The following is a 56,695-nucleotide window of genomic DNA, read 5'->3' on the forward strand; positions in this document are numbered from 1 at the left end:
GTACTGAGGTGTGAACTAACGTTTTGTGTTTCGGTAGCGGGTGCTACCGAAACCACGCACGAGGGGGAGCGGTCAGGAGCTGAAGGCCGCGACCACCTCGGGGTGGTCCATGCAGGCGGTCGCGCCTTCGGCGACGCAGGTGAGCGGGCGCTCGGCCGTCTTCACGGGGAGCCCGAAGGACTCTTCGATCATCTGCGACATGCCCCGCAGGATCGATCCGCCGCCGATCGCCAGAATGCCTTCGGCCATGATGTCGCTGATCGCCCGCGGAGGAAGATCGTCCAGGCATGCGGCCAGCGTCTGCGCGATGCCGGTCATGGCGGGCTTTACCGCATCCATGATCTCGTCGGTTTCGAGGGTGAGCAGTCGCGCCCGGCCGGTTGCGGCGTCGCGGCCCTCCACCACGAGCGTCTGTCCGTCGGTGGTCTCGGTCGTGCCCACCTTCGCCCGCTCGGCGGTGAGCTCGCCGACGATGATCTCGTGCTTCGCACGCAGATACCGGTGGATCGCTCGGGTCAGGTCCTCGCCGGCCATCCGGCAACTGCGGTGCGACAGGACGCCACCGAAGCAGATGGCGGTGACTTCCGAAGTGCCGCCGCCGATGTCGACGATGAGATGGGTACGCGGTTCGAGCGGATTGATCCCGCAGCCGAGGGCACCCGCGACAGGTTCCGGCACCAAGGCCACCTTCCGCAGACCGGCCTCGTGCCCGACCTCGAGCAATGCCCGACGCTCGAGCGGGGTGGCGCCTGCGGGAATCGCGATGACTCCCGTCGGCCGCAGAACGTTTCTCCGGGCCGGGGCGGCCCGCTTGATGACGGCCGAGACGTAGGCCCGAGCCGATTCGAGATCCACGATCACGCCGTTGCGTATCGGGCGAACCGGCGTGATCCCGACCGGAGTTCGGTCGACGAGGGCACTCGCATCCTGGCCGATCGCGAGCGCGCGATGCGGATCCTTCGTTCGCACCATCATCAATGATGGCTCGTTCACGACTATTCCGTCCTCGGGCGTCCCGACGACAGTGTTGGCAGTTCCGAGATCGATACCAAATCCACGCACGTCGGCCTCCGACCGGAAATCCCGCGAGATCGTCCAGATGGTTAACAGCGGCAGCGACATTGGGATGATGTCGCGTACCACAGATTACCGCCGACGAAATCTTTCAACGCGTTGTTGGCCGGAATATCGGGTGATATCGGGGCGAAATCTACCCACAGCCGGTGCGGTTGTGAGCCGAAGTGACGAAAGTGCCCTCTGCGCTGGGATGTTTGACTATTCTTCCCCCAACCGCGGTGCACGCAAGTCACGCCGCAGTAACGGCGCGGCACCTGCACCTGACGGCACGACCGTGTTCGTCGTCGGGCAGCCACCCGTACTCGTCGCACGCGGCGCATTTCGGCTGTGTTGCAGACGGTTCCGGGAGCGCCTGCCACAGCGGAATCCACGCCTGCGCGAACCGCATCGGATCGTGGGCACGGTGAACGGACCTCGCGGCCGTGACCAGCGCTGAGATCCCGTGCGTCTCGACGAGTCGGTCGATGGCTGCGGCGTCGTCGGGCTTGAGATAGGCGAAGGTCGCGGTCAATCCGGCAGCCCGGCATGCCGTGGCGAGCCGGCCGACAGCGGGACTGGGCGCGACCTTCCCGGCTCGGGACGAGCGGTTGGTTTTCGTCCTTGGTTTCTCTGTACTGACAAGAGCGCCGGGTTGCCCGACGTCGGTGCGCCCGCGGGTCGGTTTTCCAGGCGTCGGACCGGTCACGGGCTCCTCGTACACCGTCTGGATCGTGCTCCACCGGCCGCGTTCGTCCTGGATCTTCTCGCGCACGAGGTAGCCGAGGTCGGCGAGCTCGCGCAGTGCCGAGCGGACGGCGTCGCGGCCTTCCTTCGGAGACTGCGCGGCGATCGATTCGGACCGAGTGTGCCAGTCGTCCGGCTTCGACAACAGCCAGACGAGCACGCCGCGTGCGCGGAAGGAGAGGCGCTCGTCGTTGATGACGGCATTGCTGAGAATGGTGAAGTTGCTGGCAAGGCGCGGTCCACGACGCACGCCGCCAGCCAGGGTATTCTGGCCCACGTTCGACTCCTCGATAGTCGGACATCCGGCCCGTCGGGAGTTGCAGCTCCTGGCGGGCCTTCTTCAGTTGTGACGCCACGGGCGTGACGATTGGGCCATTCTGGCACCGGGCTTACCGGCGGCGCAAGGATTCTTTCGAACACGCATTCGCTTCGGAGTCGATGGTGTAACGCCTGGCGCTCGCGGAACGACTACACCCTGTAGTACACCGCCCCGGACTCTCCGGGCACGGAGTAGAAGCAGTGAACGGCAGGGGCAGCATGACCGCGCAGTTGACACCGAAGGAAGCGAAGGCGATCGCGGAACGGCACCTGAAGTCGCTGGGCTTCACCCTCGACGCCCGAGGATCGGGTCGGATGCAGATCACGGCACGCGGGGTCGTGGCCCAGGTGACGGTGCGAGCAACTCCGGTCAACCGGTCCGAGCTGGCGAAGATGTACGAGAGTCGCGGGGCCGGATCTCGTGACGCTATGGCCTACTTTGCACTCAACGGCTACGGAAAGACGGCCGTCGACTACGCGACCGCCAGGGGCATCCAGCTGTACGGATTCGATTCCTCGGGACGAGTGACGGAGCGGAATCGTGTCGGGCTTCGCGGCCCGGGCGCTGTGTCCACGACAAAGTCTGTGTCGACGACGAACGCTGTGCCCACGATATCGAGTGCGACGCTCAAACCGTTCGTGTCGACGTCGAGCAGCGCGAGTTCCGGGGTGTCGTTCACCAAGCCGGTGAGCCCGTCGCCGCGCACGCCCGCGGCCGCCTCGAGACCTCCGAGCGTTACGGCCGTCAACGCGTCGCCCGGTACCTCTGCAGGCCGGCGTACGAAGCGATGGATGGCCGGTGTCGGCGTCGCGTTGTTTTCCGTGGTGGCAGGCAGTCTGATCATCGGAACGAGCGGTTCGGACTCCGGATCCGACGTGGAGCCGGCCCGGGTGGTATCGACGACGGTTCGCTCGGCAGTGCCCGCAACCACGAGTGCGCCGAGGCGTGATCTGACGCAGCCACTTTCAGGGGGACAGCCCTCGAGCGTGTCGACGACGGCGCCGACCTACACGCCGCCCCCGCCGCCTCCGGTGTACACGCCCGCGTACACCCCGCCGCCCGTGTACACGCCCACCCCTGAGTACACGCCGCCGGCACCTGCGCCGCAGTCGAGCGCCTACTACAAGAACTGTGCTGCTGCCCGCGCGGCCGGCGTGGCACCTTTGTATATAGGTGAGCCCGGTTATCGGTCCAAGCTCGATGCCGACGGCGACGGTGTCGCCTGCGAGTGGAGCTGATCGGGACCCGGCCGGATCCGCTCACCCGGCCGTCCTCGCCGGTTGCTCCTAGAATCCGGACATGGGCAGCAAGTCGGTCACCAGTTACGACGTCGCACGCCGCGCAGGGGTGTCGCAGTCGACGGTGTCGCGTGCGCTCAGGAACGATCCGCGGGTCATCGAGGAGACGCGGGAGCGCATTCAGGCCCTCGCGGCGGAGATGGGCTACGTCCCGCACGTCACCGCGCGCAGCCTGATCACGCGCAAGTCGTCGACCATCGGCATCGTGAGCGGCGACCTGCGCAATCCGTCGTACCCGACGCTGGTGAACACCCTGCAGGACTGCTTCGCGCGCCACGACTACCGGGTGCTGTTGATGAGCGACCGCACCGAAGGCTCGCTCGAGAAGGACATCCTCGCGCTGCGCGGGGGCCTGGTCGACGGGGTCGTGTTCATCTCGTCGCGGCTCGATTCGCCGATGGTGTCGGAGATGATCGACTGGAAGATTCCGCTGGTGATCCTCAACCGCGACGTCGACGACCGGCACGCCGGCCGGGTCGACCGCGTGACGTCGGACAACGTCGGCGGTGGCAAGCTCATCGCCGATCACCTGGTGGATCTGGGGCACACCCGGATCGGCCTGATCTCCGGTCCGCTGCAGAACCCCAGCATCCGGTTGCGCGAGAACGGTTTCCGTGACGGGCTCGCGGCGCGCGGCGTCGAGCTCGACGAGAAGCTGGTGTATCGCGGCCCGGTGGATGCGTCGACCGGCCTGGACGGTGGTCTCGAGCTGCTGGCCGGCGAGGACCGCCCGACGGCGGTGTTCTGCGCCACCGACTACATGGCCTACGGCACCCTCGACGCCGCGAAGCGCCTGAATCTTGATGTGCCGGACGATGTTTCCATCGTCGGCTACAACGATCTGCAGCAGTCGAGCTGGTCGATCTTCGATCTGACGACGGTGCGCCAGCCGCTCGAGGACATGGCGGTCGCGGCGGCGGAGTTGTTGCTGGCGCGGATCGACGGCGCGGCGGGTGCTCCCGTGCACCGGAACTTCGAGGTGGAGTGGATGCAGCGGGGGAGTGTGGCGCCGTGCGCTCAACCCGTTCATGATCGTTAACATAGGCAACAGGTCCGTTACCGGACGGTCCCGAACCAGCAATAACTCCTGCATACATTCGAAGTCACAGCGAGCCGGACAGCGCGGCCCAGTTCGCTTCCTCGAATCTCCCCACCTTCAGGAGTGACCATGGACATCGGCGTATTCATCCCCATCGGCAACAACGGCTGGCTCATCTCCAAGAGCGCTCCGCAGTACATGCCCTCGTTCGAGCTCAACAAGGCGGTCGTGCAGAAGGCCGAGGAGCACGGACTCGACTTCGCGCTGTCGATGATCAAGCTCAAGGGCTTCGGTGGTGAGACCGAGTTCTGGGACCACAACCTCGAATCCTTCACTCTCATGGCGGGTCTCGCGGCCGTCACCGAGAAGATCAAGCTGTTCGCCTCGACTGCGATCCTCACCCTGCCGCCGGCCATCGTGGCCCGCATGGCCTCGACCATCGACTCGATCGCTCCCGGCCGCTTCGGCGTCAACATCGTGACCGGTTGGGCCCCCAACGAATACACGCAGATGGGTCTGTGGCCGGGGGAGGAGTACTTCGGCTACCGCTACGCGCAGGCCACCGAGTACGTCACGGTCATGAAGCAGCTGTGGGCCGACGGCGTCAGCAACTTCAAGGGCGAGCACTACACGATGGACGAGTGCGTCCTCTCGCCGAGCCCGACCGGCGGCGGCGTTCCGATCGTCGCGGCCGGACAGTCCAAGAGCGGCATGAAGTTCGCGTCCGAGATGGCCGACTTCAACTTCATCATGGGCACCGGCATCAACACCCCCACCGCGATCTCCGACTCGGTCAAGACGCTGGCCGATGCCGCCGCGACCACGGGCCGCGACGTGGGCGCGCTGACCCTGTTCATGATCATCGCCGACGAGACGGACGAAGCGGCACAGGCGAAGTGGCAGGACTACCACGACAACGCCGACCTCGAGGCCCTCGGTTACATGGCCGACCAGTCCGCGGCCGACGCCACCGCCGACGACGCCTCGACCGCCAAGACCATCTCGCTGCCCGAGGGTGCGGTGAACTTCAACATGGGCACCCTCGTCGGGTCGTACGAGACCGTCGCGAAGATGCTCGACGAGGTCGCCGAGCTCGAGGGCATCAAGGGCATCATGCTCACCTTCGACGACTTCGTGCAGGGCATCGAGAACTTCGGTACCCGTATCCAGCCGCTCATGAAGAGCCGCAACACCATCGCGGCCGAAGCGGCCTGACCCCGAACGACGGGTGGGAGCGCGTGCAGCAGGCCGCGCTCCCACCCGTCCCCATTTCTCCCCGGAGGTTCCTCTTTGACTTCGCGCACCCTCGACGTCGCCATCGTGCAGGCCGGCGAACTGACCGAGGACCTCCTCGGCAACCTGGCACAACTCGCCGCACTCGTCCGCACCGCGGCGGCACCCGCAGACGACGGCAGCACACCCGACCTGGTGGTCCTCCCGGAACTGATCACCACCCCCTACTTCTGCACGAGCCACGACGTCGACCGCACCCCGTGGGCACAGACGATCCCGGGAGACGCCACCGACCTGTTCGGCGACCTCGCGCGAGAACTGGGCTGCGCCATCACCTTCGGCATGTTCGAGCGTACCGCCCACGACGTCACCCACAACTCCGTCGTGCTGATCGACCCGACCGGCGAGGTGCTCACGTGGCGCACCCCCGACGGCGGAAGCGTGCCGGCCTATCGCAAGCTGTCGCTGCCCGCGAGCAAGGTCGGCGACGTCGACATCGACGAGAAATACCACTTCTCGCCCGGACAGGCACCGGCCACCGTCGACGCGTTCGGCACCCGCTTCGGCTGCGTCATCTGCTACGACCGCACCTTCCCCGAATATTGGGCGGTCGCGCGCGCACTCGGCGCGGAAGTGATGCTCGCGATCGTCTCGTCGCTCGGCAGCCGTGAAGACCTGTTCCTCGCCGAACTGCAAACCCGTGCACTGGAATCGCAGACCTGGATCATCGCTGCCAACCGCGGCGGCCCCGAAACCCTCAACGGTGTGACCGTCGACTACTTCGGTCTGTCCTGCGTGATCTCCCCGAGCGGTGAGATCGTCGCCCAGGCTCCGGCCCACAGTTCGGGGGAGACCCTGCGCGTCACCATCGACCTCGATGCCGTGCCCGCGCGCCGGGCCTCGTTCCCGCTGGCCCGCGACCGCCGCCCCGACGTGCTGCGCCTGCTCGCCGACCTCACCGACGGGACCGTGCGCGCCGCGCCGCTCCCGCGTCCGTCCGCTGTCCCGAAGGAGGTGGTCGGATGACCGCGACCGACTATCCCGACCTGACCGCGACCGCGGCCACCACCGTCGACGACCTGCTGCCGCAGGCTCGCGTCGACATGGCGCCGCTGCTCGACGCGTCGCGGCTCGTGCCGCTCGAGCCGGTGCCGGACGGGCCCCCCTGCGAGCCCGCGCATTCCGTGGCGCTGCTGGCGTCGAGCCCGGTCCCGCAACCCCCGATACCCGCCCCCACGGACGCTGTGTCGGTAGACGTGCCGCTCCATGAACTCGGGGTCCGCGACCTCCTGGCGGCGTATGCGTCCGGGAGCACCACGCCGAGCGCGGTGCTCGCCGCGCTGCGCTCCCGCTGGACCGACCCGGCGCTCGCCGGGGGAGCGGTGCTCGCCGTCGTCGACGGCGCCGACGGTGCGGCCGCGGAATCCGGCCGGCGCTGGACGGACGGGACCGCCCGCCCGCTCGAAGGGATCTTCTTCGCTGTCAAGGACATCATCGACGTCGCCGGTGCACCCGTCACCGCGGGATCGCGCACCACCGGTGACCGCGTCGCCGCCGCCGATTCGACCGCCGTGGCGCGACTGCGCGCCGCCGGCGCGATTCCGGTCCTGATCACCGCGACCACCGAATTCGCGTGCGGTGCACCGCACAACGCTCGGTACGGTCCGGTCACGAACCCGTGGGACCGGTCGCGCTGGACCGGCGGCTCGTCGACCGGCTCTGCGGGAGCCCTCGCGGCACGGCTGGTCCCGCTGGCCCTCGGCACCGACACCGGCGGATCGATCCGAGTCCCGAGCGCGCTGTGCAACCTCACCGGCATCAAACCGACCTACGGTCTCGTCCCGCGCACCGGCGTCGCGTCGCTGTCGTGGACCCTCGACCACATCGGACCCATGGCGCGCTCCGCCGTCGACCTGCGGATCGTCCTCGACCTTCTCGCCGGACCCGACGGGCACGATCCCGCGGCCGCGCCTGCGCCGGTCGCCCAGCAGGTGCAGGACGCTCTCGCGACCACCGGCACCGCGACCGACCCGGCGCTCGCCGGTGTCCGGATCGGCATCCCGACCGCGTGGTTCACCGACCTGTGCGACGCCGCGGTGCTCGGCGCATGGGACGCGGTCGTGGAGACCTTCCGCGACCTCGGCGCCGACGTCGTGGCCGTCGACATCCCCGACGCCCAGCGCATCCACGACGACGTGACGATCGTGATGACCAGCGAACTCGCCTCGAACCAGGAGGGGTCGCTCGCGAGGTTCGCGGACTACGACATCGGCACGCAGGTCCGCATCGCACGCGGACTCGTCCCCTCCGCGGTCGACTACCTGCGCGCGGTGCGCCGCCGCACCCTCGCCCAGCGGGCAGCGGTCGATGCGTTCGACGTCGCGGGCATCGACGTGCTCGTCACCCCCGGCATCGGCGCGACCGCCGCACGGCTGTCCGACGTCACCGTCGAGATCGACGGCGTCCGCCACCCCATGCAGCCGATCGTGGGCCGCAACACGAGCCTGTTCGACTACCTCGGATTCCCCGCGGTCATGGCACCGGCCGGATTCGTCGACGGACTGCCCGTCGGGGTGCAGCTGGTGGGGCGGCCGTGGGCCGACGACACGTGCCTGCGCCTGGCGCACGTGTTGCAGACCGTCACCGACGTCCACACCCGACGTGCCGATGGATAGCCTTGTCACACAGCGTCATCCGCACCCGTGGCGGGTGTTCGCCGCCCTGAGCATCGGCGTGGTCGCGGTGTTCCTGAGCCTGAGCGGTCTGACGGTCGCGCTGCCGACCGTCGCGCGGGAGCTGGACGCGTCCGGGGCCCAGTCGACGTGGATCCTGCTCGGCTACATGCTCGTCACCACGGCACTGATCCTGGTGTTCGGCCGCCTCGCCGACATCATCGGCCGCCGGCCGCTCTACCTCGCCGGGCTCGTCACCTTCACGGTGTCGACCGGGCTGTGCATGCTTGCACCGTCCGCCGGATGGCTCATCGCCGCCCGCGTCCTCCAGGGTGCCGGGGCAGCGGCCGTCGTCACCAACAACACGGCCCTGCTCACGGACACTTTCCCCCCTCACATCCTGGGCCGGGCGCTCGGGTGGAACGCAACCGTCGCGGCCGTCGCCCAGGTGGTCGGACCGCTGATCGGCGGGGCCGCGACCGCGGCGTTCGGGTGGCGCGGACTGTTCGCGGTGGTGCTGCCCGTGGGGCTGGTCGCGATCGCCGCGTCGATGTGGGTGATTCCGCGCAGTCCCCGCAAGGCCGTCGAGCGGGAGCCGTTCGACGTGGCCGGCGCGGTGCTGTCCACGGTCCTGCTCACCGCGGTGGTCCTCGCGCTGACCCCCGGCGTGAGTTCGTTGCCGTGGCTGCCGTGGGCGTGCGGCGGTGTGAGTGTCGTCCTCGCCGTCGTGTTCGTGGCCGTGCAGATCCGGCGCACGCATCCGCTCGTCGACGTGACGCTGTTCCGCAACCGGGGTATCGCACTCGTGCTCGCCGCGGTGCTCGTCAACGCGGTCGCCACCTACGCGGTGACGCTGCTCGTGTCGTTGTACGGGCAAGCGGTGAGCGGGATCTCGGCCGTGACCGCCGGGGCGCTGGTGATGCCCGTCGCGATCGGCACGGTCGTGGCCGCCTCCGCCGCAGGATCGCTGATGCTGCGGTTCGGTCCCCGCACGCTCACCGCGACGGGCATGGCGCTCAACGCCGTCGGACTGTTCGGCGTCGCCCTGATGCTCTCGCCCGACGGCGGTTCGCTCGGCGCGACGGCACCGTTCCTGTTCGTGCTCGGTTGCGGGACAGGACTGTTCATGACGCCCTCGACGAGCGCGCTCATGCTGACCGCACCCGCCGACCGCCGCGGAATCGCCAACGGACTGCGATCGACGCTGCAGAACGTCGGCTATCTGCTGAGCACCGCACTCGCACTCGTGTTCGCGACCGCAGGGCTGAGCACCGCGGCGCGGCAGGCCGCGTACGGCGGCACCCTCGGCTCGCTCGGCAGCGGCGAGGTGACCCGGTTCGTCGACAACGTCCGCGTCGTCGGCATCGCACTCGGCCTCGTCGCTCTCGCCGGTGTCGTGGTGTGCCTTGCCTTTCCACGCCGCAATCCGGCGGCGACCGTCCACACACTCGATTCTGTTTCCACGTTGAAGGAGTCAGCATGACCATCGCCGATCGCGCCGCCCAGGCGGAGGACTACGCCCGCGCCGGCTTCGGTCAGGAACTCGAACCCGGTGCCCGCCCCGCCCTGATCGTCGTCGATCCGGCCCGCGCCTACATCGACCCCGACTGCCCGCTGTATGCGGGTGTGGAGGAGAACGTCGAGGCGATGCGCACGCTGCTCGCCGAGGCCCGCGAGGCCGGAATCCCGGTGGTGATCACCGAGGTTCGCCTCCGCGCCGACGGGTCCGACGCGGGCGTGTTCTTCAAGAAGTCCGGCACGCTCGTCGCGTTCTGCGAGGGCAGCCCGTACGGGGAATTCATCGACGGTCTCGAGCCGACCTGTGCCGAGATGCTGGTGACCAAGAAGTATCCCAGCGCGTTCTTCGGCACCACGTTGAACTCGCACCTGACCTGGCTCGGTGTCGACACCGTTCTCATCGCGGGTCTGTCGACCAGTGGGTGCGTCCGGGCGACGACTCTCGACGCCATGCAGCACGGTTTCATCCCGATCGTCGTGGAAGACGCGGTCGGGGACCGTGATTCTGCAATCCATCGGTCGAACCTGTTCGACATGCAGCAGAAGATGGCCGAAGTGTGGCCGCTGTCGCGCGCCCAGGAGTACCTCCGCGCGCTGTCGTCCGGCAATTAACACGAATGATCCACGCGCGTTGCCGCAGGCAACACGTCACGCAATACATTCGAAGTCATCATCTTCCCGGTCGGGTCCCCAACGGCGGGGACGCTCCATCGCTCACTTCGTTTCCCCAGGAGAATCCATGCGTCTTCCTCGACCCGGTCGCGCCGCCCTCGCGGCGCTCGCCTTCACCGCTTCTCTCGGTCTCGTCGCCTGCAGCAGCGACGGATCCGGCGGCGCCGACGTGTCGGACGCGGATGTCGCCGCCGGACTCGAGTACGCCCGGGCGCAGCTCGCGATGTACGAGTCCGACCCCGAGTTCACGCTCGAGGCCGAACCGTTCCCCATGAAGGACATCGCCGGCAAGACCATCTTCTCCATCCCCACCAACAGCGAGAACCCCTACAACGTCGCGGTCGACGAGGAATCGAAGAAGGTCGCCGAACGCTACGGCGCCACCTGGATCGAATACACCAACCAGGGCCAGCCCACCCAGTGGGCCACCGGCGTCGAGCAGGCCGTCAACCAGAAGGTCGACCTCATCATCCTGTCCCAGGGCGTCGACGCATCCCTCATCAAACCGGCGCTCCAAAAGGCCGACGCGGCAGGCATTCCCGTTCTCCTCACCCACACGATCCTGCGTGGCGAACCGTTGCCCGCGGACCTCGTGGGACTCGTCGACGCCACCACCGACGCACCCCTCTCGGAAGCCAACCGGCTCACCGTCGACTGGATGATCGACCGAACCGAGGGCGACGGCAACGCCCTGATCATCACCTCCAACGAGGTACCGCCCGCCAAGGCCGAGGTCGCGGCGATGGAGGACGAGATCGCGCAGTACTGCCCGAAGTGCACCTACAAGATCGTCAACGTTCCGGTGGCCGAGTGGGCCACCAAGATCCAGTCCGAAGTGCAGTCCGCGCTGTCGGCCGACCCCAACATCAACTTCATCCTGCCGATCTACGACTCCATGTCCCTCTACGCGCAGTCCGGGATCAAGGCCGCCGGTAAGACCGGGCAGGTCGAGATCTCCTCGGTCAACGGCACGCCCGCCGTGCTCAAGATCCAGCAGGACGACGGCATCGTCACCATGAACGTCGGCGAATCCATCCCGTGGCTCGCGTGGGCGACCCTGGACCAGGCCGGCCGACTGCTGCTGGGCTACGAACCCGTCGCGGACGGCGCGCAGGAGACCCCGCTCAAGCTGATCACCGCCGACAACATCGACGAGACCGGCACCCCGCCGCAGCCCGACAAGGGATACGGCACCGCCTACGTCACCGGATACGAAGCCATCTGGGGGCCCAGTGAGCAGCCTTGATCCGATCGTCAACATCGTCGGGCTCTCCAAGACGTTCGGCGACCACACCGTCCTGAAGAACGTGAACCTGACGATCCATGCCGGTGAGGTCCACGGCCTGCTGGGAGAGAACGGTTCCGGGAAGTCCACCCTCATCAAGGTGCTCGCCGGATTCCACGCCCCCGACGCGGGCGCCGCCCTGCAGGTGCGCGGCCGGGACGTGCCGCTCCCGGTGCCGGCCGGCGGATTCCGCGACCTGGGCATCAGTTTCGTGCACCAGGACCTCGCCCTCGTCCCGGACCTGTCCGTCGTCGAGAACCTGCGGGTCGGTCCGGTGGTCGCCGAATCGAAGCCGTGGATCTCGTGGCGCCGCGAAAGGCGCACCGCACGAGCACTGTTCGAGCGCTTCGGCCTCGACGTCGATCCGGAGGCTCCGGTGTCGAGCCTCAACGAGACCGAACGGGCGCTGGTCGCGATCCTGCGCGCCACCGAGGAACTCGGCGACCGCCGCACGCTGCTCGTCCTCGACGAACCCACCGTGTTCCTCCCGCGCGAAGGCACCGACCTGCTGTTCTCCGTCGTCCGGGAGATCGTCGCCGACCGCAAGGCCGCCGTCCTGTTCGTCTCCCACGACCTCGACGAGGTGCTCGACCACACCGACCGCGTCACCGTGCTGCGCGACGGGGTGTCGCAGGGCACGCACCGCACCCGCGATCTCACCGCCACCTCGCTGATCGACCTCATCGTCGGCCGCAGCCTCGATTCCGCCGATCCCCGGGTCGCCGGGCCGGTCCGCGACTTCGACGACGTGCCGCCGCTCGCACGCGTCGTCGAACTGGAGACGCCCACCGTGGACGGCATCACGTTCGAGGTGCGTCCCGGTGAGATCGTCGGGCTCACGGGGATCGCCGGATCCGGCTACGACGACGTGCTCGCCGCGCTGTACGGCGCGAAACCCGCACACGGCGGGCGCATGACGATCGGATCGGACGACGTCGCGCTACCCACCACGACGCCGATCGACTCGCTCGCCCGCAAGGTCGTCTACGTGCCGCCGGACCGCAAGGTCGAGGGGAGTGCGCCGGAACTGACGGTCGCCGAGAACGTCACGCTCCCGATCCTCGGCAGCGGCTTCGTGAAACCGCGTGCGCTGAACGCCGTCGCCACCGCGCTTGCCGAGCACTGCGACGTCCGCCCCCGCGATCCGCAGGCCGTGTACGGGTCGCTCTCCGGCGGCAATCAGCAGAAGGCCCTGCTCGACAAGTGGCTCCAGATCGATCCGCAACTGGTCCTGCTCGCCGAGCCCACCCAGGGCGTCGACATCGGTGCCCGCGCACGCATCTTCGAGATGCTGCGCGACACCGCGAACGGGGGAGCGGGCATCGTCGTCGCCAGTTCCGACTACGAGCAACTGTCGGTGCTGTGCAACCGCGTTCTCGTGTTCTCCCACGGTCACATTGTCGCCGAACTCACCGGCGACAACCTCTCCAAGCAGCACATCTCGGACAGTGTTCTCGGTCTGAGGACAGTGTCCTCGGCCTGACCCGACAGGAAGTGAATGCCTGATGTCCGTCACCATCGACAAGACCGCAGCCCCGAACACCGTCGCGCCTGAAGAAGCACCACCGAAGAGACGCCTGTCGCTCGGACCGCTGTTCGAGAAGTACGCCCTCGTCCTCGCGCTCGTCGCAGTCGTCGTCTTCTTCAGTGTGCTGCGCCCCGAGGTCTACCCGACCGCCAACAACCTGCAGAACATCCTCGGCTCCCAGGCGGTACTGCTCATCCTGGCGCTGGGCCTGATCGTGCCGCTCACCGCAGGCGAATTCGACCTGTCCGCGGTGTCGACCATGTCGCTGGCGGCCATGACGATCGCGGTACTCAACGTCCAGCACGGCTGGTCGCTGCTGCCTGCCATTCTCGTCGCGATCCTCGCGGCGGTGTTCGTCGGCCTCGTCAACGCGCTGCTGGTCGTGCGGCTGCAGATCGACTCGTTCATCGCGACACTCGGCAGCGGAACCGTGGTTCTCGGTGTCGTGCAGTGGATCTCGGACTCGACATCGGTCACCGGTATCGACTCGGGGCTCGTCGACGCCACCATCGGCACCCGCGTCTTCGGAGTGTCGCTGCAGTTCTACTACGCGCTGGCGCTCGTCCTCGTCACGGCCGTGGTGTTCCAGTACACCCCGATCGGACGCCGGCTGCTGTTCGTCGGCCGCGGCGCGCAGGTCGCCCGGTTGAGCGGCCTGCACGTCGACCGCATCCGCGGTGGCGCGCTCGTGACGTCGGCGTTCGTCGCCGCGCTCGCCGGCATCGTGTACGCCGGCATGCTCAGCGGCGCGGACCCGTCGTCGGGACAGTCGTTCATGCTGCCCGCCTTCGCCGCCGCCTTCCTCGGCGCCACCGCGATCGTCCCCGGCCGATTCAACGCCTTCGGCACCCTCGTCGCCGTCTACTTCCTGGTCGCGGGTGTCGTCGGGCTGCAGATGCTCGGCGTGGCCAGCTTCGTCCAGCAGTTGTTCTACGGCGGCGCGCTGGTGATCGCGGTCGCGCTGTCCGGCGCGGTCCGTCGTCGCACCGCCTCCCGTGGAAAGCGCTGAGTCGGTGCCCGTGACCCCCGGGCCGGGACCGCATGAGTCCCGGCCCGGGGGTTCTGTCTGCCTCCCTGTGTTGCGCCGCTGTCACGGTTGCGCAACACGTCGAGGCTCGTGCTTCGATGCAGCGCCGACGGCCACGACTGCCGACCACCGAGTTGCGCAACGCGTGTGTTACCGAGGCGGAACGGAATCGCCTCCCTGCCCCGAGAAGACTGCGCAGTATCCGCGAACGAGCGGGCGTCTATCGGCAGAAGTGAAAGGCAGAGAACATGTTTCATCTCGGATGGTTTCTCGGGAGCGGCTTCGGTATTCAGCCTTGGAACCCTGCGGGAGGCGACGGTGTGTACACCGGTGCGAACATGCGGGATTGGATGAAGCCCGACCTGTACGTCGATCTCGCAGCATCGCTCGAGCGCGCCTGCTTCGACTACATCCTCATCGAGGACACCGCGATGGTCGAGGACAGCTACAACGGATCCGCAGAGGTGTCGCTTCGACGGGGCTTCATGGCACCGAAGAACGACCCGATGCCACTCGTGCCGCTGATGGCCCAGCGCACCAAGCACATCGGTATCGTTCCGACCGTCTCGACCATCCAGTACCACCCCTACCTCGCCGCCCGGCTCTACACGACGCTCGACCATCTCACCGAGGGACGCGTCGGCATGAACGTCGTCACCTCCGTCACCGACCGTGTGGCCCAGAACTTCGGCTACGACCAGCATTTCGACCACGACGAGCGGTACAAGATGGCCGAGGAGTGGGTCGAGGTCGTCAAGCAGCTGCAGTACTCGTGGGACGTCGACGCGGTGGTCGCCGACGACGTGAACGGCATCTACGCCGACCACACCAAGGTCCACCCCATCAACTTCGAGGGGAAGTACTTCCGCTCCCGCGGTCCGCTCAACACCATCCCCGGGCCGCAGCGGGACATCCCGGTCGTCTCGGCGGGCGGCTCGGTGCCGGGTCGCGAACTCGCGGCGCGCCACGGCGACACGCAGATGGCCATGTGCAAGACGGTCGAGGATATGAAGGCCTACCGCGAGGACATTCACCGTCGAATGCTCGCCCACGGCCGCAAGCCCAGCGACATCAAGCTGCTGTTCCTCGCGACCCCGATCGTCGCCCCCACGGACGCGGAAGCGCAGGAGAAGGCCGAGGCGCTGCGCCGTTACCGGTACACCGACGTCGCGGTCGAGTACAACCTGTGGAACATGAGCTACACGAGCGGCGGGCGGATCGACTTCGGATCGATCGACCTCGACACCCCGGTCGATCAGATCGACCTGTCCAAGGGCAACGGCGAACGTTCGTCGATCGCCAACCTCTTCCAGGACACCGAAGGCAAGACGCTGCGGGAGGTCGCGGCGGAGTCCTTCCAGATCACCGACCTCGGATTGGTGGGCAGCCCGGACACCGTGGCCGCGAAGATGGAGGAGATCATGGACGAGGTGGGCGGGGACGGCTTCCTGCTGTACTCGCCGATGACCCGCCACAGCATCGCGGAGATCGCCGACGGCCTCGCGCCGGCGCTGAAGCGTCGCGGAGCGATCCGCGACGGTTACACCTACACGACCCTGAACGAGAACATCCACGAATTCTGACCCGGCGGAATCCGGTCGAGGACTGCATCTGCCCGGTGCGGTCCTCGACCGCGTTCGGCAGACCTGCGGGCCGCCGGGGATTCGGAACCCGAGAGGTCGACGAGTATGAACGAGAACGTCATCATGAGACAACGAGCCACCCATCCGCGAGCGGTGGGCGGATCGGCGGGTAACCGCAACACCCTCTCGCGGCGAGTGCACGACATGCTGCTGGCCTCGGTGCGGGAGGGAATCTACGCAGAAGACCAGGTACTCGTCGAGGATCAGCTGATCGCCGCTCTCGACGCCAGTCGCACCGCCGTGCGTGAAGCGCTTCGGAAACTGGCGGACGAGGGAGTCGTCGTGCGACATCCGCGCAGTGGCACGATCGTGGTGAACACCGGAGTCCGGATCGCGCTGGAGGACATTCGCGTCGCCGACGCCCCGTCGGACGAGATGGACATCGTGATCACCGAGCAACGCATCGTTCCCAGCACCTCGTTGCTGAGAACCAGACTCTCGACATCGGATCGACGACTGCGGATGATAGAGAACCACTTTGCGCTGAAGGGGGCAGTGATCGGGATTCGCACGGCGTACTTCCGATCGTCCTTCGACGCTGTGAGTTACGAGGGCCGGGCTGCGATGAGCGAGGTCGCCTCTCGGTTCTTCGGCCGGACGGTGTCCCGGATCGACACGTCGATCGGGGCGACGACGGCCGACGGCCGTACCGCCCGGATTCTCGGGATATCGGAGGGCTCCGCGGTCGTCGTGCGGAACCAGACCTTCTACGACTCTCACGAACGGCCGATCCAGATCGCCTTCGATCACTACCGAGCCGATCGCGTCACATTCGTCCACGGCCGGCCGTCTACGGTATCGGTCGCGTCACCGCACCTGCACGCGACAACTGGTGGGCCACAGCGTGATTGACAACTTTCACTCCGCTGGGCGAATTCTCCCGCATCCGAGGGGCCTGTCGGTGTAACGATCCCGAAACGCCGATGGGGTAAAAAGACCCGGTACCGGCGTGACGTTCGGTATCAGGGATCCAGGAGGCACAGTGCAACAGGAAATGCTTCGGGAGGATTCGCCTGCCAGAGGGGCGACCAATCAGACACGTCGCGCATACGGCCTCATCCGATCGCTGATCAGGTCGGGTTTTCTGGTCGACGACGAGCAACTCGTCGAGGACCGTCTCGTCAAGACGATGGGCATTCCGCGCGCCCGGGTTCGGGAGGCGCTGCAGCAACTCGCCGCCGAAGGCCTCGTGGAACGTCGCCGCCGTACGGGCACGCGGGTGCGGCAGGAGTACTTCCAGGTCCCCGTCGACGACATCCTGCCGTGGCACACGCCACCGGGATTCGCGGTGCGGCAGACCGACAATCGCGTGGTGCCGTCGGGGCCGTCGATCCGGTCGCGGCTGGGCACCCACGACACGCACGTGGGGCTCGTCGAGCACGTCTTCGAGCACGTCACGGGTTCCGGCGTGGAGCCGCTGGGAGTACGGATGGCGTACTACCGCGAGCAGTACCAGCAACCCAAGGTGTGGCAGCGGTGCCCGAGTCTCGCCGACGCCTTCGAGTTCGTCTACGGTGTCCCGCTGGGCAAGGTGGACACGGTGATCGACGCGGTGGCCTGCGATACGGATACGGCCCGCGTGCTCGGCCTGCGCGAGGGTTCCCCGGTGCTCATGCGCGAACAGGTCCTCCGTGACGTGGAGGGGACGGTGCAGGAGTACACGTTCTCGTACTACCGAGCCGATCGGGTGTCCTTCCCGCTCGGCAGTGCTCCGGAGAAGGTGGCACTGTGATGTGCAGCTGACGATCGGCTCGAAGGCTACGTGCCCGCATTCCTTCGGAGGAATGCGGGCACTCTTGCGTTCGGGGTGGTTGAAGCTGCGGCGAATTCGAGTTCGTCCTCGGCGTTTTGATCGAGACCTACTGTGATCCGTCGCCAACTCGACGTCCGTGACCTGCGTAAATCGTTCGGTGACAGGCTGTGTCGCAGAGGGTTACACGGCGCAATCGACGCGCAAATGCACCGACCATGCGGCGCAATCGATACCGCATTGACTGGTCGTCGTCACTGAGGCGAACGAGTTGTGTGGTGTCGCCGTGAACTCGATCCCGTGCCCGACCGATGCGAGGCATCGCGGGCGTGTCGCTAGAACCGGAGAACGCATGAAATCGATCAAGCATACGGCCGTCGGGGTGCTCTTCCTCGGTGCGTCGCTCGCACTGTCCGCCTGTACGGCGGCCACCGACGTCGGATCGGACGACACTTCGGACAAGACCCTTTCCGCCTCGGCGCAGGAATGCGTCGACGGTGTGCAGACCCGTCTCGCAGCCGCGACGGCACCGACCGAGCTGATCGCTCCGACGGCGCCGCTGGACCTGGCAAAGCTCCAGGGCGACACCATCTGGTTCATCACGGTGACGATGAACCAGTTCTCGGTGGACATGGTCGAAGGCGTCGAGGAAGCCGCCACGGCCGCCGGGATGAAGGTGGTCCGCTACGACGGCCAGGGCATGACCAACCGATTCAACGAGGGAATCGAACAGGCGGTGGCCCAGAAGGCGGCCGGAATCATCCTGGTCGGCATCGATCCGAGCGTGGTGTCGTCGGCACTCGCCTCTGCCGCGGCCGCCGGCATCCCCGTGCAGAACACCCTGAACACCGATCCGGACGACGCGATTCCGGCGGGCATGTACGGAAACCTCACGTCGGACTTCAGCGCCGACGGGGCGATGGCCGCCGACTGGGTGATGGCCGACAGCGGCTGCGCCGGCAACCTGGCGATCATCTCGTCCACCTCGGTCGCCGTGTGGGACAATCTCGCTCAGGGCGCGAAGTCGCAGATCGAGGCAGAGTGCCCCGACTGCTCGGTCACCATCATCGACGTCGACGTCGCCAACGTGGCGACCGACGTCGGCAGCCAGCTGCAGACCACGCTGCAGCGTGATCCCGACATCGACTACATCTTCCCCGTCTGGGACAGCGCGGTGACCTACGTCGATCCCGTTCTGTCCGCGGCCAATTCCAAGGCCAAGGTCCTCAGCCGGGACGGCCTGCAGCCGAACCTGGACGCGATCGCCTCCGGTTCCGGTCAGGACATGGACATCGCGACCCCGCCTCCGGGCTGGATCGGATGGCTCGCCGTCGACGACCTGGCCCGCGCGATGCTCGGCGAAAGCGCTCCCGGCTACGTGATTCCGACCCGCGTCATCGACGCCGACAACGTGGGCGATGCGAGCGTCGAGTCGATCTCGCCCGAATACGCGGACTACCAGTCGGCATTCAAGTCCGCATGGTCCTCGGCTCAGTAGCCGGCCGAACAGGAGATCCTCCGCATGACGACTTCCGCCACAACCCCTGAAGTGACCACCCCGGAAGCGATACCCGCTCCCGTGACGAAGAGTTCGTCCCGGTTCGACGGAGCGTTCGAACGTTGGGCGCTCGTCGGTGCGCTCGGGCTGCTCGTCCTGCTGTGCGTCGCCACGCTTCCACAGTTCCGCACGGCATCGCTGTTCACCACGATGCTCAACGCCCAGTCGCTGGTGCTCCTGCTCGCCCTCACCGCCACGATCGTGCTGCGCCTCGGAGACTTCGATCTGTCGGTCTCGCAGACGATGGTGGCGACCGCAGCCATCGTCGCCGTGATGACCAAGAACGGATATCCGGCCTACGTCGCGATCATCACCGCGCTCGCACTCGGTGCCCTCGTCGGTGCGATCAACGCGCTCATCGTGGTGCGGGTGGGCGTCGATTCGTTCGTCGCGACCCTCGGCTCGTACACGGCGCTGGCAGGATTCGCGTACCTGATCACCGACAGCCGGATCGTGGCCGGCGTGCCGGACGGCTTCGTCAACTTCTCCCGTTCGCAGCTGCTGGGGCTGCCGATGATCACCTGGTACGCGTGGGTGCTCGTCGTGGTGCTGTGGTACGTCTACCAGCGCACCCCGCTCGGCCGGTACACCGTCTTCATCGGTGGCAACCGTGCCGCGGCACGCCTGGCCGGCATCTCCGTCGACCGGATCCGGACGTCGGCCTACATCGTGTCGGGCCTGCTGGCCGCGTTCATCGGCATCTGCTTCGCCGGATACTTCGGGGCCGTCGACCCCAGCGTCGGCGCCCAGTACATGTTGCAGCCCTTCGCGGCGGCATTCCTCGGAGCGACCGCGATCACTGTCGGCCGATTCAACGCCTGGGGCACCGTGGCCGCCCTCTACCTGCTGACGGTGGGTATCACTGCGCTCCAGCTGCTCGGTGCGCAGACCTGGGTGACCAACGTCTTCTACGGTCTCGCGCTCATCGTGTCGGTCACCGCCGCCAAGCTGGTCGGCAAGCGCCGGGCAGGAGCCCGGACATGACCGCCCTCAACGTCCTCGGATTGCGCAAGTCCTACGGTGGGGCGGTCGCGCTCGACGGCCTGAACCTGTACGTGCGCCCCGGTGAGGTTCACGCACTGCTCGGCCAGAACGGTTGCGGCAAGAGCACATTGGTCAAGTCGCTGACCGGTGTGGTGACGCCGGACGAGGGGTCGGTCGAGGTGTTCGGCCGAACCCTGACCCTCCCGGTGGACGCTCCGCACGCTCACGGAATCGCCGTCATCCACCAGGACATCGGTCTGGTCGACGACATGACCGTCCTCGAGAATCTGGGTGCGAACGCCAAATACGGTGCCCGACTGCTGTCGCCGGTGCGTGTCGGACGCGAGAAGGCCATCTACCGCGAGCTGATGAACCGGCTCGGCTTCGACTTCCCGCTCGACGCCCAGGTGTCGACCCTCAGCCCCGCCGAGCGCGCCCTGCTCGCGGTGGTGCGGGCGATGCGCCTGATGGACGGGAACACGGACGAGCAGCTGTTCATCCTGGACGAACCGACCGCCGCGCTGCCTCGTCCGGAAGCATCCCGGCTGCTCGGGCTCATGCGCCGGGTGGCGGACGCCGGCGCAGGCGTGATCTTCATCAGCCACCGGCTCGCCGAGGTGATGGAGGTGTGCGACCGGGCGACCGTGATGCGCGCCGGCCGGGACGTGGTCGAGGTCGCGATCGAGGACACGTCCCGCGCCGAGCTCGTCGCCCACATGCTGGGGCGGCGCATGGACGACTTCTACCCGGCTCCTCCCACCGTCGAGCTCGGCGCCCCGCGCCTGACGGTGCGGGGACTGACCGGACGACGCGTCACGGACGTCGACCTCACGGTCCGCGCCGGCGAGGTAGTCGGCGTCACCGGACTGGCGGGCATGGGGCAGGAAGAACTGCCGATGCTGCTCGCCGGTGACGAGAAGCCGGTCGCCGGAACCGTTCTGGTGGACGGAACCGAACTGCGGGCAGGTGATCCGCGACAGGCGATCGACCACGGGATGACCCTGGTGCCGGGAAACCGGCTGCGCGACGGCTGCTGGGTGGAAGGTACCGCCGAGGAGAACGTCATCCTTCCCGTCGTGCAACGGCATCGTCGATGGAAGGGGCTGGACATCAAGGCGATGCGCAAGCGTGCCGCCGAGCTGATGACCGAGGTGAACGTCCATCCGAACCGGCCCGAACTGCCGATGTCCGCCTTCAGCGGCGGCAATCAGCAGAAGGTCGTGTTCGCGAAGTGGCTGCAGCTCGAGCCCGGGGTTCTGCTGCTGGACGAACCGACACAGGGTGTGGACCCGGGTTCGGCCAAGGACCTGCTGGCCGACGCCATGGCCGCGGCGACGAACGGCGCTGCGGTGGTGGTGTTCTCCGGTGAACACGAACTCCTCGCGGCGGTGTGTCACCGGGTGCTGGTGCTGCACCACGGATACCTGATCGACGAACTGTCCGGCTCGCGACTGGCCGAGCAACAACTCCTCGAAGCGTGTGAATCCCCGGCGGACGACGCGCTCCTGGCAATTCACTGACCTCGCCGTCGGATCCCGACGGCACAGACTCGCGATTCCGGCGACAGCGGAACCGCGTTCGACGAAGAGAAGGACCACGAACATGACTGCAGATCCGTTCCGTCTCGGCTGGTTCGGCAACCTCGCTGCCCCCGAATGGAAGTCGCCGTACAGTGGCATCGACGCCACCACCAACTACTTCAACGGCCGCTTCTACGTCGACATGGTCCGAAACCTGGAGCGGGCCGGCTTCGACTTCCTGATGATCGAAGACTCGCTGATGGTCAGCGACATCTACCGCGGCACCGCCGAGATCGAACTCAAGCACGCGCGGTACGCACCGAAGATGGATCCCGTCGTGACCGCCTCGATGCTCGCCGCGGCCACCGAGCACATCGGGATCATCGCCACCGCCTCGACGACCTTCTACCACCCGTACCAGCTGGCCCGGCAGTTCGCGACCCTCAACAACCTGACCGGTGGGCGAGTGGGCTGGAACATCGTGACCTCGAGCGAGGACCTCGCCGCGCAGAACTACGGCCTCGACAAGCTGCCGGAACACGACCTGCGGTACGAGATGGCCGAGGAGTTCGTCGACGTCGCGATGAAACTGTGGGGTTCGTGGGAGGACGGAGCCATCCTCGCCGACCCGGAGAGCGGCTACTACGCCGACTACAAGAAGGTTCATCCGATCCACCACGAGGGCCGCTTCTACAAGTCCCGTGGACCCCTGAACGTGCCTCCGGGCCCCGGTGGACGTCCGGTGTTCTGCCAGGCCGGCGGGTCGCCGCGCGGCCGCGACTTCGCCGCCAAGTACGCCGACGTCATCCTCACGATCCCGCACGGCGTCGAGGGAGCGAAGGAATATCGTGCGGACATCCGCGCTCGCGCGGCCAAGTTCGGGCGCAACCCCGACGACATCAAGGTCTTCTCGGTGGTGTACCCGATCGTCGGTGAAACGGGGCAGGAGGCCAAGGAGAAGAACGCCGCTTGGTACGCCCGCAAGGAGCACAACTTCGAGGTCCAGATGGCGCACTTCGCGGCGACCATGGAAATCGACTTCTCCCAGTTCGATCCGGATCAGCCGATCCCGGACGATGTTTCGACCAACGGGCATCAGAGCCAGCTCGAGGTCTGGCGCAAGCAACTCGGCGGCCGCACCATCCGTGAAGGCTTCAGCGGAATGCGCGTCCAGACCACGGAGATGGTGGGTACCCCGGACTCGATCGCCGCGCAGATGGACGAGTTCATGCAGGAGGTCGGTGGCGACGGTTTCCTGATCTACGGACAGCCCATCAGCCGCCAGTCCATCGCGGAGATGACCGACGGTGTCGCTCCCGCCCTGCAGCATCGCGGGCTTCTGCGCACCGACTACGCCCACTCCACGCTGCGCGAGAACCTGCGGTCGTTCGTCTGATGATGCACCGCTTCTATGTCGACACGCCGTGCGGGCAGATTCATGCCCGCACGGCGGGGTCGGGCCCCGAGATGGTGCTCCTGCTGCACCAGACGGCCGCGTCGTCGGCGATGTACGAAGCGTTCGCCGCGAAGTTCCTCGAGGCGCGATACGGCGAGCGCTACACGCTGGTCGCCGCGGACACCCCGGGATTCGGTATGTCCTACGTTCCGCGTGAGCAGTACGCGCTGGAGCGGTGGGCCGACGACATGGCCGCCGTCCTCGACACCCTCGGCGCACAACGCGCACACGTACTCGGTCACCACACCGGCGCCGCGATCGCCGCGACGATGGCGGCGCGCCATCCCGACCGGGTCGAGAGTCTGGCGATGGTGGGTGCAACGGCCATGACCCTGGAGGATCGGACGCGGTGGCACGCGGGGGTCACCGCGATGACACCGACCATGGACGGCGCGCATCTGCTCACGGCCTGGGAACAGGTGGGCACGATCGACGCCGACCTGACCTACGCGCCGGATCTGGTTCTCCGGCATCGCGAGGTGGTCGACAAGCTCCGGGCCGGCGTGCGCTGGCACGAGGCCTATCTCGCGGTCTTCTCCACGGATGTCGGGGCCCTGCTGGAGACGGTCACCGCGCCGGCGCTGCTGCTGTGCGGAACCTCCGACGTGCTGTACCCGTACGTGCCGGAGACCGTGCGCGCGATTCCCCACGCGCGATTCGTCGCCCTGGAAGGCGGCGGTTACATCCTGGACCAGGATCCTGCCGCGATCCTCGAGCACTACATCGGATTCCTCACCGGCATCTCCGAGGAGGTCGAATGCCCACCAGTCCCGTAGTCGTGTGGTTCCTCGAACCGGACAGCGCAGCCACTATGCTGCGCACGATCGTCCAGCTCGATCTCGCGGGCGCCGACGCGGTGGTCCTGCCGGGCGGTGCCGACTGCCCGGAGGCGCTGCTGCTGGCAGCGGCGGCATCGCGTCGCGCCCCGCGGATCGGCGTCGTCGCGGAGATCTCCCCGTGGTGCCAGCCGCCCTTTCTCACGGCACGCGCTCTGGGAACCCTCGACGCACTGACCCGCGGCCGGGCCGGATGGTTCGTCTCCGGTCGTGACACCGGAACCGTGAGCACCGACGACAGCGGCCGGTGGTGCGCCGGCACAGCGACAGAGGCCGAGCGCCAGGACGCGCTCGCCGACTATCTCGCCGCGACCGCTGCCCTCGGAAACTCGTGGGAGCCCGATGCCCTGATCGCGGACGTGCCCTCCGGCCGGTACGTGGACGCGGACTGTGTCCACGTCACGAACTATCACGGCCCCTACTTCTCCACCCGCGGTCCGCTGAACGCACCCCGCCCACCCCAGGGACGCGCGGTGCGGTTCGCCGAATACCGCGAGGGAACAGCGGAATCGGATGTCGCCGATGTTCTCGTCGTCCGGTGCGAGGAGGACATTCGCGCAGCGCGGGCGAGTGCGGACTGCGTGTTGCTGCGGGTCGCCGGGGAGGCAGCGGTGGCGCCTCCGGTGACGTCCGCAGACGGATACGCATTCTCTGCCGTATCGGGTCGACTCATCGGGCAGGTGTTGCACGAGAAGCTCCCTGCGCTCGTGCCCACCCCGCGAGGCGGATTGCTGCGCGACCGATTCGGTCTGAGCGCCTCCGACTTCGAATTCGTCCCCTATCACGCCGAACAGGAGGTGTCGGCATGAGCGAGCCGATGACGCTCGGATGGTTCGTCAACTACATGCCCACCGGCTGGAACCGTCCCTGGGCGGGGCCCGATCCGCGGGCGTGGACAGATGGCAACTTCTACGTCGACATGGCGAAAGCGCTCGAACGCAGTTGCATCGACTTCATCATGCTCGAGGATTCGAGTGTGGTGCCCGAGAACTTCGGCGGCGACATGGTGGCCGAGTTCAAGGCCACCGTGAAGGCACCCAAGCACGATCCGCTTCCGTTGGCGGCGGCCATCTCCCAGGAGACGAGCCGGCTCGGAGTGGTGACCACGATGAGTACGAGTCTCTACCCGCCGGATCGGCTGGCGCGGATGCAGGCGACGCTCGACGAACTGTCCGACGGCCGGGGCGGCTGGAACATCGTCACCTCCTTCGAGGATCTCGCCGCCCAGAACGTCGGCCTCGACAAACTGTGGGAGCACGACGAGCGTTACCTCCGCGCCGACGAATATCTGCGCGTGGTCTCCGAGATGTGGTCCGGCAGAGGCGGAGTCGAGTTCGACGGCCGGTACTACCGGGTGAGTGGTCCCGCCGCTCCCATGGGCCGGCAGGACCGTCCCGTCCTGTGCCAGGCGGGCGGGTCGCCGGCGGGCATGGATTTCGCTGCCGAGTGGGCCGACCTGATCGTCTCCGTTCCAGTGGGTATCGACGCCATGAAGAAATACCGCGACGGAATCCGGGAACGGATCGAACGCAGCGGCGGCGACCCGGACCGATGCCGGGTTCTGTACATGGTCACCCCGATCCTCGGGGAGACCGACGCGGAAGCGGTTGCGAAGCGGGACCGGATGTACTCTCCGGAGTCGGACAACTTCCTGCGCCGGATCGTCCAGTTGTCGAACATCTCCGAGATCGATTTCTCCACATACGATCTCGACGCACCCATCCCGGAGGATGCGACCACCAACGGGGCTCAGAGCATTCTCGACACGATGAAGCGACTGACGCGGGAGTCCTCTCTCCGGAAGGTTCTCGGCAGCACGGGGGAGTCGACCTCGCTCGATCTGGTCGGCTCGCCGTCCACGGTCGCGGACCGCATGGAGGAAGCGATGGAGGTCGTCGGTGGCGACGGTTTCCTGCTCTTCCACGGCGGGGGAGGGCTCATCACCCGGCGCTATCTCGACGAGGTGCTCGACGGCCTGATCCCCGAGCTCCAGCGTCGTGGGCTCGCCCGCAGCGAGTACGCGGATGGGACGTTCCGGGAGCGACTGGACCGGTCGATGTCCGTCGGCCGGTAGCGGCGTTTTTCCGTATCAATCAGCCGACGTCGCGCAGTTTCCACAGGTGATCCACGTGTGGACGCGAAGTGCATCGGCGCAATATGTACGCCACATTCAGGTCGCATTCCCGACACACACGTCGGGTCGAATACCCGGTGACGGGCGGAACGTCTCGCCCGAAAGGAGATCCACATGAAGGTCACTGTCGTTGCCGGCAATCCGAAGCCCGGCTCCCGTACCCTCGACGCGGCGAACCTGCTGGCCACCGCGCTCACCGGAGAGGCGCCTGACCACGTCGTCGACGTCGTCACCCTCGGTTCGGGCCTGCTCGGGTGGGGCGACGACGCGGTCAAGGCGGCCGTCGAGACCGTCGCCTCGTCGGATCTGGTGATCTTCGCCAGCCCGACCTTCAAGGCCACCTACACGGGCATCCTGAAGCTGTTCCTCGATCAGTTCGCCACCGGAGACGGACTGCGCGACGTGACCGCGGTGCCCCTCATGCTCGGTGCCGGACCTGCGCACGCGATGGCCCCGGACCTGCTGCTCAAGCCGGCCCTCGTCGAACTCGGCGCGACCTGCCCGGCGCCGGGCCTGTACCTGATCGATTCCACCTACACCACCGACACCCGGATCGCGGACTACGCCGAACGTTGGTCTGCCGCAGTACGATCCACCGTCCGAACGGAGGCATGATGACCACTCCCACCCTCGACGGCGCTACCCTACGTCGAGCCTTCGGTCACGTCCCCGCGGGGGTCGTCGCGATCTGCGCCGACACCGGAACCGAACGTCTCGGCATGGCCGCCAGCACCTTCGTGCCCGTCTCGCTCGACCCGCCGCTCGTCGCGTTCTGTGTGCAGAACACGTCGACCACCTGGCCGAAACTCGCGGCGCAGCCCCGGCTCGGCATCAGCGTTCTCAGCTCCGAACACGACCGGGCGGCCCGCGTGCTCGCCGCCAAGGACGGCGATCGGTTCGCCGGCATCGGCACCGAAACTCGGGACGGCGGAGCGCTGTTCGTCGAAGGCTGCGGTGTCCGGATGGACGTGTCGATCGAACAGCAGGTGCCCGCCGGGGACCACGCGATCGTCGTGCTGCGCGTCCACGAACTGCACTGCGAGGAAGCCGAATCCACGGTGGAGCCGATCGTATTCCACCGCAGCGCATTCCGGAAGCTGGTGGCATCATGAGCCGCATCGAGGCGGCGCTCGACGCGATCCGCGCCGGACGGCCCGTCCTCGTCTCCGACGACGCGGACCGCGAGAACGAAGGTGATGTCATCCTCGCGGCGCACCACGCGACACCGGAATGGATCGCGTGGACCGTGCGGCACACGTCGGGCCTGCTGTGCGCGCCGATGACGGGGGCGCGGGCGGACGCCCTCGACCTGCCCGCGATGGTCGCCGACAACCAGGATCCGAAGCAGACTGCCTACACCGTCACCGTCGACGCCGCCCGCGGCGTCACCACCGGGATCAGCGCCGCGGACCGGGCCACGACACTGCGGGTGCTCGCCGATCCGACCGCGACCGCGCGGGATCTGATCCGGCCCGGACACATCCTGCCGCTGCGCGCCCGCCCCGGCGGAGTCCTCGAACGCCCCGGTCACACCGAGGCCGCCGTCGACCTGTGTGCGCTGGCCGGAGTGCCGCAGGTCGGTGTGATCGCCGAGCTCGTCGCCGACGACGGGTCCATGATGCGGATGCCCGCCATCGAGGACCTCGGTGCCCGCCACGACCTGCCCGTTCTCACGATCGAGGAACTGCGCAACTACCGGGCCGTGCACTCCTTCCCGGCGCCGGTCGTCCCGGCCGGCCGGATCGTGCGCGGCGACGAAACACTGATGCCGACGCGGTTCGGGACGTTCCGGGCCGTCGGTTACCTCGACCGGCACACGGGCGCCGACCACGTCGCCCTGCTCGCGGGGACGCCGAGCGACGGGTCGCTGGTGCGCGTGCATTCGGAGTGCCTGACCGGGGAGTCGTTCGCGTCGCAGCGCTGCGAGTGCGGTCCGCAACTCGACGCCGCGCTCGAACGGCTCGCCCAGGACGGCGGGGTGCTGGTCTACCTGCGCGGACACGAGGGCCGGGGGATCGGCCTGCTCAAGAAGCTGGCCGCCTACCGGTTACAGGACGACGGTCTCGACACCGTCCAGGCCAACCTCGAACTCGACGAACCCGCAGACGGTCGCGAGTACGGCGGTGCCGCGGCGATCCTGCACGATCTCGGGGTGCGGTCGGTGCGGCTGCTCACCAACAACCCCGCCAAGATCACGGGTCTGGAAGACAACGGGATCTCCGTGATCGGCCGTGAACCCCTGCACGTCGGAGTCGTGCCGGCGAACGTGCGGTATCTCGAAACCAAGCGGCGCCGCATGGGGCACATGCTGCCCGCAGCCGAGGGCTGAACGGCGGTATCCGTTCGAAAGCTCCGCGCGAGGTCGCGGCCTGTAGTGGAATCGAGCGTGATGAGGACGACTCGGCAGGAGTGATCGGCATGCGACCCACCGGCATCACGGCGAATCTGAACGTCCCGGACATCGAGGAGGCTCGGAGTTTCTACACCGACTATCTCGGGCTCTCCGTCGAAGAGATGAATCTGGGGTGGGTGGCTCGGTTCAAGACTCCGGACGGGCGGGCCGTCGTCCAGCTAGTCAGCGGCGACGCGACCGCACCGGTCGATTCCGTGCTGTCCGTCCACGTCGGCGATGAGGTCGAAGCCGCCTACGAGGAGGCGCAGCGTCGGGGGTTCGACATCGTCTATCCGCTGACGACGGAACCGTGGGGTGTGCGCAGGTTCTTCGTGCGCGCGCCGGACGGTTCCGTCGTCAACATCGTCAGTCACTCGGATGACGCCGGATGACCAGCGCCACCCAGAGCAGCTGACGAGAAAGACAGCAGCGCGATGTCGGCACCGCGCTGCTGTCTTTCTCCTCTGCGGCTCTGGCTATTGCGGGACGCCCTCTCGCACGGTCGCGGCGTCGAGAAGCGGCGCCTCGGTACCAAGGTGCTCGGGGCGGAGTGCACGCTCGCCGGCGACCTGCGCGGCGATCTGCTCGAGCCGCTCAGCGTGCTCGGGTTCGATGGTCACGTTTAGGGCGCCGACGTTCTCCCGCAGGTACTCCTTGTGCCGCGTTCCCGGGATCGGGACGACGTCCTCGCCGCGGGACAGCACCCACGCGAGTGCGACCTGGCCGGGAAGTGCTCCGATCTCGGTCGCGATGCGGGCGACCTCGTCGGCCAACCTGCGGTTGGTCTCGAACACGTCCTGTGCGAAGCGCGGATGCCGCGCGCGGCGGCCGGTGACGTCGGCGGGCTGCTGCAGGCGGCCGGTGAGCCACCCGCGTCCGAGCGGTGAATACGTGACGATGCCGATGCCGAGCTCGCGGACGACGTCGAGCGTGGTGTCCTCGATCTGCCGGCTGAACAGCGACCATTCGTTCTGGATCGCGGTGACCGGGTGGGTGGCGTGTGCGCGGCGGATGGTGCCGGGGCCGGCCTCGGAAAGGCCGATGTAGCGGATCTTTCCGGCCTCGACGAGTTCCGCGAGTGCTCCGACGGTCTCCTCGATCGGCACCTCGGGGTCGACGCGGTGCTGGTAGTAGAGGTCGATGTGGTCGATGCCGAGGCGGCGCAGCGACGCCTCGACGGCGGTCCGGACGTACTCGGGGCGGCCGTCGACGGAGCGGTGGTCGGGGTTGGTGTCGCGGTCGAGTGCGTTTCCGAACTTCGTCGCGATGATCAGGTCGTCGCGGCGGCCCGCGATGGCACGCCCGAGCAGGATCTCGCTGTATTCCGGTCCGTACACGTCGGCGGTGTCGAAGAAGTTGATGCCGAGGTCGATCGCCTCGTCCACCAGCGCGGTGGACAGCGCTTGCTCGTCGGCGTCGGCCGAGGTGGTGAAGCTCATGAAGCCGAGTCCGAGGGCCGATACGGACAGTCCGTTGCTGCCGAGTCGGCGTGTGGGAAGGGTCGTCACTGGTCGTTCGCTTTCTCTGGGTGGTGTGCTAGATGCCGACGTATCGGCTGTTCGCGGAGTGGTTCTGCCAGCCGGTTTCGCCGGCGTAGCGGTTCTCCGGCCGGTCCAGGCCGAGGTGGTCGCGCAGCGTGGTGCCGGTGTACTCGTGGCGGAAGATGCCGCGCTTGCGCAGGATCGGCACCACGTGGTCGACGAACGGCTCGAGCCCGGTCGGGAACGAGTCGGCGTTGAGGTTGAATCCGTCGGCCGCCTCGCCGAGGAACCACTTCTCGATGTCGTCCGCGATCTGTTCGGGCGTGCCCACGATCTGCCGGTGCGCGCCCGGGTTGCGCGCCAGGATGCCGCGCACCGTGAGGTTCTCCTTGCGGGCGAGCGCGAGGGTGGACTTGTAGAAGCCGGCCGATGCACCGAACCGTTCGGTGTCGAGGAGGTGGTAGGGAAGCGGCTTGTCGAGTTCGAGATCGTCGGGTTCGAGCCCGAGCTTCGTGGCGAGTTCGGCCTTCTGTTCGTCAGGGTCCAGGAACGAGTCGAGCAGGGCCTTGCGTTCGAACGCTTCCTTCTCGGTGCTCCCGACGATCGGGAACAGGCCGGGAAGCAGCAGGATCTGGTCCGGACGGCGCCCGTGCCGTTGTGCCTGTGTTTTGAGGTCCCGGTAGAACTTCCGGGATTCCTCGAAGACGGTCTGCGCGCTGAACACGGCGTCGGCGTACTTGGCGGCGATGTGGGTGCCGCCGTCTCCGGCCTGCACGATCACCGGACGTCCCTGCGGTGTGCGGGGGACGTTGAGTGGGCCGCTCACGGAGAAGCGTTGTCCCTCATGGTCGATCGCATGAATGCGGTCGAGGTCGGCGTACTGCCCGGTGGACCGGTCGGCGACGAGTGCGCCGTCCTCCCAGCTGTCCCACAGCTTGACCAGGACCTCGACGAATTCCTCGGCCCGGGCGTACCGTTCCCCACGGTCGGGGAGCGTGGTGAGCCCGAAATTGGCTGCCGCTTCGGGATTCTGGGTGGTGACGAAATTGAGGGCCGCGCGGCCGTGCGTGACGTGGTCGAGGGTCGACCAGCGCCGCGCGATGTTGTACGGGTCGTTGAACGTCGTCGAGATGGTCCCGATCAGGCCGATGTGCTCGACCGCGGAACCGATCGCAGCGAGCAGCACCGAGGGTTCGAGCGAGTTCCACGTCTGCTCGGCGACGGTACCGGGAAGGGCCGGGCCGTCGGCGAGGAACAGGGCATCGAAGGTCCCGCGCTCGGCGATGCGCGCGATGTTGCGGTAGTACTCGATGTGCACGATACCCCGCGGGTCGTCCTGGATCCGCCACGCGGCCGGATGTTTACCGGCGTTGAGCGCATTCGTATTCAGGTGCAGCTGACGGGTTCTGGTCATGTTCTTCTCGGTGTCCTCGAAAGATGATGCGGGAGTGGTGCGGTCACTGGTCGGAAACCGTGATGTGGTCGAACACGGGGTTGAAGACCTTGGCGATGTCGTAGTCGTGTTTGACGCCGCCGGCCGCGTACGCCGCGTTCACGATGCTCTGCTGCGAGGCGATGAACTCCGGATCGCCGACGCGGTAGAGCCTGCCGTGCTTGCCGTTCTCGAAATTGATCTTCGCGATGTCCGGGGCCTGCTTGAGGACGTCCTGCAGGAGGCCCGTCACCTCGGCCTCGTGCGACGGGTACCACTCGCTCCACAGCTTGCTGAACCGGGCGAAGAAGTCCTCGGCCGCGGCGAGTTTGCCCGCGTCCGCCAGCACGTCCGGCCGGGTGATGAACCCGGCGCCGCCCTTGACTCCGAATTCCTCGTTGGTCGTCAGTTGCACCGCGTCACCGGACTCGATGGCCTTGGCGACGTGGGAGTAGCTGGTGACGACCGCATCGACCTGTCCGGCGGCGAACGCTGCGGCGGCGGCCTGGTTGTCCGGCAGCTGCACCGGTTCGATGTCGTTCACCGTCAGCCCGGCATCGGCGAGGATCTTGACGTATCCGGCGTAGATGTTGCCGCCGAAGTTGTAGGCGACCGTATGTCCCCTCAGCTCTTCGATCTTCGAGATCCCGGCGGACTTCTTCACGAAGAGCGCCGGGGCCGGATAGGGCGTGCCCTCGTAGGCGAGACCGGCGATCGTGTAGATCTTCGGATCGGCATTGCCGAGGTCGTTTTCGGCGTTGGCCGCTTCGAAGGCGGCGGTGTTCTCGCCGACCAGACCGAAGTCGGTCGCCTTCGAATACAGGGCCGAGATCTGAGCGGCCGGGCCGGCGATGACCGGAGTTTCGAGGGTGTAGGGCAGGTCCTCGAACAGCCCGGACGCCTCGAGCAACGCCGGGTAGTCGGCGGTCTGGAAGCCGAACGTCAGGGTCACGTTGTTCGGGTCGCCGTTGTTCGCGCCCTCGGCGCTGCTGCACGCGGACAGACCGGCTCCCAGCGCGAGTACGGCGGTCAGGGCGGCGAGCCGGCGGCCGGCGCGGGCGGCGAAACGGGCAGGGACGGACACGAGGGGTAACTCCTTGTAGGTGATGGTCGAGAGCCGGGCGGGTCGGGTCAGCTGCCGATCGCGGCCAGCGCCGCAGCGCGGGCTGTTCGCCCGACGCCGAGTTTGTCGAGCAGCGCTTGACGCAGCTCCTGGAAGCGGGCGTCGCTGCGTCGCCGCGGTTCGTCGACGTCGACGGTGATGTCCACATCGATGTTGCCGTCGGAGAGGATGAGAATTCGGTCGGCGAGCAGGATGGCCTCGTCGACGTCGTGGGTGACGAGCAGCACCGCCGGGTTGTGTCGGCGGATGAGTGCCCCCACCAGGTCGTGCATTCGGATGCGGGTCAGCGCGTCCAATGCCGCGAACGGCTCGTCGAGCAGCAACAGGCCCGGCTCGGTGGCGAGCGCACGCGCCAACGCGACACGCTGTGCCTCACCACCGGAGAGCGTGACCGGCCAGGCGTCCGCGTGTCCGGCCAGTCCGACCTCGTCGAGCGCGGCGACGGCACGGTCGCGATCGCGGCGAACGTGGCGGCTGCCGAGCACGACATTGCGCCACACCCGCCGGGCGGGCACGAGCCGGGGTTCCTGGAATACGACGGACCGGGACTTCGGGACCACCACCGTCCCGCCGTCGGCGGCATCGAGACCGGCCAGGATGCGGAGCAGCGTCGTCTTGCCGGTTCCGGACGGTCCGAGCAGGGCGACGAAGTCGCCTTGCCGCAGTTGCAGATCGACGCCGTCGAGCACGGCCCGGTCGCCGAACACCCGTCGGACGCCCCGAGCGTCGACCGCGAACGGACCTGTCTCGCTGCCGGATTCGCTCGGCAGAGAGTTTTCAGATGGTGACACGGGGCCTCCAGGGGAGCGCGAAACGTTCGATGATCCGCATCACCACGTCGACGACGATGCCGAGCGCGGCGTAGATGAGAATCCCGGCGATGACGATGTCCTGCCGCTGGTTCTGGTTCGCGTTGTTGAGCAGATAGCCGATGCCCTCCCGGGCGTTGATCTGCTCGGCGAGCACCAAGGCGAGAAGCGATACGCCGGAGGCATATCGGATGCCGGTCAACGCGGACGGAAGCGCGGTCGGCAGGATCACGCGCGCGGCCAGCCGCCAGTTCCGCAGACCGAACGTCTGTCCGGCTTCGATGAGCTTCTTGTCGACGCCCCGCACCCCGTGGTACGTGTTCAGGTACACCGGGAACACGGTCGCCGCCGCGATGAGGATCAGCTTGGGCTTCTCGTCGATGCCGAACCAGGTGATGAACAGCGGCACCACCGCGATGAACGGGATGGTGCGGAGCATCTGCAGCGGAGCGTCGAAGATCTCCTCGCCGATCTTCCACAGACCCGCGAACAGGCCGAGGACCAGTCCGAACGTGACGCCGAAGAAGAGGCCGATTCCGGCCCGCCGGATCGAGACCGGCAGCGCCTCCTGCAGGTCGTTGTTCGACCACAGTTCGCCGTACGCGGCGAGGATCTTGCTGGGCGGCGGCAGGGTGAACTCGTCCGCCCAGCCCAGCACCGAGGACAGCTGCCACAGCACGATGAGCGCGACGGGGACGAGGAACCGCAGCACCCGCCCGCGCCACACCCGGGCAGCCGCCCCGATCCTGCCGGTCCTAGTGTTCGGGCTGAGGTTCTCCACTTCCGGCCGGGTCGGCGGGGCGCCGGCGGTGTCGTCTTCCGTCGACGCAGAATCGCGCGAGACGTCGACGGCGGTCACGACGAGCTGTCCTGCGGCTGGGTGAACGCGTTGAACGGGACGGTGTCGTCGGCCTCCAACCGGGCGACCAGGCCGAGTTCCCAGGACAGGTACTTGCGGAACCCGGCCTTCTGAACCTCGGGGTCGCTCTCGCGCCAATGGGTGAAGACCACATCGTCGCGTCCGTGCAACAGGTTCTCGTCACCCGACTCGAGCTGTTCACCGGCCGCGACCCAGGCGGCGGTACCGCCCTCGAGGACCTCGACGGGTCGCTGCGTCGCACCGGCCAGATCCGCGGCCGCATAGGTCGCAAGGACACCGTCGGGCGAGGTCAACACGATCGTGCCGTCGCCGGGGATGTCGGCGACGGAGTTCACCAGCCGGGACCGAAGTGCATGCACAGCACCGGGAATGTGGCCGTCGCGGTAATCGAGGCTCGGCTGCAGGTCGACGACCTGCTCGGATCCGGCGGCAATGTTGTCCTTCAGCGTCGCGGCATCGACGGTCGTGACGTCGCCGGGCAACCCGAGCAGTTGTGCTGCCGGGCCGGTGCCGGTCTCGAGTTCCTCACCGTCGAACGCGTTCTCCAGTACGTACACCTCGCCCCAGCCGACCTGCACGATCCACGACGCCGCGACGGTTGCGCGCACGGAGTCGTTGTCGACCAGCACGATGCGGGCGTTGTGGGTCGCGATGTAGCGGAACACCCACGGGGCGACGTCCCAACTCGGCGCCGAGACGGTGCCGGGCAGATGGCCGGCGGCGTACTCGTCGGGAGTGCGGACATCGAAGACGTAGAGGGTGCGCTCGTCGGTTTCGGTGCGGAACTGCGCGAGGGTCGCCTTGTCGATCGACCGGATTCCGAAGCGATCGCGGAAGCGCTCTGCGGCAGCGTGCGCCTGGTCGAGGGAAGAACCGGTGGGAAGCGGCGCGGCCGAATGCTTGCCGTGGTCGAGTTCCAGCCCCTCCAGAACCCACGACTGCGTGCCACCCTCCAGCGCGACGACCGAGTTGGGCAGTCCCGCGTTGATCAGGACCTGCGCTCCGAGGATGCTGCGGGTCCGCCCGGCGCAGTTGACGACGACGAGCGTCTCGGGCGACTTCACCACTTCGGCGGCTCGATAGACCAGTTCCGCGCCCGGAATGGAGGTGCCGCCCGGCAGGCTGTGGTTTTCGAACTCGCCGATCGGGCGGCTGTCGAGCACCACGATGTCCTCGCCGGCGGCGACCTTGGCGCGGAACTCCGGAACGCTGATGTGAGGGGTGCCGTAGACCTCCTCGATCCATTCGCCGAACGCCTGGCCGACGACGTTGTCGCCACCGAACTGGACCGTGTAGCCGGCATTCGCCCAGGCGGCGATCCCGCCGTCGAGCACGCGTACATCCGCGTAGCCGAGCTCGGCGAGCCGGGACGCCGCCCGCTGCGCGAGGTCGTCCTTGCCGCCGTCGTAGACGATCACCGGCGTGGAACGTCGCGGAACGAGTGCGTCGACGCGCAGTTCGAGACGGCTCAGCGGGACCGCAACACCGAGCAGGATCGAGCCCTCCTCGGCCGTGACCCGGGCCTCACGGACGTCGAGAAGCGCGTATTCGTCGCGGCTCGACAAGAGATCGTGCAGTTCGTCGGCTGCGATGGTCGACGTGGTGACAGTGGGCATGGGGTGTTCCTCCGCGGGACGTGAAGTCGGTCAGTAGTAGATGAAGCCGGGAATGCCGCCACCGGCAACGATTCCGTCGCCGGTGATCGCGGCACTGCGCGGCGACGCGAGAAAGGCCACGACCCAGGCGACCTCCTCGGGTTCGACGACTCGGCCGATGACGTTGTCGAGGTGCGATTTTCGGGTCGATTCGTTCACGAAAGCGCGGTTCCGGAACTCCTCGAAACGTTCGGTGCGCGTCGCGCCCGGGTGCACGACCGTCACGTTGATGCCGTACTTGCCGAGTTCGTCCGCGACGTTCTTGGTCAAGGCGGTGACGCCCGCATTACGCACGGAACCGATGACGGACACGGTCTGCCGCGAACCCGTGCCGCTGATGTTGATGATCCGGCCCCAGCCGTTCTCGATCAGCAGGGGCGCGACCGCGCGAATCGTGCGGAGATAGCCGATGACCTTGACGTCGATCTGCCGGTGAAACCACTCGTCGTCGGCGTCGTTGAAACTCGGCCCGTGCTGAGCGGGCTGTTCGGCAGCGTTGTTCACCAGGATTTCGATGCCGCCGAACTCCTGTGCGACGGTGTCGACGAGCGCTTTCACGGATTCGTCGTCGCCGGTGTCGGCAACGACCGGCAGCACATTCGCGCCGGTCGCGTACTCGATGCGTTTGGCGGCGTTGGCGAGTACCTCGGTGCGGCGACCGGCGATGGCGACCGAGGCGCCCTGTGTCGCGAGTTCCAGCGCGATCGCATAGCCGATTCCGGTGCCCCCACCGGTGACGATGGCGCGTTTGCCTTCGAGTTCGAGACCCATGTTCGAGTTGTGACCGTTCCTTGTAGTTCACCCTGGTTCCGCGCGAAAACCGCGATTGCGGAATGTATTCCGATCGCAGGGATGTCATGACGCGGCCGCACCCGGCTTGCGGGCACGATGTGCTTACAGAACTTAGGAACAAGAGGTCGGAATCAAACCCTTTTGGCTCAGCCTGGTTCTAGGGAGTCGGTCACCGGTGACAAATGCCCTCCGAGTCCACCGACGCAAAAGACAGCCGCGCGTGACCAGTCACGCGCGGCTGTCTTTGTGGGTACCGGGGGAGACCCTGTGGGATCAGATCACCGACGACCCGCCGTCGACCGGCAGGTTCACGCCCGTGATGAAACGAGCCTCGTCGGAGGCGAGGAAGAGCAGTGCGTTCGACACGTCGACCGGCTCCACCCACGGCGCGGGCAACGCGAGCAGCGTTCCCGACGCCTCGGCGAACTGCTCCGGGGTGACCTCCTCGAGGTCGGGACGGAACAGCTTGTAGACGGCCTCGTTCTGGATCATGTCGGTGTTGCAGTTGGTGGGCGACACGACGTTGACGCGGATCGAGTGCGGAGCCAGTTCCATTGTGAGCGTGCGCATCAGACCGATGACGCCGTGCTTCGACGCGACATAGTGGCCGAACCGTGCGAAGCCCTTGGCGCCCGCGTCGGACGACGTGATGACGATGGTGCCGCCGCGCCCGCCTTCGACGATGTGCGGGATGGCGGCCTTGCACGTGTTGAACACGCCGTTGAGGTTGACGTCGATGACGTCGTTCCAGTCGCCGACGAGCAGGTCCGGAACCTCGTCGCCGAACTGGAAGATCCCCGCGTTGGCGGCGACGATGTCGAGACGGCCCAGCTGTGCGACCGCGTCGTTCAATCCCGCTGCGAGCCCGTCGTAGTCGCGGACGTCGGCGGTGTAGGAGACGATCTTGCGGCCCTCGGCCTCGACGAGCGCGACCGTCTCGGCGAGATCCGCCTCGGTGGCGGGATGGTAGAACTCGGCGGTGCGGCCGACCTCGCCGCACACGTCCATCGCGATGATGTCGGCGCCTTCCTGCGCGAGGCGCACCGCGTGGCTGCGGCCCTGCCCGCGCGCGGCGCCGGTGATGAATGCGACCTTGCCTTCGACTCTTCCGGTCATGACGACTTCCTTGTCTTCTGTTGCAGCAGTGGATGTTCGGTGGCGTCAGTCGCCGAGGTCGAGTTCGCCCATGCGTGCCCATTCGACGCCGGGGATCTCGGTGTTGAGGATTTGCGGGGTCCGGGCGAGCGCGGGACGCATCGCGTCGAGGCCGGCTCGGAAGTGCTCCGACGCGACATGTGCGGACCCGGCGTCGCCGTCGCGGAACGCCTCGACGAGCACGAACTGGTTCGGGTCGTCCACGCTGCGGGACCATTCGAACCACAGGTTGCCGGTCTCGGCGCGGGTCGCGTCGGTGAAGTCCCGGGTGCGCTCCAGCCAGGTGTCGGCCTCCTCGGGCCGGACGGTGAATTTCACGACGATGAAGATCATGATTCTCCCTTTGGAGGGTGGAAAAGGGTGCGGCGCAGCACGAATCGAGCGCTGCCGGCGCCGCAGGGAGTGGGGGAAGGATTCCGGGCTCACGCCCGGTGTGTCACGACAGGTTGTAGCGGTACGAGACCTTGTGCATTTCCAGTTCCATGAACGCTTCGAGGTCGCGGATCCCGCCGAGGGCGGGGATGCGCCGGTGGAGCAGTTCGTGGAGGTGGTCGTTGTCGCGGCACACCAGCTGCATGTAGAGGTCGGCGCGGCCGATGCAGGTGGAGACATAGGTCGATTCGTCGAGCGCGGTGAGCTCCTGGACCAGCCGGTCCTGCGCGCCCGGTTCCACCTTGATCAGGACGAACGCGAGGACGCTGTACCCGAGGCGGAACGGATCGGCGATCGCGATGACGTTGAGCGCGCCGGACTCCTGCATGCGGCTCGAGCGGATGCGGACGGTTCCCTCGGAGACACCCAGCTCGCGGGCGATCTGCCGGTAGGGCATGCGGCCGTCCTCCTGGAGGAGGCGCAGGATGCCGCGGTCGATGTCGTCGAGACCGTCGCCCGGGTTCTCTCCCGAGTTCTGGTCTCCGTTCGACGGGTTCGGCATCTTGCGCATCCGCTCAGTTTAGGAGATGGTCCGGTGACGCGGCTCAGCCACGCTGACCGTCGAACTCGTCGTCGGGCACGAGCACCGCGCGACCGCGGATCCGTCCGTGGTGCAGGTCGTCGAGCGCCTGCTGGAAGTCGCTGAACCGGTACTTGACCGTGTGCAGCTTGACCTTTCCTTCCGCCGCCAGCGCCATCAGTTCGACCAGGTCGTTGTAGGTGCCCACCAGGTTGCCGACGAAGTTGATCTCGGTGCTGATGATGTCGATGGTCGGCACGTCCAGGCGACCGCCGTACCCGATGACGTAGTACGACCCGGCGCGGCGCAGCATCCCGACACCGGCTTCGATGGCGGTGCCTTCGCCCACGAAGTCGAGGACGGCTTCGGCGCCGTTGCCGCCGGTGAGGTCGAGGACCTGCTGCGTTTCGGTGCCATCGGCGACGACGGTCGCGTCCGCGCCGATCTGCTTCGCCAGATCCAGCGCATCCGGGGAACTGTCGACGACGACGATGCGCGCGGCTGTCATCGACTTCAGGACCTGGATGCCGATGTGCCCGAGACCGCCGGCGCCGATCACCACGGCGGTGTGGCCGGGACGCAGGATCGCGGCGGCCTTGCGCGCGGCGTGGTAGGCGGTGAGCCCGGCGTCGGCGAGTGCCGCCACGTCGGCCGGTTCGAGCGACGGATCGAGCTTGACGACGCTGCGCGCCGAGGTACGCAGGTACTCGGCCATGCCGCCGTCGGTGTCGATGCCGGGGAAATCGGAGTGCGTGCAGTGCACGTCGTCGCCACTGCGGCAGGCCAGGCACAGGCCACACGTGGCGAGCGGGTGCAGGATCACCGAGTCACCGACGGCGACGTTGGTGACTGCCGAGCCGATCTCGGTGACGGTGCCGGCGTTCTCGTGCCCGATCGTGTACGGGAGGGCGACGGAACTCTTGTCCTTCCACTGGCCCTCGATGATGTGCAGGTCGGTGCGGCACACTCCGGCGCCGCGGACCTTGACGATCACGTCGTGCGGGTCCCGCACGGTCGGCTGGGGCACCTCGTCGAGGGAGGGCTGGGTGTCGTAGGCGTGGACGCGGATGGATTTCACGGGTGGCTCCTGGAATCGGAAACGGGGGCTGGTTCGCTGGATGCGGTGTCGGGGGGCAGAAGGGGGTCGTCGTGGACCCGCCACTCGATCGTCGATTTGTCCTGAATGCGCTGGCGGTAGTACCAGAGCACGCAGGCGATCATGAGAATGCCGATGCCGGTGACGGTTTCGCTCAGGCCGCCGTAGCCGGTCAGGCCCGGGTTGAGGATGCCCACGGCGATCGCGAACGTGTTGATCGCGAACAGGGCGCACGCGATGACGACCCACGGTTTCGCGAGGCGGATCGGACGGATGATGTCGGGGCGGTCGCGGCGGAGCAGAACGAACGCGCCGACCGCGAGGGTAACCGCGGTGAGGTAGCCCAGGTTGCTCGCGAGCAGGATCGCGATCGGCTCTCCGAGCACGATCAGGATGATGACGTTGATGAGCATGTCGGTGGTCAGGGCACGACCCGGGACGCCGTAGCGGTTGAGCTCGCCCAACTGGCGGATCGTGCCGCCGGACTGCGCGATGCCGTACAGGGATCGCCCGCCGTCGGCGGTCGCCGTCATCATCGCGATGACGAACGCGGCCATCACCGGAACCTGGCCGAGCCACGCATACGAACCGAGAATGTGCTCGAACGCAATGCCGATGTAGTTGACCGGGTTCGCGCCGATCGTCTGCTCGCCGAGGGCGCCGACCACGACGTAGGGCACGAGAATGTACAGGCCCATGATCATCAGGGCGGAGCGGCGCAGCGCACGGGAGGTGTCCTTGACCGGATCCTTGTACTCGGCGGCGAAGCTCGCGCACACCTCGGTGCCGTAGGTAGTCCAGGCGGTGATGTAGAACCAGACGACGATCACCTTCCAGTCGAACGGCGAGCTCGTGCCGGTCCAGCTCAGGCGGGTGATGTCGAAGTCGGCGCCGGACGACAGGAATGGTCCGACGACGAGGACGGCCAGGCCGATCACCAGCAGGGCACCGGTGATGCGGGCGACGCCGGCGGCGATCTTGATGCCGAAGTAGTTCAGTGCCCAGGCCGAGACGATCGCGCCGATCGCGATGAGATAGGGCAGGCCCAGTTCGTGGCCGATGGGCAGGCGGATCGCGATGTCGTTGTCGGGGAAGAACGCCTGCTCGATGAGGGTGCCGAGCACGACACCCTCGACGGACAGCGACAGCGACCAGCCCATCCAGTAGCCGAACGCGGCGATCGCACCGAGCGGCGCGAAGTGGCGCTTCCAGCCTTCGTAGGCGTAGACCGAGATGCCGCCCGAGCGGTCGGGGAACATCGCGGCCATCTCCGAGAACAGGTGGCTCTGGAGGAAGGCGAAGAAGCACGCGACGGCCCAGATGGAGATGGCGGTCCAGCCGCCGATCGCGCCGACGGTGTAGCCGAGCGTGAGGAACAGGCCGATCGGCATGTTCAGGGCGAAGACCATGCCGTCACGCCAGGTGAGCGTGCGGACCATGTGCTCGGGTGCGGGATCGGAACCCGATGTGTCGAGCGAACTCATTGGGTGGCCCCTTTCGAGTTGCCTGATGAGTGGAGGGTACGTCGGCGCTCACGGCGCGGACGAGACCCAGAGTTCGAGGTCGGCGACGGGAGTGCGTGCCGCGATCCACTGGCGGCAGCGGACCATGAGCCGGGGCTGGCCGATCAGGCAAGCACCCGTGAGCAGTCCGTCGCGGGCGTACAGGTAGGCGAGGTCGTCGGGGTTGCGGGAGAGGACGCGCAAGTCGTCGTGCCCTGTGATGTCACCGACGATGTCGATACGCCGCCCGAACTGGTCGGACCACACGTACGTCGCGGCGGTGACGGTGCGCTTGTCGTCGCACGCCAGGTTGTGCGCGACGACCTTGGCCTGTTCGGCGGCCGAGGTCCAGTGTTCGTGACGGTGGGGCGTGCCCGCGTCGTCGGTCCACGCGCAGACGTCGCCGACACCCCACACGTGGTCGCCCGCGCGTCCGGTCGCGTCGCAGATCAGTCCCGCGCGCGTGACCTCGAGACCGCTGCCGGCGAGCCACTCGGTCGCGGGAACCGCACCCACCCCGACGACCACCGCGTCGCACGGCAGCTCGGTTCCGTCGTCGAGGACGACGGACTCGACCGTGGTGGTGCCGCGGAGTTCGGCGACGGCCCGGCCGCACAGCAGGTGCACCCCGTCGGCGCGGGCGATGTCGGCGAGGACCGCAGCCGCGTCGTCGCCGACGCTGCGGGTCAGGGGCACGGGTTCGAGCTCGACGACGGTGACATCGACACCGAGGCGCCGCGCCGACGACGCGATCTCGAGGCCGATGAAGCCGGCGCCGATCACGACGAGTCGCCGGGCCGCGCGCAGGGCAGTGCGAATGCGCGCGGCGTCGTCGGCGGTGCGCAGGGTGAAGACACCGTCCGGTGCGTCGGGAAAGGGATTGCGGGGCGTGGCCCCGGTCGCGACCACGAGTTCGTCGTAGTTCAGCGAACGGGCATCGGTGTGGACGGTGCGCGCGGCGGTGTCGAGGCGGCGGGCGGTCTCGCCCAGGTGCAGGGTGACCCGGTTGTCCGCGAACCATGCCGCGTCCTGGAATGCCGTCGAGGCGGGTTCGTCGTCGACGAGCACGGACTTGGACAGCGGCGGCCGGTCGTAGGGCAGATGCGGTTCGTCGCCGATCAGGGTGATGTCGCCGTCGAAACCTTCGGCGCGCAGGCCCTCGGCGACGCGGAACCCGGCGAGCGACGCACCGACCACGGCCACGTGCGTCATGACGCCGTCTCCTCGAGTGTGAGGGCAGCCGCGGGGCACGAGCGTACCCCTTCCCGCACGTCGGCGAGGCGGTCGTCGGCGACGGTCGCCTCCAGGAGGTCGACCTTGCCGCTGTCACCGAGATCGAAGATGTCCGGTGCCGCGACGACACAGTTCGCGTATCCCTGGCATTTGCCAAGATCCACAAGGATTTTCGTCATCGTTCCGACTTTCGTCGTAGGGAGGTCAGGACGAGAGTGCCGTGACCGCGGTACGCATGAACGACTGCAGCGGGCTCTCGCTGTCGAGAAGGAGTCGGCCGGCGCGGACCCGGCCCGAGTTGTAGCCGATCTGCTGGATGTCGGTGGCGCGCTTGTCCTCGATGAGGGTGCGGTCCCACATGTCGAGCCATTCCTTCACGACGATCGGGTCGGCGCCCGGCTTGGCGTACATGTCGACGAACGCCCACGACTTCTGCGGCCCGACCGGCTGGATGCTGCCGATGAACCCGACATAGTCGTCGAGCGCGAAGAACGACGACGGGAACGTGAACGCGAACCGGAAACCCTTGAGGCCCTCGGGATCCACGTTCGTGGGTAGCCACTTGATGGGACCGGCGTGCCAGATCGTGTTGTCGGACGAATCGATCGCGTAGTCGTCGGGGGAGGTGTGGTACGTCTTGCCGAAGCTCGTGCTGTGCAGGGTGGGGCAGTGGTAGCACTCGACGGCGTTCTCCGCCCACAGCTTCCAGTTGCATTCCATGTCGTACTCGTAGCGGATCTGGAATTCGTAATCGCGCAGGTCCTCGTTGAGTTCGTCTGTGCGGGAACGGATATCGGCGGTCACGGTGGCGAGGGGAGCAGCGTTCGGATCCGGGTTGACGAAGATCCACTGATCCCACCGCTCGACGGAGACGGGTTCGAGGGAGATCGTGGAGCAGTCGAAGTTCGGCTCGCGCTGCGAACGCGGGGCCGTCTTGAGCTTGCCGTCGAGGCCGTACGTCCAGCCGTGGTACGGGCACTGGAGCAGCGGCTTGTTGCCGTTCTCCTCGGCGATCGAGTGCAGGCGATGGCGGCAGACGTTGACGAAGCCGCGCAGTTGGCCGTCGCGGCCGTGCGTGACGATGATCGGGATCGCGCCGGCGCGGGTGACCGCGTAGTCGCCGGGCTTGGCGACCGCGGATTCGTGGCACGCGTACTGCCAGGACTTGGAGAAGATCTTCTCCTGTTCGAGCTGGTGGATCTCGGGTGCGTAGTAGAAGGGCGCGGGCAGGGTTTCTCCGGCGTCGAGGTCGGAGAGGAGCCGGTCGACGGAGGGAAGCGCGTAGCGGTCGCGCACGTCGTCGAGGGAAATCGCCACGAGGGGGTCCTTTCGGTGGGGGAGCACACGGGGCTGTTGTGTGCGTCACATCGAATTGCGTACCAGCATGGGCTCACAGATACGCAATGTCAAGAAGAAGCGTGGAATAGACTGCGCATTGCGTAAAGTTGCAGGTACCCGATGGTGGGAATGCGTCGCCGCGACGCGACGCGACCGCGCGGACCCGCGGGATCCGAGAGGAGGGCGGTAGGTTGGCCGGCATGAAATGGTGGTCGCTCGGCGGGGCGATAGCGTGCGAGGTCACCGCCACCCTCTCGCTGCGTGCTGCCACCGACGATCCCGTCTGGTACGTGCTCGTCGTGGCCGGCTACTGCGCGTCCTTCGCGTTCCTCGCCCGCGCGTTGCGGTTGATGCCCGTGGGTGTCGCCTACGGAATCTGGGGCGCCGCCGGCATCCTGCTGACCGCGGTTGCCGCGACCGTCCTCTTCGGCGATCCGATGACCCCGCTGATGGCGCTGGGCATGGCGCTGGTGATCGCGGGAGTGGTCATCGTCGAACTGGGCTCGCATCCCAGAATCGACCCGGTGGACGAACGTGACGACGGGGTCGCGGCACGGTGACCTGGCTGATTCTCGCTGCGGCGATCGTTGTCGAAGTGGCAGGCACGATCTGCCTCAAGTTGTCCGACGGTATGGCCCGCACCCGCTGGGTCCTGGCGACCGTCTCCTGCTACGTCGTCGCATTCGGGCTCGTCGCACTGGTGCTGGCGCGCGACGTTCCCGTCGGCGTCGTGTACGGCATCTGGGTTGCCTGCGGGGTTGCGCTCACGGCAGTCCTCGGACGCCTGCTGTTTCGGGACCCCCTCACTTTCCGCATGGTGATCGGCATTGCCCTGATCATGGCGGGAGTTGTTGCGATCGAGGTCGGTTCGCACTCCGCGTGAGGGTTACCGTAGCCGCCGACGAGAAAGGCAGCAGCGCGATGCCGGCATCGCGCTGCTGTCTTTCTCGACTGCGGGTCTTGCAGGGCGCGGCGGTGACCCCGATAGTCACGACGATGCGCGCACCGAGCGGGACATCCGCGGCCGTCCGGCCTTGAGCAGCCCCGCCGCGACCACGATCTGGCCGACCATAGGCGACGTCGGCAGCGCGAGCAGTTCCCAGCCGGTCGACGCGTAGCCCAGCGCCCACACGACGATGGCGGCGGCCAGCGCCACGGTCGCGACCTGCCCGAGTGTCATGAGGTTCGCGGCCCAGTTGCGTGCGCGCTGTTTCACGAGAGACACCGATCCAGCGATCACTCCGGCGACCGCGCACGGTAACCCGATCAGGGTCGGGAGTCCCAGCACGAGTCCGGTATACGGGCCGACATCGACAACCCCGGAGAAGACGAGCTGCGGTACGGCGATCACCCACATCGGCACGGTGCACAACACCGAGACGACCGACACGGCCCAGAGTGTTCTCATCGCACCAACCTAGCCGAAAGATGCCCTACTGCACGGGATGACGACCGCGAGTAGGCGGCGAGGTTCGGAGCGTTTCCAGAGCCGCAAATGAGAAAGACAGGCGCGCGCGACCGGCATCGCGCTGCTGTCTTTCTCGATTGCGGCTACCGGGGCGAGGGCACTGCCACACTCTCCCGCGGCGCTTCGGATGAGAGTGTGTGCAATTGTGTTCGCTGGGCGGACGTTCTCGCGCACCGAAACGAACCGCGGGGAATCGACAGGGGGAGCAGTGACCGGGGAGTACCGTCGGCAGGCCGACGTCATCGAGTTCTGGCGTGCCGTGGAGTTGTTCAGTCCACAGCAGGTTCCGAAGGTCGACAGGTTCGACAGTCTGGAACCGGTCGAAGAGATGGCCGCCGAAATCCCACTGCCGTGGATGTTCTGCCGCCGACTGCGCCAGCCGTTGCGCCGGAAAGGCAACGAGCGACAGTACATCGTCTACCTCGGTGTCTATCGAATCGACGAGGTGTGGACGGCCGTGGACGGGATCCTCGATCCGGGTGCCGAGAACTACGACCCCCGCCCGGCCGGGGAGTGTGCGCTTGCTGCGATCGTCCTGGACAAGGAGGGTTGCTACATCCCGGAGTCCGAGGTGTTGTCCGGCCTGGCGTGGGCGGCAGGCCGCACCCGCAACCCCGGACCCGGGTCACCGTCGTGGTTGCGCGGATTCCGCGAGGCGCAGGAACAATTGACAGAATTGCTCGACGACGGGCAAGAGGTCGACGTGCGACGAGGCGGCCGGCGCCCTCTGAGCGTCGGGATGCTCACCGACCTGCGGAATCGCATCGCGACCTTGACCGGGCTGGAGGGCATGGTCGACTGCGCCGAGATCAGAGTGCGGTCGGTGCAGGTCAACCAGTCCGACGGCATCGACGGCACCGACTTCCTGAACAGCTTCATCGCCGATGATCTCGATCGGGTGGCGGAACAGGTCGCTCACGGTGACATCGGCACCGGGCTCGCGCAGTACCTCACCGACGACACCGGGCTCGACGTGGCCGCCCGGGTCGACCTGAGCGCCGTCCCCGAAGCATCGCTGGCGGCCTGCCGCCCCGCCGCGATCCCGCCCGGCCGTTGGCCGAGCAAACCCGAGCATCCCCTCGCGCTCGGCCAGCAGTTCGCTGTGAACACCATCATGGACGAGTTGCACAGCGGCGCCGGAATTTTCGCGGTCAACGGTCCTCCGGGCACCGGAAAGTCCACGCTGCTGCGCGATCTCGTTGCGGCGATCGTCGTCGAACGTGCCGACCGGCTCGCAGCCCTCGCGAACCCGGCCGAGGCGTTCGCGGCCACACCGCACCGCTGGAAGACCGGCGACTATACGCGGATCGTGCAGCGGTGGACCGGGCCGTTCCACGGATTCGAGATGGTGGTGGCGTCGTCCAACAACGGGGCGGTCGAGAACATCAGCTTCGAGATGCCCGCCGCGGACGCAATCGACGGCGAACGATTCGAGATCGACTATTTCACCGACATCGCGACGGCGTTGCTGGACGTCGACGCCGCCGGCGATACCGAGCCGGCCCGGGCGTGGGCGCTGACCGCTGCCCGGCTCGGTCGCAAGAGCTACCGGTCCCGATTCACCAGCACCCTGTGGTTCGACGGAAAGACCACGGGGCGGGATGCACCTGCCAGACGAGGTATCCAATCGATTCTCAAGGAACTCGAATCCACGGGACCGGAACGTCCCTGGAGAGAAGCCGTTGCCGCATATCGTGCCCGACGTGACGCGGTCGCGACGATGCTCGGCGAACGTCAGCGGGCCTACGAGCAACTCCGCGAACGCGCGAATCGGCGCAGCGAACTGGGTGCGATCGAAGATCAGTTGGCGGCGCACGCGATCGCGGTTCGCAGCGCCGCCGACGCCGAGCAAGTGCGGCGCGGCACCGTCGAACGGACGCAGCAGGAGAAGTCCACGGCCGAAGCGGAACTCGCCGCGCACGATGCGACGCGAGTTCCGTGGTGGCGCATCGGCCGGCAGGCCCGCGAGGAACGACGGCGATGGCAGGCCCATCGCGACCAGCTCGCCGAGGCCCTCGCCCGCTGGGACGAGAGTTACCGGCAGGCCTTTGCCGCCCATCAAGAAGCGACGCACGCGCTCGTCGCCCTGCAGGGCACGCAGGACGAACTCACCCACCGGTATCGCGGCACGCGCGCGCGTGTCGCAGAACTCGACCACGCGCTCGACGCGGCGCGGCAGCGGTGGGGTGCATCGGTCCCCGGTGAGGACAGCGACACCGCCCCGGTGAGGGAACTGGCCGCGCCGTGGTCGGACGAGGAGGTCACCGAGGCGCGATCACGTGTGTTCCTGGCCGCCCTCGACCTGCACCGGGAATTCCTCGCCCACGTGCCCACTCAGATGCGGCAGAGCCTGCACGGGGCGACCGACGTCGTTTCCGGAAGCGCACCCCGGGATCTGGATCCGGCCGCCGTTGCCGACGCGTGGCGCGCGTTGTTCTTCGTCGTCCCCCTCGTTTCGACGACCTTCGCGTCCTTCGACCGGGTGTTCCGCGGACTCGGACGGGAAGCGCTCGGCTGGTTGCTCATCGACGAGGCCGGCCAGTCCACGCCGCAGAACCCGGTGGGCGCGATCTGGCGGTCTCGCCGTACAGTCGTCGTCGGCGACCCGATTCAGCTCGAACCCGTTGTCACACTGCCGTTCCGGGCTCAGCAGGCGGTACGCCGCGAGTTCGGCGTGGACGAGCGGTGGCTGCCGGCGCGGTCGTCGGCGCAGTCGATCGCCGATCGCCTCAACCGATGGGGAACGACCCTGCCCGGCGACGAGGGGCCGATCTGGGTGGGTGCACCGCTGCGGGTGCACCGGCGTTGCGACGAGCCGATGTTCTCGATCGTCAACACCATCGCCTACGGCGGCACGATGCTGCACGGCAGGGATCCGCGCCCACGCGGGTCGCTGCCGTCGTCGCGGTGGATCGACGTCACCGGCCCCTCCAGCGGTCACTTCGTGCGGGCGGAGTACGACCGACTCGTCGAACTTCTCGACGACCTGGCCCGGAGGGGACAGGACATGGGGGAGGTGATCGTGTTGAGCCCGTTCCGGGACGTCGCGCGACGGCTCACGGCGCTGCCCTCCCGGTTCGGCGGACTCACCGCGGGAACGGTGCACACCGCGCAGGGCCGGGAAGCCGATGTGGTGTTCCTCGTGCTGGGTGGCGATCCGGCGAGCGACGGTGCGAAACGCTGGGCCTCGTCGAAACCGAATCTGGCGAACGTCGCGGTCAGTCGGGCGAAGAAGCGCCTGTATGTGATCGGGGACCGCGCGGCGTGGTCGCGGCATCCGCGCTTCGATGTGCTCGCCCGGGAACTGGCTCGCCACGTCGAGCAGTCGGCCCACCCCGATGGATAGGGACGCGTTACCAGAGCCGCAGACGAGAAAGACAGCACCGCGGTGCATGCATCGCGCTGCTGTCTTTCTGGTCGGTGGATACCGGGGGTGAGTGTTACCGGGGGTCAGAACAGCCGCGGGGTCGCGTGCGAGCCGTCCCGTGCCTCGGTGATGCGGGCGTGCCAGCGGTCGACGAGCCACATCTCGACCAGTTCGGGCCGGGTGGTCATCAGCGACGCCCACGTCGTGAGCAGATCGACGTACCGGTGGTAGCGGCGCAGCGTGAAATCGGCGACGGACGGATCCTCGAGCCATCCCTCGTGGACCAGCGTCGACACCCCGTGCTGGTCGAGGAGCTGCGCGGGCCCGGCGTCCGTCTGGACCCCGACCGCCCACAGGTACGTCGCCAGGAGGGGAACACCGATCCCGGGGGTGTCCGGCCACCCGGACCAGGTCTGCCGGGACGCCTCGGGCAGAGTCTTCGTCTTCGCGCAGTAGTCGAGCACTCCCTTGATCTTCGCGAGCCTGTCCCGGTTCTTCGGGGCGCGTGCGTCGCGGACGTCGGGGAATCGGCGGGCGCCGCGTCGTCGTGGATGCGCGCTGCGCCACGCCGCGCACAGGAACAGCAGGCCCAGGCCGTCGTGGTCGGCGTCGATCAGTTCGCTGCCCAGCCGAAGGTCGTTCCGCGGGACGATCGCGTCACCGTCGGTGACGACACGTCCGTCGAGGTTGCGGCCGCGCAGCCGGATGCCGTGGCCGGCCCGTTCGAGGTGGTCGTTCCACCATGCCAGGTCGACGGTGACGCCCTCGTCGAGCACCTGCAGATCGAACGACCGCGCCCGGCACCACTCCGAACATGCCTTCGGTGGCTCGAATCCCTCGTCGTAGGGGTGCATTCTGACGAGACTGCCACGACGAACCGCTAAACCGGTGGTGGGACACGCGCAGATGCCGGGACGTGGCCAGGTTGGTTCCCGTCCTCTGCCGGTTCGCGTTACGGTTGAAAGTGCCAGACTCGACAATCACCGTTCGACCCAGCGGCGAACGTACGCCCGCGTCGTCGCATGCGGAGGTTCGAAACACCATGGCCACTTACACATTCGACGTTTTCGTCAGTCTCGACGGGTTCGGTACCGCGGTGGATTGGCCCGGGTACTGGGGCAAGGAGGGGCCCGAACTCGTGGCAAGCCGTGCCGAGGCGTTCGGGTCCGACCGGATCCTCGTGCTCGGTGCCAACACCTACCGAGACTTCTATCGGATCGTCAAATCCGGGGACGATCCCACCTTCGATCTGATCAACAGGGCCCGGAAGATCGTCCTCTCCAAGACACTCGAACCACCTTTGAAGTGGGAGAACACGACGCTCGTCGCCGAGGACGCGCTCACCGCGATCCCTCGGTTGAAGGCCGAATCCGACCTGCCGCTGTGGTCGCACGGGAGCCTGTCGATGAACCGGGCGCTCATGGCGGCCGGGCTGGTCGACCGACTCGTGATCACGATCTTCCCGGCGATCACCGGCACCAGCGGCCGCAACCCGGTGTTTGTGCCCGGTGCCGAGTTCGACCTCGAACTCCTCGAATCCCACACGTTCGACGGCCGCGTCCAGCAGCTGGTCTACGCGCCGACCCTCCACAAGGGCCCGCCTCGCGATGCCGAGAAGTCGGGTCCCAGCAGCATGCCCGGAAACGAATCGCCGGCCCTGAGACGGTTCGAGGGCGAGAAGGTCGTGCAACTCCAGACCCGCAAACGCGACGGCACCTGGGTCGACACACCCGTCAACCTGGTCGTCGACCACGGCCACGCCTACTTCCGCACTCCCGCCAAAGCGTCGAAGAACAAGCGGCTGCGCAACTTCCCGAACGTGCGCATCCGCCCGTGCACGTGGTCGGGAAAGCCGACGGGCCCGCCTGCCCAGGCGACGGCGCATCTGCTGGCCGGTGAGGAGTACCACCTTGCAGGCGCGTTGATCGACGAGAAGTTCCCCGTTGTGCAGCGCGTCGGTGTGCACCTGGCTCACCGGCTGATGCGCACGTCGGCGCTGCATTACGAATTGACCGACGTCACCGACATGTAGGGAGGGCTACGATGCCTCGAATCTCGCCTCCACGTCCGCGGTGATGCTGATGCGATCGGGTTCGAGGGCAAATGTGGGACCGCTCTCCGCGGAGGCGGGTGCCATGTCCGCGCGCATCGCCGACCGCAGCACGGGTCCACCACCCGGGTACGAGGTCGGGGGCGTCGGCAGCCCGAGCATGCCCGGATCGGCAATCGCGACCGCGCGGAAACTGTTGTATCCCAAGCTCTTCGTGTAGCCCTTCGCTTTGTCGAGGGCGTTCTGCACTGCAAGGTCGCGGACTTCGGCGAGCTTTTTCTGCCGCGACTTGCGGGTGATCCACCAGCGCAGGTCGGACACCGTGACGGCCTCGATCCCCGAGACCCGGTCCACGAACGTGGCGACCGCGTCGAACTCGTGGAACGTGACCGTGATCGACGCCGACGACGTGTACCGCCACGGGAGCGTCTTGCCCTCGTTGTTGTACGGGCGGTACCGGCTGTGGCGCACCTGATCGAACGTCCAGCGCTTCACGGGGCTGTCGGGACGCTCACGCAGGTCGGTGACGAGACCGGTGACGGTGGCGATCGCCGCCGCGACCGGGTCGGCGGCCTGCTCCCGCGTGGCACCGTCGGCGTGCACCTGCAGTGCGACCGTGCAGCGGTTCGGGGCGTACTCGCGTTCGGCGTGACCGGCGACCGTGATCGTGACGGGGAGATCGTTCATGGCCGCGAGTGTGCCAGCACGACACGACCTTTGCCGGTATTCGCAGCTCAGGCGTCCTCGACGGCGGCGAGCAGCATGCGGGCGGCGACCGCGACGAGTCTGTCCCGGTCGGACCGTGGCGGGCGCAGCAGAGCGATCCGCGAGCACAGACTGGCGGTCGCGCCCATGATGATGAACACGAGGTCGTCGAGTGCGGCGTCGTCGAGATCCGGTCGCAGGCGGGCGGGGATGATCCGGCCCAGCGGCCGCAGCGGTCCTTCGATTTCGGCCCAGGCCATCCCGAATTCGCTTTCACCGGACGTGTACGACACGCGCAGCACGGCCGCGTGCTTCTCGAACGCCGCGGTGAGGCTTTCGACGACGGTGACCATCGCGACCTCGGGTTCCTGATCCATCGCCCGGCCGATCGCGGTCGACAATGTCGTGGTGATGTCGTGCACCGCCGACATCCGCAGTTCGTCGACGATCGTGTCGATGTCCGGGAAGTAGCGGTACACGGTGCCGATGCTGACGTGGGCGTGCTCGGCGAGGGCGGTCGTGGTGGGACGCACCGACGGACTCTTCGCGAGCAGCTCGTGCGTAGACGCGAGGAGGTGCTTGCGCATTTCGCGGCTGCGCTGCTGCGTCGGCGACTTGCGTGCGCCTCTACCTGCAGTGTTTCGGTCCTGGTGGGAGCTCACAGAAAGTGAATAGTAAGTGAGGATTCCTCGTGTTTCCATGAGATGCATGGAGCGATGGATTCCTCGGGACCTTGCCAACGCAGACATCGCGGTGCGTCGCTACGGCGACCTCGGACACCGCTGGCTGGACGGAATGTGGCAGGCCGATCCGCTGGCCGACGCCGTGGTCGCCGACGACTTCGGTGCCCTGTCGGCGACGGACGCGGTGCGGGCCGCCCTCGAGGGCGGAATCGACTCCGTCACCGACGCCCCCGAATCGTTGCGGATGCTGTTCAAATTCCTCGACGAGGAACCCGACTGGGTCGACCACGACCGCCTGGACAACGCCGCCGACGCCCTGGTCCGGCACACTCCGATCCTCGGCATGGTGCTCGGCGCCGCCTCGCTGGTGCGCGGTGCCGGCAACGAGATCGCCGGTAAGCCATTGGCTTTGACCGGTCGGTACGTCAGCCAACCGGCGGTCCGGTCCGTCGAGGTCGGGGAGTGGTTGCGGCATGTGCTGACCCGCGGTGGAATGCGACGTGACGCAGCCGGTTTCGCGTACACCGTGCGGGTCCGGCTGATCCATGCGCACGTGCGTCGCGGCATCCTCGCGAGCGGTCGCTGGGACGAGGAGGCGTGGGGAGTGCCGATCCCGCAGTCGTACATGGCGTTGACGATGGCGGAGTTCGGGCACATCGCCGTCGAAGCGATGGAGATGCTCGGGGTGCGGTTCACCGACGAGGAGCGCGACGACATCTACCACCTGTGGCGCTACGTCGGCCATGTCATCGGGATGAGCGACGAGCTGAACCTGTGCAAGGAAGCCGACCACATCCTCGTCGAGGAGCTGTACCGGCTGACCTCGCCCGGCCCGGGCGACGACGACCGGGAGTTCGTCGTCGCGCTCACCGACGACTACCTCGTCCCGGAACTGGCCAACCTGCTGCCGGGCAACGAGCGCATCAAGCGGGCCGTGTCGCGGACGTTGATGTACGGCCTGCAGCGCATGTTCATCGGTGACGCCGACGCCGACGCCCTCCACATCCCGGACGGGCCGGTCAAGCACGTGCTGCGCCGCGTCGGCCCTGTCCTCGCTCTCGTCAACCGCATCCAGGACCGTCGCCACCCGGACCGCGAGCGGGTGACCCTGCGCGCCTACAAGGGGCGTGACGCCGCGATCGAGCGGATGCGTGTCGACTACGGCGTCGAACACGACCTGGTCGACGCGGCGCCGCGCTGACCCAGCCCTACTTCTTGCCGCCGTCGAAGCGGCTCCGATCCCTCGGTGTGCCGTTGTGGCGGTTGGAGCCGCCACAACGACACACCGGCGGCGGAGCCGCCTAAGGGATCCACTTCACCCGCAGCAGCGGATGACCGAAGTAGATGTAGGCGAGGGAGGTCGCTGCGGGGTTCGTCTCCACTGACAGGCACCGGGATTCACGCAGGAATTCGGCAGGCGATCGCACATCGGTGAACAGGGCGGGGTAGAACGCCGCCGCGAGTTCACGGGCCGCGGTGTCGTTCACCTTCCACAACGGTGCGACCACCGCTTCGGCGCCGATGTTCAACAGTGCGAACGCCATACCCGCATAGATGCCGAACACCTCGCGGCCCTGTGCGAGCTGGCAGGCATTGAGGAACGCCAGCCGAATCGGGCTCGACTCGACTCCTTCGACGGACACCGGGCTCAGATAGTTGCCGTCGACCAGGTAGATACCGTCGCGCATGCCGGTCGGGTCGAAGTTGCCGTGCACCGCGAGATGCAGCGCGTCTGCCCTCGGGGTGCCGTCGAGGCAGCGCAGGATGTCCCTCATCCGTGCGTCGACGGGCTGCGCCGCATAGTGCGCACGCAGGTGGGCGGCCTCCCGCGCAGCCTCCTCGAGATTCTCACCGCCGGAGTACTCCCCGAAGACGACGGCCATCGAATCCAGTTCGAGGCGGGGAGCGGGAGCGGGGCTCCGGCCGTTCGCCAGGTACGGCCAGCGGCCGATGACGGTCTGCGCACCGAGGAGGGGCGGGTCGTCGTGGCACCACGGGATGCGGGCCAGCTCCCACGGGATGTACGGGTCGGCGGACGCGAGCAGCACACTCGGCGGACCCTCCACCGCGTCGGCCGTGGCCTTCAATGCCTGCCATACCGGATCGGGAATCGCGTCGGCGATACGCCGGCCGACGCCGCGCAGGTAGTAGGGCAGATCGTCGAGGGTCGTGCGGTCCTCGACGCCGTTCAGTAGTTGCCGCACGGTGGTCGCGACCGTCACAGGAAGATCCGCGGCGACGAAACTGCCGTCACCGACCGTCGGATGCGGAGACCGGAAATACCAGAACAGGCGCTGCCCGCCGACGTCGTTGCCGGGCGTGACCACCAGTTCCAGATCGGGCCGCGTGTCCGGATCGGTCGGCAGCACCCAATCGACGCCGGCTCGCTCGGGCTCGGCGGGGACGGCACCGTCGCCGACCACCACCGACCTAGTGGCGATCCCGATCGTGCGACCCTCGATCGCGTACACGGCAAGGATGCTGCGGGCCGGCGTCAGGGCGACGTCGTCGATCGCACGCAACCGGATCACGTCGTACGGATAGGGATCGTCGGGATTCACGGCGATGGTGCGGACAAGCGAGGCGCCACCCAGCACCTCGAAGCCGTCGGCCGAAACCGTCACCGTCAAAGTGAATTCCGTGTCCGGAACCGAGAGAGGTTGGGGACTCGTGACGCCGCGTCCGGGTGACTCCGCGAGACCCACATCCAGCTCGAAGACACCACCCGGGGCGACTCGATCGGGCGCGTCGAGCCGCGCGTAAGCCGTGCGGGTGCCGGTCGACGGTTCGGGTGCCGGGGCGGATTCGAGGATTCGATCCTCCGGAAATGTCTCGGCCACTGTCGCATCCGGTGCCGCTTCGGTTTCGTCGAGGTCGGTATCGCGGTGGACCAGGGCAAGGAGGCGGGCGAGGACTTTCGCCACCGCCCGCACCGTACGTGCCAGGAGGCCGGTCACGGAACGACCGGCCTCCCGAGTCCGATGCTCACCACGGGTAGGCATCACGGATGAACTCCTTGTCCGTATCGGACAGTTCGGAATTGAGATCCGCGGAGAATCCGTCGGTGGTCCACCGGGCCGGAATCGGATACATCATGATCGAGTCCGGATCGGTGGGCGTGGCCGAAACCGACCGCGGGTCATACCGTTTGAAGATGTTGTGCTCGATCGTCGCGGGATCCCAATTGTTGGGCGGACCCGACAGGTCGGCGATGACGGCCCGGCGGTTCCACGCGATCGGACGGTTCGGGTTCTGATGCTCGTGGATGAGCCCGAGCGCATGCCCGAACTCGTGGAGGACGACGCGGCGCAGCTCGTCGTCGGACGACGAGGAAGTGAGCCACCCGTAGTTCATCGTGCGTTCCGCCGGAGGGATCTGCCGGCACTGGGTGCCCAGGTACGACCAGGATCCGTCGCCCTGTTCGAAGCCGATCCGGATGTCCGCCGGACCCGAATCCACAAAGCGGAAAGAGAGATTCGCCATCTTCTCCCCGGTCCATTCCTCTGCGACGTTGCGTACCCGTCGCCGCAGGTCCGGATCGCCCTCGAGGAATCGGACGGTGACCCGATCTCCGACGCCCCATTTCGATTCCTTCAGCAGCGCGGCCCGGGTCTTCTCGGTGGCCTGTGGCGGCAACACCAGTGAACAGAAATGTCGGGCATTGTTTTCGGTCATGGCATTTCCTCGATGGGTTTTCCGGCGGGACGGACGATCCCCCCGGTTCGGGTAGGGGTCAGGGGTTCAGGTTGACGATCGTGTTCTTTCCTCCGGTGTCGATCTGCCGTGTTCCTACGCGACCGATCGCGGCCGTGGATCCGATGTTGATGCACGAATCGAAACTGTTCCGGTAGACGTACATCGGACCGAAGTTCCCGACCCACCGGGCGCCGTCGCCGGCCTCGGCGTAGTAGTACATGAATCGGTTGGTGGTGTTGAGTACATGCGCCATCTGTCCGGGTGCGATGTTCCACCAGCCGCGCGTCCCCCAATTACCGTGATTGCCACAGGTTCCGGGGCTGTAGAACATCACCGCCACCGATACCGTGGCGGGATAGTTGTTGCGAAAGCGGATTTCCATCGTCGATCACCCTTCAGGTGTGTACTGGCGGATCAGGTCGGCGACGGATGCCGTGGGGATGTCACCTTCGCTGCACGGCTCGAGCGCGTGCGCGCCCTCCTCGGACGGGACGTCGGCGACGCCGGGCGAGTCGTCGAATCCGACACTCTGGTCGATTTCCGTTCCGGCGAACACGGGGGCGCCGAAATCGGCGGTGGGTTCCGGTTCGCGAGAAGAGCTTCGGGAATCCGTC

General features: G+C 67.4%; 55 protein-coding genes and 1 pseudogene (1 of these 56 cut by a window edge). 30 read left to right on the plus strand and 26 right to left on the minus strand.

The features are described from left to right. Positions 1-72: 72 nt before the first annotated feature. The 3 genes from mreB to ACWDUD_RS18030 form a co-directional block, all read right to left on the minus strand. The gene (gene mreB / locus ACWDUD_RS18020; protein ID WP_450110167.1) at positions 73-1,062 is read right to left on the minus strand and encodes a rod shape-determining protein MreB; all 990 of its coding nucleotides are present in this window, start codon (positions 1,060-1,062) and stop codon (positions 73-75) included. 244 nt (positions 1,063-1,306) lie between these two features. After that, a complete protein-coding gene (locus ACWDUD_RS18025) occupies positions 1,307-2,077 on the minus strand; it encodes a replication protein (RefSeq protein ID WP_450110168.1) in 771 nt (256 codons plus the stop codon). 514 nt (positions 2,078-2,591) lie between these two features. Then, a complete protein-coding gene (locus tag ACWDUD_RS18030) occupies positions 2,592-2,867 on the minus strand; it encodes a hypothetical protein (protein WP_450110169.1) in 276 nt (91 codons plus the stop codon). Positions 2,868-2,910: 43 nt separating this feature from the next. Here ACWDUD_RS18030 and ACWDUD_RS18035 point away from each other — a divergent pair, with 43 nt between their 5' ends. The 24 genes from ACWDUD_RS18035 (at position 2,911) to ACWDUD_RS18150 (ending at position 29,056) form a co-directional block, all read left to right on the plus strand. Next, positions 2,911-3,357, plus strand: a complete 447-nt coding sequence (locus ACWDUD_RS18035; RefSeq protein ID WP_450110170.1) for an excalibur calcium-binding domain-containing protein — start codon at positions 2,911-2,913, stop codon at positions 3,355-3,357. Positions 3,358-3,418: 61 nt separating this feature from the next. Then, entirely contained in the window at positions 3,419-4,456 is a 1,038-nt protein-coding gene (locus tag ACWDUD_RS18040; protein WP_138998028.1) for a LacI family DNA-binding transcriptional regulator, read from the plus strand. Between the two features lie 129 nt (positions 4,457-4,585). Continuing rightward, positions 4,586-5,671, plus strand: coding sequence for a pyrimidine utilization protein A (gene rutA, locus ACWDUD_RS18045; protein ID WP_450110171.1), 1,086 nt, complete (start codon positions 4,586-4,588; stop codon positions 5,669-5,671). Positions 5,672-5,746: 75 nt separating this feature from the next. After that, positions 5,747-6,715 carry a carbon-nitrogen hydrolase family protein gene (locus ACWDUD_RS18050; RefSeq protein ID WP_450110172.1) on the plus strand — a complete coding sequence of 323 codons (969 nt, stop codon included), beginning with the start codon at positions 5,747-5,749 and terminating at the stop codon, positions 6,713-6,715. Continuing rightward, complete coding sequence (locus ACWDUD_RS18055) at positions 6,712-8,364, plus strand: amidase (RefSeq protein ID WP_450110173.1); 1,653 nt, start codon at positions 6,712-6,714, stop codon at positions 8,362-8,364. The genes ACWDUD_RS18050 and ACWDUD_RS18055 overlap by 4 nt, the downstream gene beginning before the upstream one ends. Next, positions 8,357-9,844 carry an MFS transporter gene (locus ACWDUD_RS18060; protein WP_450110174.1) on the plus strand — a complete coding sequence of 496 codons (1,488 nt, stop codon included), beginning with the start codon at positions 8,357-8,359 and terminating at the stop codon, positions 9,842-9,844. Before ACWDUD_RS18055 ends, ACWDUD_RS18060 begins: the two co-directional genes overlap by 8 nt. Beyond that, complete coding sequence (locus ACWDUD_RS18065; protein ID WP_197252912.1) at positions 9,841-10,491, plus strand: isochorismatase family protein; 651 nt, start codon at positions 9,841-9,843, stop codon at positions 10,489-10,491. Before ACWDUD_RS18060 ends, ACWDUD_RS18065 begins: the two co-directional genes overlap by 4 nt. 127 nt (positions 10,492-10,618) lie before the next feature. After that, complete coding sequence (locus tag ACWDUD_RS18070; RefSeq protein WP_248675841.1) at positions 10,619-11,797, plus strand: sugar ABC transporter substrate-binding protein; 1,179 nt, start codon at positions 10,619-10,621, stop codon at positions 11,795-11,797. Beyond that, the gene (locus tag ACWDUD_RS18075; RefSeq protein WP_450110175.1) at positions 11,784-13,319 is read left to right on the plus strand and encodes a sugar ABC transporter ATP-binding protein; all 1,536 of its coding nucleotides are present in this window, start codon (positions 11,784-11,786) and stop codon (positions 13,317-13,319) included. Before ACWDUD_RS18070 ends, ACWDUD_RS18075 begins: the two co-directional genes overlap by 14 nt. Before the next feature lie 22 nt (positions 13,320-13,341). Then, positions 13,342-14,373 carry an ABC transporter permease gene (locus ACWDUD_RS18080; protein ID WP_450110176.1) on the plus strand — a complete coding sequence of 344 codons (1,032 nt, stop codon included), beginning with the start codon at positions 13,342-13,344 and terminating at the stop codon, positions 14,371-14,373. A gap of 266 nt (positions 14,374-14,639) precedes the next feature. Beyond that, the gene (locus ACWDUD_RS18085) at positions 14,640-15,974 is read left to right on the plus strand and encodes an NtaA/DmoA family FMN-dependent monooxygenase (RefSeq protein ID WP_450110177.1); all 1,335 of its coding nucleotides are present in this window, start codon (positions 14,640-14,642) and stop codon (positions 15,972-15,974) included. Positions 15,975-16,079: 105 nt separating this feature from the next. After that, positions 16,080-16,886: a GntR family transcriptional regulator gene (locus ACWDUD_RS18090; protein WP_450110178.1), complete on the plus strand. Its 807-nt coding sequence runs from the start codon at positions 16,080-16,082 to the stop codon at positions 16,884-16,886. 130 nt (positions 16,887-17,016) lie between these two features. Beyond that, positions 17,017-17,766 (plus strand): UTRA domain-containing protein, encoded by a 750-nt coding sequence (locus ACWDUD_RS18095; RefSeq protein ID WP_450110179.1) that lies wholly within the window; start codon positions 17,017-17,019, stop codon positions 17,764-17,766. A gap of 370 nt (positions 17,767-18,136) precedes the next feature. Further along, complete coding sequence (locus ACWDUD_RS18100; RefSeq protein WP_248675835.1) at positions 18,137-19,282, plus strand: sugar ABC transporter substrate-binding protein; 1,146 nt, start codon at positions 18,137-18,139, stop codon at positions 19,280-19,282. A gap of 24 nt (positions 19,283-19,306) precedes the next feature. Then, positions 19,307-20,326, plus strand: coding sequence for an ABC transporter permease (locus ACWDUD_RS18105; RefSeq protein ID WP_450110180.1), 1,020 nt, complete (start codon positions 19,307-19,309; stop codon positions 20,324-20,326). Continuing rightward, a complete protein-coding gene (locus ACWDUD_RS18110; RefSeq protein ID WP_450110181.1) occupies positions 20,323-21,846 on the plus strand; it encodes a sugar ABC transporter ATP-binding protein in 1,524 nt (507 codons plus the stop codon). The genes ACWDUD_RS18105 and ACWDUD_RS18110 overlap by 4 nt, the downstream gene beginning before the upstream one ends. Before the next feature lie 82 nt (positions 21,847-21,928). After that, a complete protein-coding gene (locus ACWDUD_RS18115) occupies positions 21,929-23,242 on the plus strand; it encodes an NtaA/DmoA family FMN-dependent monooxygenase (RefSeq protein ID WP_450110182.1) in 1,314 nt (437 codons plus the stop codon). Then, positions 23,242-24,078 (plus strand): alpha/beta fold hydrolase, encoded by an 837-nt coding sequence (locus ACWDUD_RS18120; protein ID WP_450110183.1) that lies wholly within the window; start codon positions 23,242-23,244, stop codon positions 24,076-24,078. Before ACWDUD_RS18115 ends, ACWDUD_RS18120 begins: the two co-directional genes overlap by 1 nt. Further along, on the plus strand, positions 24,060-24,947 hold the full coding sequence (locus ACWDUD_RS18125) for an LLM class flavin-dependent oxidoreductase (RefSeq protein WP_197252901.1): 888 nt from the start codon (positions 24,060-24,062) through the stop codon (positions 24,945-24,947). The genes ACWDUD_RS18120 and ACWDUD_RS18125 overlap by 19 nt, the downstream gene beginning before the upstream one ends. Further along, positions 24,944-26,212, plus strand: a complete 1,269-nt coding sequence (locus ACWDUD_RS18130) for an LLM class flavin-dependent oxidoreductase (protein WP_450110184.1) — start codon at positions 24,944-24,946, stop codon at positions 26,210-26,212. Before ACWDUD_RS18125 ends, ACWDUD_RS18130 begins: the two co-directional genes overlap by 4 nt. Positions 26,213-26,386: 174 nt before the next feature. Continuing rightward, positions 26,387-26,887, plus strand: coding sequence for an NADPH-dependent FMN reductase (locus ACWDUD_RS18135; protein ID WP_450110185.1), 501 nt, complete (start codon positions 26,387-26,389; stop codon positions 26,885-26,887). After that, a complete protein-coding gene (locus ACWDUD_RS18140; RefSeq protein WP_197252899.1) occupies positions 26,884-27,384 on the plus strand; it encodes a flavin reductase family protein in 501 nt (166 codons plus the stop codon). Before ACWDUD_RS18135 ends, ACWDUD_RS18140 begins: the two co-directional genes overlap by 4 nt. Next, positions 27,381-28,601 (plus strand): 3,4-dihydroxy-2-butanone-4-phosphate synthase, encoded by a 1,221-nt coding sequence (gene ribB / locus ACWDUD_RS18145; RefSeq protein ID WP_450110186.1) that lies wholly within the window; start codon positions 27,381-27,383, stop codon positions 28,599-28,601. The genes ACWDUD_RS18140 and ribB overlap by 4 nt, the downstream gene beginning before the upstream one ends. Before the next feature lie 89 nt (positions 28,602-28,690). Continuing rightward, entirely contained in the window at positions 28,691-29,056 is a 366-nt protein-coding gene (locus tag ACWDUD_RS18150) for a VOC family protein (protein WP_248675826.1), read from the plus strand. An 84-nt stretch (positions 29,057-29,140) separates the two neighbouring features. Here ACWDUD_RS18150 and ACWDUD_RS18155 read toward each other — a convergent pair whose 3' ends face one another. The 15 genes from ACWDUD_RS18155 to ACWDUD_RS18225 all read right to left on the minus strand — a co-directional run bounded on the left by ACWDUD_RS18155 (position 29,141) and on the right by ACWDUD_RS18225 (position 44,091). Further along, positions 29,141-30,172 carry an aldo/keto reductase gene (locus ACWDUD_RS18155; RefSeq protein ID WP_450110187.1) on the minus strand — a complete coding sequence of 344 codons (1,032 nt, stop codon included), beginning with the start codon at positions 30,170-30,172 and terminating at the stop codon, positions 29,141-29,143. Positions 30,173-30,200: 28 nt separating this feature from the next. After that, positions 30,201-31,559: an LLM class flavin-dependent oxidoreductase gene (locus ACWDUD_RS18160; protein ID WP_450110188.1), complete on the minus strand. Its 1,359-nt coding sequence runs from the start codon at positions 31,557-31,559 to the stop codon at positions 30,201-30,203. A gap of 43 nt (positions 31,560-31,602) precedes the next feature. Beyond that, the gene (locus ACWDUD_RS18165) at positions 31,603-32,661 is read right to left on the minus strand and encodes an ABC transporter substrate-binding protein (RefSeq protein ID WP_450110189.1); all 1,059 of its coding nucleotides are present in this window, start codon (positions 32,659-32,661) and stop codon (positions 31,603-31,605) included. Positions 32,662-32,708: 47 nt separating this feature from the next. After that, a complete protein-coding gene (locus ACWDUD_RS18170) occupies positions 32,709-33,491 on the minus strand; it encodes an ABC transporter ATP-binding protein (protein WP_420917820.1) in 783 nt (260 codons plus the stop codon). Next, positions 33,478-34,368: an ABC transporter permease gene (locus ACWDUD_RS18175; RefSeq protein WP_450110190.1), complete on the minus strand. Its 891-nt coding sequence runs from the start codon at positions 34,366-34,368 to the stop codon at positions 33,478-33,480. Before ACWDUD_RS18175 ends, ACWDUD_RS18170 begins: the two co-directional genes overlap by 14 nt. Then, entirely contained in the window at positions 34,365-36,005 is a 1,641-nt protein-coding gene (locus ACWDUD_RS18180) for a rhodanese-like domain-containing protein (protein ID WP_450110191.1), read from the minus strand. Before ACWDUD_RS18180 ends, ACWDUD_RS18175 begins: the two co-directional genes overlap by 4 nt. A 30-nt stretch (positions 36,006-36,035) precedes the next feature. Then, positions 36,036-36,815 (minus strand): SDR family NAD(P)-dependent oxidoreductase, encoded by a 780-nt coding sequence (locus ACWDUD_RS18185; RefSeq protein WP_248675822.1) that lies wholly within the window; start codon positions 36,813-36,815, stop codon positions 36,036-36,038. A gap of 294 nt (positions 36,816-37,109) precedes the next feature. Beyond that, entirely contained in the window at positions 37,110-37,952 is an 843-nt protein-coding gene (locus ACWDUD_RS18190) for a mycofactocin-coupled SDR family oxidoreductase (RefSeq protein WP_138998041.1), read from the minus strand. 45 nt (positions 37,953-37,997) lie between these two features. Continuing rightward, on the minus strand, positions 37,998-38,324 hold the full coding sequence (locus ACWDUD_RS18195; RefSeq protein ID WP_248675821.1) for a putative quinol monooxygenase: 327 nt from the start codon (positions 38,322-38,324) through the stop codon (positions 37,998-38,000). A gap of 103 nt (positions 38,325-38,427) precedes the next feature. Then, the gene (locus ACWDUD_RS18200) at positions 38,428-38,934 is read right to left on the minus strand and encodes an Lrp/AsnC family transcriptional regulator (RefSeq protein ID WP_197252893.1); all 507 of its coding nucleotides are present in this window, start codon (positions 38,932-38,934) and stop codon (positions 38,428-38,430) included. A gap of 34 nt (positions 38,935-38,968) precedes the next feature. Beyond that, positions 38,969-40,021 carry an NAD(P)-dependent alcohol dehydrogenase gene (locus ACWDUD_RS18205; protein WP_248675820.1) on the minus strand — a complete coding sequence of 351 codons (1,053 nt, stop codon included), beginning with the start codon at positions 40,019-40,021 and terminating at the stop codon, positions 38,969-38,971. Beyond that, positions 40,018-41,523, minus strand: a complete 1,506-nt coding sequence (locus ACWDUD_RS18210) for an APC family permease (protein WP_450110192.1) — start codon at positions 41,521-41,523, stop codon at positions 40,018-40,020. Before ACWDUD_RS18210 ends, ACWDUD_RS18205 begins: the two co-directional genes overlap by 4 nt. A 48-nt stretch (positions 41,524-41,571) precedes the next feature. After that, positions 41,572-42,753: an NAD(P)/FAD-dependent oxidoreductase gene (locus tag ACWDUD_RS18215; RefSeq protein WP_248675819.1), complete on the minus strand. Its 1,182-nt coding sequence runs from the start codon at positions 42,751-42,753 to the stop codon at positions 41,572-41,574. After that, positions 42,750-42,953 (minus strand): ferredoxin, encoded by a 204-nt coding sequence (locus ACWDUD_RS18220; protein ID WP_138998046.1) that lies wholly within the window; start codon positions 42,951-42,953, stop codon positions 42,750-42,752. The genes ACWDUD_RS18215 and ACWDUD_RS18220 overlap by 4 nt, the downstream gene beginning before the upstream one ends. 25 nt (positions 42,954-42,978) lie before the next feature. Further along, positions 42,979-44,091 carry an aromatic ring-hydroxylating oxygenase subunit alpha gene (locus ACWDUD_RS18225; RefSeq protein ID WP_450110193.1) on the minus strand — a complete coding sequence of 371 codons (1,113 nt, stop codon included), beginning with the start codon at positions 44,089-44,091 and terminating at the stop codon, positions 42,979-42,981. 221 nt (positions 44,092-44,312) lie between these two features. On the opposite strand from ACWDUD_RS18225, the gene ACWDUD_RS18230 reads away from it, so the two are divergent. Continuing rightward, positions 44,313-44,672 carry a DMT family transporter gene (locus ACWDUD_RS18230; protein ID WP_450110194.1) on the plus strand — a complete coding sequence of 120 codons (360 nt, stop codon included), beginning with the start codon at positions 44,313-44,315 and terminating at the stop codon, positions 44,670-44,672. Further along, on the plus strand, positions 44,669-44,995 hold the full coding sequence (locus tag ACWDUD_RS18235; RefSeq protein WP_197252890.1) for a DMT family transporter: 327 nt from the start codon (positions 44,669-44,671) through the stop codon (positions 44,993-44,995). Before ACWDUD_RS18230 ends, ACWDUD_RS18235 begins: the two co-directional genes overlap by 4 nt. A gap of 105 nt (positions 44,996-45,100) precedes the next feature. Here the strand turns inward: ACWDUD_RS18235 and ACWDUD_RS18240 are convergent, their stop codons facing one another. Then, entirely contained in the window at positions 45,101-45,520 is a 420-nt protein-coding gene (locus ACWDUD_RS18240) for a hypothetical protein (RefSeq protein WP_197252889.1), read from the minus strand. Positions 45,521-45,788: 268 nt separating this feature from the next. Between ACWDUD_RS18240 and ACWDUD_RS18245 the strand changes: the two genes are divergently transcribed. After that, a complete protein-coding gene (locus ACWDUD_RS18245; protein ID WP_450110195.1) occupies positions 45,789-48,926 on the plus strand; it encodes an AAA domain-containing protein in 3,138 nt (1,045 codons plus the stop codon). A 104-nt stretch (positions 48,927-49,030) separates the two neighbouring features. Here ACWDUD_RS18245 and ACWDUD_RS18250 read toward each other — a convergent pair whose 3' ends face one another. Then, positions 49,031-49,801 carry an 8-oxoguanine DNA glycosylase OGG fold protein gene (locus ACWDUD_RS18250; RefSeq protein ID WP_450110196.1) on the minus strand — a complete coding sequence of 257 codons (771 nt, stop codon included), beginning with the start codon at positions 49,799-49,801 and terminating at the stop codon, positions 49,031-49,033. 188 nt (positions 49,802-49,989) lie between these two features. On the opposite strand from ACWDUD_RS18250, the pseudogene ACWDUD_RS18255 reads away from it, so the two are divergent. Then, a pseudogene (locus ACWDUD_RS18255) lies at positions 49,990-50,496 on the plus strand (dihydrofolate reductase family protein); the annotation flags it as partial. An 84-nt stretch (positions 50,497-50,580) separates the two neighbouring features. After that, the gene (locus ACWDUD_RS18260) at positions 50,581-50,979 is read left to right on the plus strand and encodes a PPOX class F420-dependent oxidoreductase (RefSeq protein WP_450110217.1); all 399 of its coding nucleotides are present in this window, start codon (positions 50,581-50,583) and stop codon (positions 50,977-50,979) included. Between the two features lie 6 nt (positions 50,980-50,985). On the opposite strand, the gene ACWDUD_RS18265 is transcribed toward ACWDUD_RS18260, so the two are convergent. Then, positions 50,986-51,684, minus strand: a complete 699-nt coding sequence (locus tag ACWDUD_RS18265) for an SIMPL domain-containing protein (RefSeq protein ID WP_450110197.1) — start codon at positions 51,682-51,684, stop codon at positions 50,986-50,988. 47 nt (positions 51,685-51,731) lie between these two features. After that, positions 51,732-52,289 carry a TetR/AcrR family transcriptional regulator gene (locus ACWDUD_RS18270; protein WP_450110218.1) on the minus strand — a complete coding sequence of 186 codons (558 nt, stop codon included), beginning with the start codon at positions 52,287-52,289 and terminating at the stop codon, positions 51,732-51,734. A 121-nt stretch (positions 52,290-52,410) separates the two neighbouring features. Here ACWDUD_RS18270 and ACWDUD_RS18275 point away from each other — a divergent pair, with 121 nt between their 5' ends. After that, positions 52,411-53,586 (plus strand): oxygenase MpaB family protein, encoded by a 1,176-nt coding sequence (locus tag ACWDUD_RS18275; protein WP_450110198.1) that lies wholly within the window; start codon positions 52,411-52,413, stop codon positions 53,584-53,586. A 100-nt stretch (positions 53,587-53,686) separates the two neighbouring features. Here ACWDUD_RS18275 and ACWDUD_RS18280 read toward each other — a convergent pair whose 3' ends face one another. From ACWDUD_RS18280 to ACWDUD_RS18295, 4 genes are all read right to left on the minus strand, one after another. After that, positions 53,687-55,309: a CHAT domain-containing protein gene (locus ACWDUD_RS18280; protein WP_450110199.1), complete on the minus strand. Its 1,623-nt coding sequence runs from the start codon at positions 55,307-55,309 to the stop codon at positions 53,687-53,689. Positions 55,310-55,370: 61 nt separating this feature from the next. Then, entirely contained in the window at positions 55,371-56,060 is a 690-nt protein-coding gene (locus ACWDUD_RS18285) for a matrixin family metalloprotease (protein ID WP_229581879.1), read from the minus strand. 58 nt (positions 56,061-56,118) lie between these two features. Further along, complete coding sequence (locus ACWDUD_RS18290; RefSeq protein WP_197252883.1) at positions 56,119-56,463, minus strand: DUF1036 domain-containing protein; 345 nt, start codon at positions 56,461-56,463, stop codon at positions 56,119-56,121. A gap of 6 nt (positions 56,464-56,469) precedes the next feature. Then, positions 56,470-56,695 carry the 3' portion of a hypothetical protein gene (locus tag ACWDUD_RS18295; protein WP_197252882.1) on the minus strand. It continues 2 nt past the right edge of the window, so the window shows 226 of its 228 coding nt (coding positions 3-228); the start codon is cut by the window's right edge — 1 of its three bases falls inside, at position 56,695; it ends in the stop codon at positions 56,470-56,472.

This window comes from Rhodococcus sp. NPDC003382, assembly GCF_053589135.1.

Excerpts from the sequence above, each read along its gene's own strand:
- ACWDUD_RS18035 (WP_450110170.1), top strand. The coding sequence starts at position 2,911 with ATGGCCGGTGTCGGCGTCGCGTTGTTTTCCGTGGTGGCAGGCAGTCTG.
- ACWDUD_RS18040 (WP_138998028.1), top strand. The coding sequence starts at position 3,419 with ATGGGCAGCAAGTCGGTCACCAGTTACGACGTCGCACGCCGCGCAGGG.
- rutA (WP_450110171.1), top strand. The coding sequence starts at position 4,586 with ATGGACATCGGCGTATTCATCCCCATCGGCAACAACGGCTGGCTCATC.
- ACWDUD_RS18055 (WP_450110173.1), top strand. The coding sequence starts at position 6,712 with ATGACCGCGACCGACTATCCCGACCTGACCGCGACCGCGGCCACCACC.
- ACWDUD_RS18060 (WP_450110174.1), top strand. The coding sequence starts at position 8,357 with ATGGATAGCCTTGTCACACAGCGTCATCCGCACCCGTGGCGGGTGTTC.
- ACWDUD_RS18065 (WP_197252912.1), top strand. The coding sequence starts at position 9,841 with ATGACCATCGCCGATCGCGCCGCCCAGGCGGAGGACTACGCCCGCGCC.
- ACWDUD_RS18070 (WP_248675841.1), top strand. The coding sequence starts at position 10,619 with ATGCGTCTTCCTCGACCCGGTCGCGCCGCCCTCGCGGCGCTCGCCTTC.
- ACWDUD_RS18080 (WP_450110176.1), top strand. The coding sequence starts at position 13,342 with ATGTCCGTCACCATCGACAAGACCGCAGCCCCGAACACCGTCGCGCCT.
- ACWDUD_RS18085 (WP_450110177.1), top strand. The coding sequence starts at position 14,640 with ATGTTTCATCTCGGATGGTTTCTCGGGAGCGGCTTCGGTATTCAGCCT.
- ACWDUD_RS18090 (WP_450110178.1), top strand. The coding sequence starts at position 16,080 with ATGAACGAGAACGTCATCATGAGACAACGAGCCACCCATCCGCGAGCG.
- ACWDUD_RS18100 (WP_248675835.1), top strand. The coding sequence starts at position 18,137 with ATGAAATCGATCAAGCATACGGCCGTCGGGGTGCTCTTCCTCGGTGCG.
- ACWDUD_RS18105 (WP_450110180.1), top strand. The coding sequence starts at position 19,307 with ATGACGACTTCCGCCACAACCCCTGAAGTGACCACCCCGGAAGCGATA.
- ACWDUD_RS18110 (WP_450110181.1), top strand. The coding sequence starts at position 20,323 with ATGACCGCCCTCAACGTCCTCGGATTGCGCAAGTCCTACGGTGGGGCG.
- ACWDUD_RS18115 (WP_450110182.1), top strand. The coding sequence starts at position 21,929 with ATGACTGCAGATCCGTTCCGTCTCGGCTGGTTCGGCAACCTCGCTGCC.
- ACWDUD_RS18120 (WP_450110183.1), top strand. The coding sequence starts at position 23,242 with ATGATGCACCGCTTCTATGTCGACACGCCGTGCGGGCAGATTCATGCC.
- ACWDUD_RS18125 (WP_197252901.1), top strand. The coding sequence starts at position 24,060 with ATGCCCACCAGTCCCGTAGTCGTGTGGTTCCTCGAACCGGACAGCGCA.
- ACWDUD_RS18130 (WP_450110184.1), top strand. The coding sequence starts at position 24,944 with ATGAGCGAGCCGATGACGCTCGGATGGTTCGTCAACTACATGCCCACC.
- ACWDUD_RS18135 (WP_450110185.1), top strand. The coding sequence starts at position 26,387 with ATGAAGGTCACTGTCGTTGCCGGCAATCCGAAGCCCGGCTCCCGTACC.
- ACWDUD_RS18140 (WP_197252899.1), top strand. The coding sequence starts at position 26,884 with ATGATGACCACTCCCACCCTCGACGGCGCTACCCTACGTCGAGCCTTC.
- ribB (WP_450110186.1), top strand. The coding sequence starts at position 27,381 with ATGAGCCGCATCGAGGCGGCGCTCGACGCGATCCGCGCCGGACGGCCC.
- ACWDUD_RS18150 (WP_248675826.1), top strand. The coding sequence starts at position 28,691 with ATGCGACCCACCGGCATCACGGCGAATCTGAACGTCCCGGACATCGAG.
- ACWDUD_RS18160 (WP_450110188.1), bottom strand. The coding sequence starts at position 31,559 with ATGACCAGAACCCGTCAGCTGCACCTGAATACGAATGCGCTCAACGCC.
- ACWDUD_RS18180 (WP_450110191.1), bottom strand. The coding sequence starts at position 36,005 with ATGCCCACTGTCACCACGTCGACCATCGCAGCCGACGAACTGCACGAT.
- ACWDUD_RS18185 (WP_248675822.1), bottom strand. The coding sequence starts at position 36,815 with ATGGGTCTCGAACTCGAAGGCAAACGCGCCATCGTCACCGGTGGGGGC.
- ACWDUD_RS18190 (WP_138998041.1), bottom strand. The coding sequence starts at position 37,952 with ATGACCGGAAGAGTCGAAGGCAAGGTCGCATTCATCACCGGCGCCGCG.
- ACWDUD_RS18195 (WP_248675821.1), bottom strand. The coding sequence starts at position 38,324 with ATGATCTTCATCGTCGTGAAATTCACCGTCCGGCCCGAGGAGGCCGAC.
- ACWDUD_RS18200 (WP_197252893.1), bottom strand. The coding sequence starts at position 38,934 with ATGCGCAAGATGCCGAACCCGTCGAACGGAGACCAGAACTCGGGAGAG.
- ACWDUD_RS18210 (WP_450110192.1), bottom strand. The coding sequence starts at position 41,523 with ATGAGTTCGCTCGACACATCGGGTTCCGATCCCGCACCCGAGCACATG.
- ACWDUD_RS18215 (WP_248675819.1), bottom strand. The coding sequence starts at position 42,753 with ATGACGCACGTGGCCGTGGTCGGTGCGTCGCTCGCCGGGTTCCGCGTC.
- ACWDUD_RS18220 (WP_138998046.1), bottom strand. The coding sequence starts at position 42,953 with ATGACGAAAATCCTTGTGGATCTTGGCAAATGCCAGGGATACGCGAAC.
- ACWDUD_RS18230 (WP_450110194.1), top strand. The coding sequence starts at position 44,313 with ATGAAATGGTGGTCGCTCGGCGGGGCGATAGCGTGCGAGGTCACCGCC.
- ACWDUD_RS18240 (WP_197252889.1), bottom strand. The coding sequence starts at position 45,520 with ATGAGAACACTCTGGGCCGTGTCGGTCGTCTCGGTGTTGTGCACCGTG.
- ACWDUD_RS18250 (WP_450110196.1), bottom strand. The coding sequence starts at position 49,801 with ATGCACCCCTACGACGAGGGATTCGAGCCACCGAAGGCATGTTCGGAG.
- ACWDUD_RS18260 (WP_450110217.1), top strand. The coding sequence starts at position 50,581 with ATGCCCGGAAACGAATCGCCGGCCCTGAGACGGTTCGAGGGCGAGAAG.
- ACWDUD_RS18265 (WP_450110197.1), bottom strand. The coding sequence starts at position 51,684 with ATGAACGATCTCCCCGTCACGATCACGGTCGCCGGTCACGCCGAACGC.
- ACWDUD_RS18270 (WP_450110218.1), bottom strand. The coding sequence starts at position 52,289 with ATGCGCAAGCACCTCCTCGCGTCTACGCACGAGCTGCTCGCGAAGAGT.
- ACWDUD_RS18275 (WP_450110198.1), top strand. The coding sequence starts at position 52,411 with ATGGAGCGATGGATTCCTCGGGACCTTGCCAACGCAGACATCGCGGTG.
- ACWDUD_RS18285 (WP_229581879.1), bottom strand. The coding sequence starts at position 56,060 with ATGACCGAAAACAATGCCCGACATTTCTGTTCACTGGTGTTGCCGCCA.
- ACWDUD_RS18290 (WP_197252883.1), bottom strand. The coding sequence starts at position 56,463 with ATGGAAATCCGCTTTCGCAACAACTATCCCGCCACGGTATCGGTGGCG.